This is a genomic window from Massilimicrobiota sp. mt181 (genome assembly GCF_055420065.1).
The window spans coordinates 1-57,671 of the sequence record NZ_JBVAYN010000016.1; the positions used below are offsets into that span (position 1 = coordinate 1).

At 31.8% G+C, this 57,671-nt stretch carries 54 protein-coding genes and 4 tRNA genes (1 of these 58 running past the window's edge); 34 read left to right on the forward strand and 24 right to left on the reverse strand.

From position 1 onward, the window contains the following. The 10 genes from ACZYT4_RS09650 to rpsI form a co-directional block, all read left to right on the forward strand. The coding region (locus ACZYT4_RS09650; RefSeq protein WP_463785118.1) for a MurR/RpiR family transcriptional regulator at positions 1–925 on the forward strand (925 nt) is incomplete at its 5' end. A gap of 72 nt (positions 926–997) precedes the next feature. Next, a complete protein-coding gene (locus ACZYT4_RS09655; protein ID WP_463785120.1) occupies positions 998–1,828 on the forward strand; it encodes an energy-coupling factor transporter ATPase in 831 nt (276 codons plus the stop codon). Continuing rightward, entirely contained in the window at positions 1,804–2,655 is an 852-nt protein-coding gene (locus tag ACZYT4_RS09660) for an energy-coupling factor transporter ATPase (RefSeq protein ID WP_463785122.1), read from the forward strand. The genes ACZYT4_RS09655 and ACZYT4_RS09660 overlap by 25 nt, the downstream gene beginning before the upstream one ends. Continuing rightward, positions 2,648–3,448 (forward strand): energy-coupling factor transporter transmembrane component T family protein, encoded by an 801-nt coding sequence (locus ACZYT4_RS09665; protein WP_463785124.1) that lies wholly within the window; start codon positions 2,648–2,650, stop codon positions 3,446–3,448. The genes ACZYT4_RS09660 and ACZYT4_RS09665 overlap by 8 nt, the downstream gene beginning before the upstream one ends. Next, positions 3,445–4,179 carry a tRNA pseudouridine(38-40) synthase TruA gene (gene truA / locus ACZYT4_RS09670; RefSeq protein WP_463785126.1) on the forward strand — a complete coding sequence of 245 codons (735 nt, stop codon included), beginning with the start codon at positions 3,445–3,447 and terminating at the stop codon, positions 4,177–4,179. Before ACZYT4_RS09665 ends, truA begins: the two co-directional genes overlap by 4 nt. Beyond that, a complete protein-coding gene (locus ACZYT4_RS09675) occupies positions 4,166–5,074 on the forward strand; it encodes a histidinol-phosphatase (RefSeq protein ID WP_463785128.1) in 909 nt (302 codons plus the stop codon). Before truA ends, ACZYT4_RS09675 begins: the two co-directional genes overlap by 14 nt. Before the next feature lie 84 nt (positions 5,075–5,158). Next, positions 5,159–5,635 (forward strand): RNA polymerase sigma factor, encoded by a 477-nt coding sequence (locus ACZYT4_RS09680; RefSeq protein WP_463785130.1) that lies wholly within the window; start codon positions 5,159–5,161, stop codon positions 5,633–5,635. Beyond that, complete coding sequence (locus ACZYT4_RS09685; protein WP_463785133.1) at positions 5,628–6,767, forward strand: hypothetical protein; 1,140 nt, start codon at positions 5,628–5,630, stop codon at positions 6,765–6,767. Before ACZYT4_RS09680 ends, ACZYT4_RS09685 begins: the two co-directional genes overlap by 8 nt. 156 nt (positions 6,768–6,923) lie before the next feature. Further along, on the forward strand, positions 6,924–7,361 hold the full coding sequence (gene rplM / locus ACZYT4_RS09690) for a 50S ribosomal protein L13 (protein WP_087245414.1): 438 nt from the start codon (positions 6,924–6,926) through the stop codon (positions 7,359–7,361). A 15-nt stretch (positions 7,362–7,376) separates the two neighbouring features. Further along, entirely contained in the window at positions 7,377–7,769 is a 393-nt protein-coding gene (rpsI, locus tag ACZYT4_RS09695) for a 30S ribosomal protein S9 (protein WP_087245416.1), read from the forward strand. Positions 7,770–8,005: 236 nt separating this feature from the next. On the opposite strand, the gene ACZYT4_RS09700 is transcribed toward rpsI, so the two are convergent. The 6 genes from ACZYT4_RS09700 to ACZYT4_RS09725 all read right to left on the reverse strand — a co-directional run bounded on the left by ACZYT4_RS09700 (position 8,006) and on the right by ACZYT4_RS09725 (position 12,121). Then, complete coding sequence (locus ACZYT4_RS09700; protein WP_285959821.1) at positions 8,006–8,242, reverse strand: hypothetical protein; 237 nt, start codon at positions 8,240–8,242, stop codon at positions 8,006–8,008. Beyond that, complete coding sequence (locus tag ACZYT4_RS09705; protein ID WP_463785138.1) at positions 8,220–9,332, reverse strand: tyrosine-type recombinase/integrase; 1,113 nt, start codon at positions 9,330–9,332, stop codon at positions 8,220–8,222. The genes ACZYT4_RS09700 and ACZYT4_RS09705 overlap by 23 nt, the downstream gene beginning before the upstream one ends. Next, the gene (locus ACZYT4_RS09710; protein WP_308698037.1) at positions 9,304–9,684 is read right to left on the reverse strand and encodes a TnpV protein; all 381 of its coding nucleotides are present in this window, start codon (positions 9,682–9,684) and stop codon (positions 9,304–9,306) included. Before ACZYT4_RS09710 ends, ACZYT4_RS09705 begins: the two co-directional genes overlap by 29 nt. Then, on the reverse strand, positions 9,659–10,786 hold the full coding sequence (locus ACZYT4_RS09715; protein WP_463785140.1) for a plasmid recombination protein: 1,128 nt from the start codon (positions 10,784–10,786) through the stop codon (positions 9,659–9,661). The genes ACZYT4_RS09710 and ACZYT4_RS09715 overlap by 26 nt, the downstream gene beginning before the upstream one ends. A gap of 139 nt (positions 10,787–10,925) precedes the next feature. Continuing rightward, positions 10,926–11,882, reverse strand: coding sequence for an AAA family ATPase (locus ACZYT4_RS09720; protein ID WP_412610737.1), 957 nt, complete (start codon positions 11,880–11,882; stop codon positions 10,926–10,928). A gap of 2 nt (positions 11,883–11,884) precedes the next feature. After that, positions 11,885–12,121, reverse strand: a complete 237-nt coding sequence (locus ACZYT4_RS09725; protein ID WP_032090815.1) for a hypothetical protein — start codon at positions 12,119–12,121, stop codon at positions 11,885–11,887. A 346-nt stretch (positions 12,122–12,467) separates the two neighbouring features. Here ACZYT4_RS09725 and ACZYT4_RS09730 point away from each other — a divergent pair, with 346 nt between their 5' ends. From ACZYT4_RS09730 to ACZYT4_RS09750, 5 genes are all read left to right on the forward strand, one after another. Further along, positions 12,468–13,127, forward strand: a complete 660-nt coding sequence (locus ACZYT4_RS09730; protein ID WP_390540437.1) for a helix-turn-helix domain-containing protein — start codon at positions 12,468–12,470, stop codon at positions 13,125–13,127. Between the two features lie 130 nt (positions 13,128–13,257). Then, positions 13,258–13,671, forward strand: a complete 414-nt coding sequence (locus ACZYT4_RS09735) for a DUF3788 domain-containing protein (protein WP_463785144.1) — start codon at positions 13,258–13,260, stop codon at positions 13,669–13,671. A 131-nt stretch (positions 13,672–13,802) separates the two neighbouring features. After that, positions 13,803–14,012 (forward strand): hypothetical protein, encoded by a 210-nt coding sequence (locus ACZYT4_RS09740; RefSeq protein ID WP_035400590.1) that lies wholly within the window; start codon positions 13,803–13,805, stop codon positions 14,010–14,012. 84 nt (positions 14,013–14,096) lie between these two features. Continuing rightward, entirely contained in the window at positions 14,097–14,591 is a 495-nt protein-coding gene (locus ACZYT4_RS09745) for a DUF7010 family protein (RefSeq protein WP_463785218.1), read from the forward strand. 26 nt (positions 14,592–14,617) lie between these two features. Continuing rightward, positions 14,618–14,788 carry a hypothetical protein gene (locus ACZYT4_RS09750; protein ID WP_022356063.1) on the forward strand — a complete coding sequence of 57 codons (171 nt, stop codon included), beginning with the start codon at positions 14,618–14,620 and terminating at the stop codon, positions 14,786–14,788. A gap of 432 nt (positions 14,789–15,220) precedes the next feature. On the opposite strand, the gene ACZYT4_RS09755 is transcribed toward ACZYT4_RS09750, so the two are convergent. The 14 genes from ACZYT4_RS09755 to ACZYT4_RS09820 form a co-directional block, all read right to left on the reverse strand. After that, positions 15,221–15,931 (reverse strand): dihydrofolate reductase family protein, encoded by a 711-nt coding sequence (locus ACZYT4_RS09755; RefSeq protein ID WP_463785146.1) that lies wholly within the window; start codon positions 15,929–15,931, stop codon positions 15,221–15,223. Between the two features lie 737 nt (positions 15,932–16,668). Further along, positions 16,669–17,286, reverse strand: a complete 618-nt coding sequence (locus ACZYT4_RS09760; protein WP_463785149.1) for a flavodoxin family protein — start codon at positions 17,284–17,286, stop codon at positions 16,669–16,671. A gap of 9 nt (positions 17,287–17,295) precedes the next feature. Further along, the gene (locus ACZYT4_RS09765; RefSeq protein WP_463785152.1) at positions 17,296–18,141 is read right to left on the reverse strand and encodes an aldo/keto reductase; all 846 of its coding nucleotides are present in this window, start codon (positions 18,139–18,141) and stop codon (positions 17,296–17,298) included. Between the two features lie 21 nt (positions 18,142–18,162). Continuing rightward, positions 18,163–18,915 (reverse strand): SDR family NAD(P)-dependent oxidoreductase, encoded by a 753-nt coding sequence (locus tag ACZYT4_RS09770; protein WP_463785154.1) that lies wholly within the window; start codon positions 18,913–18,915, stop codon positions 18,163–18,165. Positions 18,916–18,929: 14 nt separating this feature from the next. Further along, positions 18,930–19,487 (reverse strand): flavin reductase family protein, encoded by a 558-nt coding sequence (locus ACZYT4_RS09775; RefSeq protein ID WP_463785156.1) that lies wholly within the window; start codon positions 19,485–19,487, stop codon positions 18,930–18,932. Between the two features lie 121 nt (positions 19,488–19,608). After that, positions 19,609–20,769: an iron-containing alcohol dehydrogenase gene (locus ACZYT4_RS09780; protein ID WP_463785158.1), complete on the reverse strand. Its 1,161-nt coding sequence runs from the start codon at positions 20,767–20,769 to the stop codon at positions 19,609–19,611. A gap of 22 nt (positions 20,770–20,791) precedes the next feature. Continuing rightward, entirely contained in the window at positions 20,792–21,412 is a 621-nt protein-coding gene (locus tag ACZYT4_RS09785; protein WP_463785159.1) for a flavodoxin, read from the reverse strand. 19 nt (positions 21,413–21,431) lie between these two features. Then, positions 21,432–22,280 (reverse strand): prolyl oligopeptidase family serine peptidase, encoded by an 849-nt coding sequence (locus tag ACZYT4_RS09790; protein ID WP_463785161.1) that lies wholly within the window; start codon positions 22,278–22,280, stop codon positions 21,432–21,434. An 11-nt stretch (positions 22,281–22,291) separates the two neighbouring features. Next, positions 22,292–23,224 carry an alpha/beta hydrolase gene (locus ACZYT4_RS09795; protein WP_463785163.1) on the reverse strand — a complete coding sequence of 311 codons (933 nt, stop codon included), beginning with the start codon at positions 23,222–23,224 and terminating at the stop codon, positions 22,292–22,294. Between the two features lie 25 nt (positions 23,225–23,249). Then, positions 23,250–23,924, reverse strand: a complete 675-nt coding sequence (locus ACZYT4_RS09800) for a flavodoxin (RefSeq protein WP_463785166.1) — start codon at positions 23,922–23,924, stop codon at positions 23,250–23,252. A gap of 168 nt (positions 23,925–24,092) precedes the next feature. Continuing rightward, positions 24,093–25,055: an alpha/beta hydrolase gene (locus ACZYT4_RS09805; RefSeq protein ID WP_463785169.1), complete on the reverse strand. Its 963-nt coding sequence runs from the start codon at positions 25,053–25,055 to the stop codon at positions 24,093–24,095. A 3-nt stretch (positions 25,056–25,058) separates the two neighbouring features. Further along, positions 25,059–25,721, reverse strand: coding sequence for a flavodoxin (locus ACZYT4_RS09810; protein ID WP_463785170.1), 663 nt, complete (start codon positions 25,719–25,721; stop codon positions 25,059–25,061). A 15-nt stretch (positions 25,722–25,736) separates the two neighbouring features. Continuing rightward, positions 25,737–26,585 (reverse strand): aldo/keto reductase, encoded by an 849-nt coding sequence (locus ACZYT4_RS09815; protein ID WP_463785172.1) that lies wholly within the window; start codon positions 26,583–26,585, stop codon positions 25,737–25,739. Continuing rightward, positions 26,582–27,454: an aldo/keto reductase gene (locus ACZYT4_RS09820; protein WP_463785174.1), complete on the reverse strand. Its 873-nt coding sequence runs from the start codon at positions 27,452–27,454 to the stop codon at positions 26,582–26,584. The genes ACZYT4_RS09815 and ACZYT4_RS09820 overlap by 4 nt, the downstream gene beginning before the upstream one ends. A 111-nt stretch (positions 27,455–27,565) precedes the next feature. Here ACZYT4_RS09820 and ACZYT4_RS09825 point away from each other — a divergent pair, with 111 nt between their 5' ends. From ACZYT4_RS09825 to ACZYT4_RS09895, 15 genes are all read left to right on the forward strand, one after another. After that, positions 27,566–28,444, forward strand: a complete 879-nt coding sequence (locus ACZYT4_RS09825) for a LysR family transcriptional regulator (protein WP_463785176.1) — start codon at positions 27,566–27,568, stop codon at positions 28,442–28,444. A gap of 58 nt (positions 28,445–28,502) precedes the next feature. Then, positions 28,503–30,275: a DUF885 domain-containing protein gene (locus ACZYT4_RS09830; RefSeq protein WP_463785178.1), complete on the forward strand. Its 1,773-nt coding sequence runs from the start codon at positions 28,503–28,505 to the stop codon at positions 30,273–30,275. Beyond that, a complete protein-coding gene (gene yqeK, locus ACZYT4_RS09835; RefSeq protein WP_463785181.1) occupies positions 30,275–30,886 on the forward strand; it encodes a bis(5'-nucleosyl)-tetraphosphatase (symmetrical) YqeK in 612 nt (203 codons plus the stop codon). The genes ACZYT4_RS09830 and yqeK overlap by 1 nt, the downstream gene beginning before the upstream one ends. Beyond that, positions 30,873–31,502, forward strand: coding sequence for an HAD family hydrolase (locus tag ACZYT4_RS09840; RefSeq protein WP_463785184.1), 630 nt, complete (start codon positions 30,873–30,875; stop codon positions 31,500–31,502). The genes yqeK and ACZYT4_RS09840 overlap by 14 nt, the downstream gene beginning before the upstream one ends. Before the next feature lie 9 nt (positions 31,503–31,511). Further along, positions 31,512–32,876, forward strand: coding sequence for an MATE family efflux transporter (locus ACZYT4_RS09845; RefSeq protein WP_463785186.1), 1,365 nt, complete (start codon positions 31,512–31,514; stop codon positions 32,874–32,876). 63 nt (positions 32,877–32,939) lie between these two features. Then, positions 32,940–33,608: an N-acetylmuramoyl-L-alanine amidase family protein gene (locus ACZYT4_RS09850; RefSeq protein ID WP_463785188.1), complete on the forward strand. Its 669-nt coding sequence runs from the start codon at positions 32,940–32,942 to the stop codon at positions 33,606–33,608. Between the two features lie 74 nt (positions 33,609–33,682). Beyond that, positions 33,683–33,759, forward strand: a tRNA-Ile gene (locus ACZYT4_RS09855). 24 nt (positions 33,760–33,783) lie between these two features. Further along, positions 33,784–33,860, forward strand: a tRNA-Ile gene (locus ACZYT4_RS09860). Between the two features lie 17 nt (positions 33,861–33,877). Continuing rightward, a tRNA-Ala gene (locus ACZYT4_RS09865) sits at positions 33,878–33,953 on the forward strand. Positions 33,954–34,038: 85 nt separating this feature from the next. Further along, complete coding sequence (bsh, locus tag ACZYT4_RS09870) at positions 34,039–34,995, forward strand: choloylglycine hydrolase (RefSeq protein ID WP_463785190.1); 957 nt, start codon at positions 34,039–34,041, stop codon at positions 34,993–34,995. Between the two features lie 72 nt (positions 34,996–35,067). Then, complete coding sequence (locus ACZYT4_RS09875; protein ID WP_087244811.1) at positions 35,068–35,817, forward strand: putative ABC transporter permease; 750 nt, start codon at positions 35,068–35,070, stop codon at positions 35,815–35,817. After that, the gene (locus tag ACZYT4_RS09880; RefSeq protein WP_463785193.1) at positions 35,804–36,820 is read left to right on the forward strand and encodes a PTS sugar transporter subunit IIC; all 1,017 of its coding nucleotides are present in this window, start codon (positions 35,804–35,806) and stop codon (positions 36,818–36,820) included. Before ACZYT4_RS09875 ends, ACZYT4_RS09880 begins: the two co-directional genes overlap by 14 nt. A 32-nt stretch (positions 36,821–36,852) precedes the next feature. Continuing rightward, on the forward strand, positions 36,853–38,313 hold the full coding sequence (locus ACZYT4_RS09885; RefSeq protein WP_087244809.1) for a UDP-N-acetylmuramoyl-L-alanyl-D-glutamate--2,6-diaminopimelate ligase: 1,461 nt from the start codon (positions 36,853–36,855) through the stop codon (positions 38,311–38,313). A gap of 38 nt (positions 38,314–38,351) precedes the next feature. Next, positions 38,352–39,746 carry a polysaccharide deacetylase family protein gene (locus tag ACZYT4_RS09890; RefSeq protein WP_463785197.1) on the forward strand — a complete coding sequence of 465 codons (1,395 nt, stop codon included), beginning with the start codon at positions 38,352–38,354 and terminating at the stop codon, positions 39,744–39,746. A 98-nt stretch (positions 39,747–39,844) separates the two neighbouring features. After that, positions 39,845–40,471: a hypothetical protein gene (locus tag ACZYT4_RS09895; RefSeq protein WP_463785200.1), complete on the forward strand. Its 627-nt coding sequence runs from the start codon at positions 39,845–39,847 to the stop codon at positions 40,469–40,471. A gap of 36 nt (positions 40,472–40,507) precedes the next feature. Here the strand turns inward: ACZYT4_RS09895 and ACZYT4_RS09900 are convergent, their stop codons facing one another. Next, positions 40,508–41,512 carry a LacI family DNA-binding transcriptional regulator gene (locus ACZYT4_RS09900; RefSeq protein WP_463785201.1) on the reverse strand — a complete coding sequence of 335 codons (1,005 nt, stop codon included), beginning with the start codon at positions 41,510–41,512 and terminating at the stop codon, positions 40,508–40,510. 458 nt (positions 41,513–41,970) lie between these two features. Beyond that, a complete protein-coding gene (locus ACZYT4_RS09905; RefSeq protein WP_463785203.1) occupies positions 41,971–46,926 on the reverse strand; it encodes a discoidin domain-containing protein in 4,956 nt (1,651 codons plus the stop codon). A gap of 501 nt (positions 46,927–47,427) precedes the next feature. On the opposite strand from ACZYT4_RS09905, the gene ACZYT4_RS09910 reads away from it, so the two are divergent. The 3 genes from ACZYT4_RS09910 to ACZYT4_RS09920 all read left to right on the forward strand — a co-directional run bounded on the left by ACZYT4_RS09910 (position 47,428) and on the right by ACZYT4_RS09920 (position 55,625). Further along, a complete protein-coding gene (locus ACZYT4_RS09910) occupies positions 47,428–48,771 on the forward strand; it encodes a glycoside hydrolase family 1 protein (protein WP_463785205.1) in 1,344 nt (447 codons plus the stop codon). A 70-nt stretch (positions 48,772–48,841) separates the two neighbouring features. Next, on the forward strand, positions 48,842–49,861 hold the full coding sequence (locus ACZYT4_RS09915; protein ID WP_463785206.1) for a LacI family DNA-binding transcriptional regulator: 1,020 nt from the start codon (positions 48,842–48,844) through the stop codon (positions 49,859–49,861). 97 nt (positions 49,862–49,958) lie between these two features. Then, a complete protein-coding gene (locus tag ACZYT4_RS09920; protein ID WP_463785209.1) occupies positions 49,959–55,625 on the forward strand; it encodes a discoidin domain-containing protein in 5,667 nt (1,888 codons plus the stop codon). 35 nt (positions 55,626–55,660) lie between these two features. Here ACZYT4_RS09920 and gltX read toward each other — a convergent pair whose 3' ends face one another. After that, a complete protein-coding gene (gene gltX / locus ACZYT4_RS09925; RefSeq protein WP_463785211.1) occupies positions 55,661–57,070 on the reverse strand; it encodes a glutamate--tRNA ligase in 1,410 nt (469 codons plus the stop codon). A gap of 48 nt (positions 57,071–57,118) precedes the next feature. Between gltX and ACZYT4_RS09930 the strand changes: the two genes are divergently transcribed. Continuing rightward, positions 57,119–57,194, forward strand: a tRNA-Gln gene (locus ACZYT4_RS09930). Positions 57,195–57,444: 250 nt separating this feature from the next. Here ACZYT4_RS09930 and ACZYT4_RS09935 read toward each other — a convergent pair. Further along, positions 57,445–57,671: the final stretch of an SDR family NAD(P)-dependent oxidoreductase gene (locus ACZYT4_RS09935; RefSeq protein WP_463785213.1), read on the reverse strand. It continues 535 nt past the right edge of the window; only the last 227 of its 762 coding nucleotides appear in the window; the start codon falls outside the window, past its right edge; the stop codon is at positions 57,445–57,447.

A 57,671-nucleotide genomic window follows, 5' to 3' on the forward strand; every position in this document is an offset into this window, starting at 1 on the left:
ATTGATGTGTTTTTATTTTGCAACTTATAACGAATTGCATTATAATGTCATACAAGAGGTGATGGAGATGATTATACATAAAATAGAGAAAACCCATTTTTCTCCAAGTGAAGCTATTATTATTGATTATATTTTGAAAAAGGGAAAAGATATAAAAAATATGACCATCTCGCAAATAGCTGAGGAAACATATACATCATCACCTTTGTTTATACGTATAGCTAAAAAATTGGGTTTTGATGGATGGAATGAATTTAAAGATGCATATTTAAAAGAGTTAGATTATTTGTATCTGAATCAAGAAGTTGATGCGAATATTCCTTTTGTTGTAAATGATGATATGATGAATATTGCTTATAATTTATGTATATTAGAAAGAGAAACTGTTCAAGATACATATTCACTTATTCAGCATGATGATTTACAAAAAGCTATACGTTTATTGCGTGATTGTGAACAGATTGATATATACGGTCGTACTCCTCATATTCATATTGCACGTTCATTTCAAAGTCGTATGTTCATATTGCATCGTCATGTTCATCTATGTTCTTTAAGTGATGAACTGGATTCAACATATCTGATGAGTGATGATCACCATACTGCTATTGTCATATCTTATTCTGGTCATGCATCACAAATGAAGCATTTACTAGAAAAGTTGAAGGAAAAGAAAACACCTATTATTGCTATAACAAATATTGAAGATAATGATTTATCATTAATGGCTGATGTTACTTTGAGGTTATCTTCTAGAGAGCTGATTTATACAAAGATTGCTGATTTTTCAAGTAGTTTATCATTAAAGTATTTATTAGATATTTTGTATAGCTGCATTTTTTCATTACATTATCAGGAGAATCTTGATAGCTGTATAAAAATTGCAAAAGAGCTGGATGAAACACAGCATGAAGAATTTATGTAATGACAGGTGACTTGAAATGTGGTTGACATCTTCTATAAATCATAATAAAATTGAACTACTTGGAGGATAGATATGGAAAAAATTATTGATGTTCAACATTTATCTTTTGGATATGATGAAGAGACTTTAACAATAGATAATATTTCATTTAGTATACAAAAAGGTACTTATACAACCATTCTTGGTCATAATGGAAGTGGTAAAAGTACAATTGCTAAATTATTAATGGGATTATTAGAAAAGAAATCAGGGGATATCATTATTGGTGGTATTCCTTTAACTGAGGAGACTTTAAGTCAGGTACGTAGTCAAATTGGTATTGTTTTTCAAAATCCTGATAATCAGTTTATTGGAGCCACAGTCAGAGATGATATAGCCTTTGGATTAGAAAATAATTGTGTTGATCCATCTTTAATGGATGGTATTATTGAAGAATATGCTAAAAAGGTCAATATGTATGAGTTTTTAGATCATGAACCTACAAAACTATCTGGTGGACAAAAACAAAGAGTTGCGATTGCTGGTATTTTAGCAATGAGTCCATCAATTATTATTTTAGATGAAGCCACGAGTATGTTAGATCCTAAAGGAAAGAAGGAAATTAATGCTTTGGTTCATCAATTAAATAAAGATAAGAATATGACAATCGTATCAATAACACACGATATAGAAGAAGCGGCTTTGTCTGATTATGTGATTTTATTAAGTGATGGACATATTGTAGATGAAGGAAAGCCAGAAGATGTTTTAATGAAAAAAGAAGAAATTGAAAGTTTAGCTCTAGATATTCCCTTTGCTTTAAAAGTAACACAAGGATTGCAACAAATGGGCGTATCTATTGCTGATCAAATTGATAGAGAGAAGTTGGTGAAAGAATTATGTCAATTACGTTTAAAGAAGTAGAACATATCTATGCTCCAGATACGCCTTTTGCATATCATGCTTTAAAAGGTGTTAACCTTGATATTAAAAAAGGAAGCATGACAGCTTTGATTGGGCATACAGGGAGTGGGAAATCAACCCTCATTCAACATATTAATGCATTACTACTTCCTACATCTGGCGAAGTGAAAATTGAAGATATTTTAATTACAGCTACAAATAAGCCCTCTTCATTAAAACCCTTAAGAAAGAAAGCTGGACTTGTTTTTCAATTTCCAGAATATCAGTTATTTGAAGAAACAATTCTAAAAGATATTATTTTTGGGCCTAAAAATTTTGGTGTCAGTGAAGAAGAGGCTATTAAGATTGCAAAAGATGTTATTCAATTAGTAGGATTAGATGAATCATATCTAGAACGTTCTCCATTTGATTTGTCTGGGGGACAGAAACGTCGTATTGCGATAGCTGGTATTTTAGCAATGAATCCAGAAGTGTTAATTTTAGATGAACCAACTGCTGGTTTAGACCCTCAAGGGGCTAAAGAAATGCTTCAATTATTTAAAAAAGTTAATGAAGAAGGAAAAACTGTTATTTTGGTTTCTCATGATATGAATCAAGTTTTAGAGTATTGTGATGATGTTGTTGTTATGAATCATGGTCAAGTAGAAAGACATGTACCTGTGGAAGAGTTATTTAAGGAAACGGAATATTTAACATCTTTAAGTATTGATTTACCTATCATTACATCTTTTATTTTAGAACTCAATAAAAATGGATTTCATATTGATCTTTCTATTAAAGATATGGATGTTTTAATTCAGGAAATAGGAGGGCAATTACATGAATAATATGATGTTTGGAAAGTATTTGCCTATTGATAGCTTTATTCATCGTTTAGATCCAAGACTAAAAATCGGATCACTTTTATTATTACTGATTGCAGTTTTCTTTGATGCAGGTTTTATTGGTTATGCTGTTTTAGGAATCTTTGTCATTATCATGACTTTGTTATCACATATTAAGGTTTCACAGGTATTAAAAGCGGTAAAGCCAATGCTATTTATGATGGCTTTTTTGATGATTTTTAATTTACTGTTTATTCAACAGGGACATTTATTGTTTTCTTTAGGATTTATTAAAATCTATGATCAGGCCGTTTTACAAACAGTATACATATTTATCAGATTGATTCTCATCATTATAATGACAACAATTTTGACAGCAACAACAAAACCATTAGATTTAACATTGGGAATAGAACATTTATTATCTCCTTTTAAAAAAATTGGTTTTCCAACGCATGAAGTAGCCATGATGATTTCTATTGCTTTACGTTTTATACCAACATTATTAGAAGAAACACAAAGAATCATGAAAGCGCAAGCCAGTCGTGGTGTGGAATTTTCTGAAGGAAGTTTAAAAGAAAAAATATTATCTATTGTGTCTTTAATCATTCCTTTGTTTATTTCTGCTTTTCAAAGAGCAGAAGATTTAGCTAATGCTATGGAAAGTCGTAATTATAATCCAGAAGCCAAACGTACAAGATATAAACAGCTTGTCTGGACAGTGTCTGATACGATTGCATTTTTATGTGTTATTGCAATATGTAGTGCAATGGTTATAATGAGTATTGTTTTATGAGAGTAAAATGTATAGTGAGTTACGACGGAAGTCGTTTTCATGGCTTTCAAGTTCAAAATCGTGAGCGTACGATACAAGGAGAAATTCAAAAAGCCATCAAAAAAATAAATGAAGTAGAAACAGTGATTCACGCATCAGGAAGAACTGATGCCAAAGTTCATGCTGTTCATCAGGTTTTTCACTTTGATACAGAAAAACAATTACCTGAAGCGCAATGGAAAAGAGCTATTAATCATTTTTTACCCAATGATATTTATATTTTGGACGCTCAATATGTTGATGAGAATTTTCATTCACGCTATAGTGCTGTCAAAAAAGAATATCGATATGTGTTAAGTACGAAAGAATATAATCCATTTCAGACAAATTATATTTATCAATATGGACGTTCTTTAGATATAGAGTTGATGAGAGATGCAGCAAAAATTTTTATTGGAGAACATAATTTTGCGTCATTTTGCAGTTATGATCAATATGGAAATACAATTCGTTCACTTTATACTTTTGATATTGAAGAACAAGATGGTATTATAACTTTTCGCTTAGTTGGAAATGGTTTTAGACGTTATATGGTGAGACATCTTGTAGGAGGAATTATCCAAGTTGGTGCCCATAGAATTGAAAAGGAAAAACTTTTAGAAATGTTAGAAAGCTGTGGTGAAAAGAAATGCCTTTTTAAGGCTAAACCACAAGGCTTATATTTGCAGGAGGTGTATTATGGAGAAGACTAATTTTCATACACATACTTATCGTTGTGGTCACGCTAATGGAACAGAAGAAGATATGGTTCAGGCAGCTATTCATATGGGAATAGAAGAATTAGGTATTTCAGAACATATACCTTTACCTCATTATCGTCAGCATCTTTTAAAATCTCTTCCAGCTGTTAGAAGTATCAGGAGTTTATTATCTTTAGGTTATGCCTTTGTGAAAAATGGACCAGGAATGAGAATGCCCTATAAGGATTTAGATAGCTATCTGGAAGCAGTTGAAGATTGTCAAAAGAAATATCAGGATCAAATCAAAATTTATAAAGGTTTTGAAGCTGAGGGATTAGAGGAATATTTTGATTATTATCAAAGTTTATTATATGAACATAAAGTGGATTATTTGATTTTAGGTCATCATTTTCATAAGCATTGTATTCATAATGAATATTATGGAAAAGAGAATATGAAGAAAAAAGATATTTATCATTATTGTAATGATGTAGAAAAGGCGTTGGAGACTGGTTTATTTAGTTATTTGGCTCATCCAGATTTATTTTTAATTGGTTATAAGGAATTTGATTTAGATGCAAGAACTGTGACACAAAGAATTTGTGAAAAAGCCAAGGCCTTAAATATTCCACTAGAAGTCAATGCTGGTGGAATGCGAAGAGGATTAAGAAATGTTAATGGTGAAAAGATTTATGCTTATCCAAATACACATTTTTGGAAAATTGCTGGAGAAGTAGGAAATGATGTGATTTTAGGATTTGATGCACATGATCCTTCTGATTTTAATGAAGGCATGTATCGACAAATGATGGAGTTTTGTAAGGAACATAATTTAAAAGTCATTGATCATTTTGATTTTTTACAAGGACAGTTTGAGAAGTTTCAAGGAGAATATGATATTAGATAAGAAAGAAAATGATTATTTTTCTTTCTTTTTTTTGCAACCAGATATTTGTCAAAAACGTTTATATAATGAGGGAAGGTGAAAAGCATGCCTGAAATGATTTTAGGGAATTCTTATGAAGATATTGTGGAAGATTATGCAGATTTAATCACAAGAATCTGTATACTTAATTTACGGAATGTAGATGATGCGAAAGATTGTTTTCAAAATGTCTTGATGAAACTGTTCTTAAAGAAAGATGATTTTCAAGATAAACAGCATTTGAAACGATGGCTTATACGCGTAAGTATAAACGAATGTCATAATTATCAAAGGTTATTCTATAAACCACAAATAAATATAGATGATGTTATTATTGCTGAACATCAAGAGCAGTTGACATTATTATCTGAGGTTTTAAAACTTCCTAAAAAGCAAAGGAATGTTATGTATTTATATTATTATGAGGGATATAAATGTGCAGAAATTGCATCAATTATGAAGATGAAAGAAAATACAGTGAAATCTCATTTGAAAAGAGGAAGGGAAGAACTTAGAAAAAAGGTTGGTGAGTTTTATGAATAAGTTTAAAGAATTTGACTTAGTGAAAACACCAGAAGACTGGAAAACATTTAATATCAATCAACAAAAATATAAATATCGAAAGAAAAAAATCATATATCAAACAACTATTTGTTTTCTTGTTTTGATATTGTCATTATCTTCTATTGGAATTGTCTATGCATTTAATAGTCAATTTCGTCAATGGGTACAGGAACAGTTTCAATCAGATGAAATAGAAGTATTGCCACAAAATGAAAATGTTCAGCAGTATATGCGATTTGAAGATATTTTTCTATGTATTGTGCATGGTGATGAAGAAATAATAGATCAAATTCTTGTTTTTCAAGATGGACAATATGTGGAAGGACAAATAGAAAGCTTTCAAGGAGAATATCAAGGGCAAAAATATTCATTTGATTATGTGCGTTATAAAGATCATATCTACACTTTTAATGAAGAAGGTTATATTGTTTATACATTGAATCTCTTAAATGATGATATTCTTTATTTTGGTTCAGAAGATAATAATTTATGTTCACTTGATTTAAAAACAAAAGAGATTATTCCCTTAACAAACGATCATGAATCTGTTAACTTTAAAATTTCTCCTAATAAGCAATATATTACAATTAACAAAAATGATAAGTATTGGACTGTTTATGATACAAAGACTCATAAAGAAAAAAGAATCAATCAATTATCTCCTTATCTTCACAGTGAGGAATATGCCTTTTTTAATGATCATTTTATAGTTGGTTATACAGATCAAGATGAATCATGTGTTATTGATTTAAAAACAAATGATGTGAAGATTTTAGAGGAACAGGGTATGTATCCATATGCTTCCACTTTCTTTGTTGAATTTGAAGGTAAGGAAACAATTTTAAAAGATATGTATACTCATGAAGAAATGAATTTACCTTTTGATTTGTCTTCTTATGATTATCACATTTCTAATAATCGTTATGTATTTTTTGAAAATTGCAATTTGGAAAAAATAATTGTAATTGATTTTCAAAAGAAAAAGTATACAGATATAGATTATATGGGGCTTGATAAGATTATAGATTTTATTGTTATTGATGATGAGAATGTGATTATAACAGATGATAATGAATATTATATACTTTCACTTTCTGAACTTTTACCTTGATTGTCATAAGAGAAATAATTTTGGATGAAATAAAAGAATACAACAAAAAGCCGATGAATACAACAAAAATCATATTGACAAAAAGCGGAATGTTGCTATAATAATAGGTGCCTTATTTTAACGTTTGTAGCCCCGGAAACTACAGGAGGATTAAAAATGAGACAAACAACAATGGCTAAAGAAGCCACAATTGAACGTAAATGGTACGTTGTTGATGCTGAAGGATTAACTTTAGGACGTTTAGCATCAGAAGTAGCATCTGTATTAAGAGGAAAACATAAACCAACATTTACACCACATGTAGATACTGGTGATTATGTTATTATCGTTAATGCAGACAAAGTAGTAATGACTGGAAAAAAATTAGATACAGTTAAATACTATCATCATTCTGGTTGGTTAGGTGGTTTAAAAGTTAAAACTGCTCGCCAATTTAAAGAAACAAATCCAACAGGATTTGTAGAAGCAGCTGTTAAAGGTATGTTACCTCATAACACACTTGGAAGAAAACAAGGGATGAAATTATTTGTATACGCTGGTAGTGAACATCCACATGCTGCACAACAACCAGTTGAATTAAAAATTAAGGGATAAGGAGGACGAGAATAAATGGCTAATGTACAATACAGAGGAACTGGACGTAGAAAGTCTTCAGTAGCACGTGTTATTTTAACACCAGGTGCAGGAAAAATCGTCATCAATGGTAGAGAAGCAAAAGATTATTTACCATCAGATGTATTATTAATGATCGTCAACCAACCACTTGAATTAACTGGTACAACTGGTAAGTTTGATGTGATTGTTAATGTTAATGGTGGAGGTTACAGTGGACAAGCTGGAGCTATCCGTCATGGAATTTCAAGAGCTTTATTAGAAGCTGGAGAAGATTACAGACCAGTATTAAAAGCAGCTGGATTCTTGACTCGTGATGCAAGAGTTAAAGAACGTAAAAAATACGGACTTAAAGCAGCTCGTAGAGCACCACAGTTCTCAAAACGTTAATTTTTGGGAATATTCAAAACAATTCAAAGAAACTCAAATCAACAAAAGCCTTTATTTATCGGCTAAAACTCGATTTGAGTTTTTTTGTATATTTATAAATTAAAAACGGTAAGCGACACGTAAGCGACAAGTAAGATACAAAATTCTCACCACAGTTCTCAAATATGCGACACAATAAATTCAAACTTATTCTTTTGTTTATCTTGTAGTAAAAAAAAATAATGAAAAGAACCACATCAAAGACATGGTTCATGTGATTTATACTTTTCAGTTTGTTTAGTACCATCCTGATATGTGATGGTTATTTTATTATTTTTGTAATTAATGATTGCGTATTCTTTTTTATAGTCAGTAATCATCAAACTTTCCTGATCATACAATGATACAGTTATTGCTGATAGTTCAAAGTTCCTTTTAATCCATAGATATGCTTTATATTGAGCAGTTGTATCACATTTTAATTGCTTTTTCATTTTTTATATTTTTAGGATAATACACGCTGTTTACTGCATCAATTAAATATTGCATATCAATATGTGTATATACTTTTTCGGTCATTGTCATGGCACCTTTATGTCCTGCAATCATTTTAGTATATGTTGGTGAAACTTTGGCTTCGGCAAGTAATGAAATAAACGTGTGTCTACAACAATGTGGTGTTTGATCAAAGCCCAATCTCTCCATCAGTGGAAGAAAATAGCTATCATAATAATTTCGATATTTAAATGGTTTCTGTTCTTCGGTATGTAAAAGATACTTACACTCCGATGAATCATACCAGTTTTTGATAAAAGGATAAATATAATCACTGATTGGCACTTTTCTAATTCCATTTTCTGTTTTAGATTTGATGATATCAAGGTATCGGTCATTTAGATGAACATTTTCTTTTTCTAATGATAATAATTCATCAATACGCAAACCTGTGTAGATTAGAATAAGAATGATTTGGTAATATTTATCTTCTCTTAAATCCCATAAAATATCTATTTGTTCTTTGGTATACGGCTTTCTATCATATTTATCTGGATTTTTATCGCTGAATTTTGCAATATCTACATATTTAGAATAATCTTTTCCACATAAATCTAGTTTCATTGCATAGGCATATAATTGATTAAACAGGATTTTAATCTTTCGTAATGTTGGATAATTTTTATCACAATTATCAATAATATCTTGTAAATCAAATGTTTTTAATTCTCTGAACTTTCTTTCATAAATTTTAGAACAAACATTATATGCTGCTCTATATCCATTTATTGTGGATTGAGAAGCATTTTCATATTTATCTTCAGACCAATTCTCATATACTTCTCTGAATGTCATATCACCGGTTTCTATATTAAAAGGATGTTCATGATATTTAGCGAGCATTTGAAGTCCTTCATTTCTTGTCTTGGCATAACCAATGATTGCATATTTCTGAGTGGCTTTTCCTGTTTTCTCATTAATCACATATCCTGTAGTAATACGTACTGCATAAGGTCTTCTTCTTCGAGAGGCATTACTTAGTTTCGTTACTCCGCCATATCTATTTGGTGATTTCAAGTTCTTTGCCATTATAAATTACCTCCTGTGGTTGTAAAATATAAATCTCAATAATTCCATCTTTAATTTCTTTTTTCTTCTTTATTATTTGCTTTCTATTTGCATCAGGATGTTGTTCTAAGTATTCAAAGAACTTTCTTTGGAACAATTGCTCACAATAACAATTTAAACAAAACATCTCATAATGAAATTGATATTTTGTATAGTGTTTATCAAAGGAAACTAAATTGTTTTCAGCTAAATATTCTATACGTTTTTTTGCATATATTCCGATGGGTAGTTCTGCATCAATAAGGACAGGATAATAAACTTCTCCAATCAATTGATAAGTAATTCCATTATCTATAATCTTTTTCTCTAACATTTTTACGTTTCTCCTTCGGCTTGTTTAATATTTCTTCATAAGTTTTTTGTCCAAGAACTCTTTGTATTTTTTTTAATTTAGTCGAGTTGGTTCGATTTTCGTCTAATAAGCGATCAATCAGTTCATCTTGTTCATTGATTTTTATTCTAAGTGGCAATATTTTTGTACGAAGTTCTTTAACTTCATGCCTTAGTCTTAAATAATCATTTATTATGCGTTTGATGACTGTTTTTAATTTTTTAATAAAAGGTTCAATAATATCTTTTTTATAACTGTTAGCACTCATAAATCGCCTTGGTTCAGGAATATTCCATAAGTCATCAGTGATTTCACTTGTTAGCTGATCAACATCATGAATGTCTTCCTGGTAATCGTTGATTTTATCAACAAGAGTATCAACTTGCTTAGTTAATTCTTTTACTTCTTTTATACGTTCTTGTTTTTTGAAATCATAAACACTTAGGTGTTGATTATGAGTATCTAGTTTTTGCCATTCAATTTCATGTGCTTGCATAATCTGAGCTAGATGCTCTTTTTCTGCATTTACCCACAAATTATATTCTGTTTCTTGCTTACCTTTACCAATAAAGCCAAGTTCTTCCATAGCCTTTTTAAGCGATACACGAGTTTCTAATCCTCGTTTGCTACCGGTCGTATAAGGTATAAAGTCAATATGGAGATGAGGTGTTTCTTCATCCATATGAAGATGGGCAGAGAATACATATAGGTTCTTGTTTCTCTTTAAAAAATCATCTATATATTGTGATAGTATTTCTTTTGCTAGTTTGCCGTTTTCTGATGTTGCATTCATTGTATCTTTATTACCAACTTGTACTATGATTTCGTGGAATAGCTTTTCTTGTTTCCCGGTACGAATTTTTTCGTAATAGTCTTTTATGACTCGATCACTTCTTTTTTGCTTAGCATTGTACTTCTCAAGTGCATCATCAAACAAGTAATGATAAGCCTGTTTGATATCTTGATTTGCAAATTCAACATTCAGTGGAGTTCTATTAGGGTCAACATTATCAGCTATAAAAGTTCGTGCATTATGACTTATACTTCCTTTTCCAAGCGTTATGCTTATTGTTTTAGATTGCATTAAAAGCCTCGCAGAGCGCAAGCATCTTTTGTTTCTGACAAAAGTGCATTTGCGTTACTTTCGGCAAAGTAACAAAGGCTTTTTTTAAAAGGAAGGTTGCAAGATTGCAAGTTCCTAGAGAGCCTGCAACCTTGCAATGTTAAATTAGTTTCCAATACCATACTTTACCTTCTTTAAATGATTTGACATTTAACTCTGCTTTTGCTTGGTCTAGTGTACGTTTGGAAAGGTCTTGTTCTGTTGCTTTTTTATATATAATATTTGCCTCTACGGCACCTTCCGATAAGGTTTCGTTAATGAAATCTTTTGCACGATCTTTATCAGTTTTTCGTTTGAACCCATCTAATAATTCTTCAGGACTAATATCATATTCACCTAACCAATGAAATCCATCATCGTCAAGTTTAAATGCAAACGGTTTTCCTCGTTGTGCTAAACTTGATTTATCTTGCACCACTGCTCGTACACCTTCTTCATTTTTTAATTCACCACAAATTAAAACACTACGAGCTGCCGCTGGAATATCGATACTACCTAAACCACGATAAGAAGATTTTCCACCTTTTGCCTTATTCATATGTCCAATAAGTACAATCGCAACATTATGTTTTTGAGCAATATCTCCTAATTTTTTTAAAAGAGGGCGAATTTCATTTGCACGATTCATGTCAATATTATGTCCTATATAGGCTTGAATTGGATCAAGAACAAATAGTTTTGCATTTTCTTGAATGATGGCTTGTTCGATTCTCTCATCTAACATTGTTAGTGAACATTTATCTTCTTTAATGAAAACAATGCGATTTAAATCGGCTTTTGTAAATCTTTCCAATCTTGGCTTAATTGTGTCATCATAACCATCTTCCGATGTCTGATAGATAACTGTACAGGGTTCACGCTTTACACTAGAATCCTCTGATGGAAGTGGAGAGCCACTAGATAACAAACTAGCTAGATAAAGAATTAGCATCGTTTTTCCACATCCTGGATCACCTTGAATAATTGTCAACTTTCCGGAAGGTATATAGGGATACCATAGCCATTTTACTTCTTTGCTCTGAATTTCAGATAAGCGAACAATTTCTAATTCAGCCATTTTTAAATACCGCCTTTAAAATAGCCGGTTTCTTCCCATACTTTTTTATCAGGACAATAGTAATTAAATTCGCTTGAATTATCTTTCTTTAAAGCATAACCGAATGTTAAAATACCTTTTTGTAATCCAATACGGATAAATTGTGCATCTTTTCCAATTGCTTTGGATAGCTCCATAATGGGTACATTTCTTCCTGTGAATGCAGGAGTTTCAATAAATACTCTATTTTCTTCTTTCATATTCACATTCCTCCTTCAAGAGTATTACAATGTGAAAGAAAGTTTGTTATAATGTACAAGAAAGGACATTATATAAACTGTTCTTTCACGTTACATAGTGGTTCATTAGATGTGTCGCCAAACTCTATCTAATGAGCCTTTTATTTTGTGTTAACAGAAATCACCTCCATAGGATAATTAAACGCTAATTTATAATAGCTATTAATTATCTAGCTATAATATACTACTCACAGAAACTAAATGCAACCCTTAGATATAAAAATAATTTACTTTTATGTTTATTAAGTTATCAATTTCGTTTATAATAGTAAATATGAAAGGACATATATACGAAGAGGTGAAAAATATGTACTTTGCAGAATATATGAAAAAGTTGCGCAAAGAAAAATTATTAACACAATCTGAGATGGCTGATATATTAGGAATTAGTTCTCAAGCTATCAAGATGATTGAGAATGGATCAACAAAATTTCCTAGTAAAGCAGTGCTAGACAAATTATCAGACTATCTAGATAAGTTTCCAGTTGCTATTGCTTCAGCAATTATTTTTGGGGAAGATGATTATGAAGAAGATGAGCAAGGATATTTGTCATGTCGCTACTTATCATATAAATATATTAATGGATGGAATTTAGACGAGATACCAATTGAATTGCAATATAGAACAGAATCAATTTTATTCTCTGGAAAGATTTCTAAGAGAAGAGAGCCAAAGAACACATCAATCATTATTGAATTCAGTGAATTTGTAGGATCAGATGCTGATGATTTAACGGTTGAGGGTGCATATGATATATTGGCTACTATTATGACTATCGTTGCTCAAAATGAAGAGTCATTTAGAAGAGTAGAGGTATTATTTGATATTAATGATTATCATGATATTAATGCTTTTGATATGTTAGAAAACTTAAAAATATATAGATTGCCAACAGATTTGATTATTGTTTTATTTGAGCCAAATACAGGTGCACTTTGCAAAAAAGTAAATATGAAAAATAAATGAATACATATGTAAAAGTGAAAGGCATTCAGGGAGAAAGACAAGCTATGGATTTCATTGAATGACTAATTTTATATTGATATAATATGAATATAGAAATTAATAAATTGAAAGTTATAAAGGAGAAACGAATATGCTGGATAAAATACCTAATGCAGAAGAAATGACTGCTTTAATCGGACAATCATTATATGATATATGGAATAAACTTTGTGCTTTAATTGATGAAAAGTATGACATGGAATGTTTATGGAACAAAGGTGGTAAAGCGTGGGCTTATGAGTATAAATATCGTCGTGGCGGAAAAACGCTTTGTGCATTGTACGCAAGGGAAAACTGTGTAGGATTTATGATTATCTTGGGGAAAGATGAACAATTAAAATTTGATACAGATAGAAATAGTTATTCAAAAGAAGTGCAGAAAATTTATGATGAAACTAAAACCTATCACGACGGAAAATGGTTAATGTTTGAGCCAACAGATACAGCCTTATTTGATGATTTTGTTAAACTGCTGGGAATAAAAAGAAAACCAAACAAGAAGTGATGATTTTTTTTCGTAAATGAATAAATACAAATCCTAATTTGTAGAGTAAAAGTTAAATTATCTTGTAATAAAATACTTCACATGAGATAATTTACTTAGATAAATTGGAATTTGTAGAGGTGTATGCTATTATGAAAAAAATAAAGTTTATAATTTTAGAAATCTTATTTTTAGTTGTGATGTTATTATGTGCAACAACAACAATGAAAATTTTAGATATACTATTTAAATTAAGTTATGAAAATACTTGGCTTGTAGGATTTAAAGTAGGATTTGTTGCTTGGTTAATTTTATCATTTGTCTTGTTCATTGCTAAAATAAAAAAGAAAAGTTCAAAGTAATACAAATTAGAATTTATTGAGGAGAGCTAAAAAATGAACTTGAAAGATTTGAAAAAAGATTGTGCCCAAAAGTAAAAGAAAGGTATTCATTTTATCATTGCATCAGTAGTAATATGGATTATGGTTTTAATCGTACAATTAACAGATTTACCTATATTAACAAAAAATCTATTGACATTTTGTTGCACTGCACCATTATTACCTATAGCTTTTTTAATTTCTAAAATATTAAAAATACAATTTCAAGATAAAAGTAATCCATTAAACTACTTAGGAATACTATTTTCTGCAAATCAAATGATATACCTTTTAATAGCAATGTGGATTTATCCTACATTGCCGGATAAAATGCTAATGGTTATTGCTATGATATTCGGAGCACATTTATTGCCATACAGTTGGTTATATAATTCAAAAACATATATGGTATTGTCAATAATTATTCCAATATTATCTTTGATAGTTGGTTTAAATTTTGCTAATTATACTCTTGCAATAATGATGATACTGATAGAAATAATATTTAGTGTCCTGTTATCATTTGAAAATAAGAGAATAGTAAATGATTATGTCCAATAAATTGGAATTTGTAGAGGAGATTGTATATGAAAAAAGCAGAAGGAATCTGTTCTGTGATAGGGAGCCTTGTAGGTGCAATAGGAACCGGAGTAGCTATTTACTTTACTGGAAGCGTTTGGTGTTCAATTATAGGATTTTTAGGTTTTATGATTGGTGACCGAATTGGAAAAGTAATCGACGACTCTAAAGAGGAATAAGTTCCAGTTAGTTAAACAAATAAATCCTAATTTGACATGGTTCATAACATCTAGATATGTTTAATGTTGTTTTGAGATGTTTTGGCAATGCAACAAGTAAGCGACAAAAAGGCTTAAAAACCTTTATTTTATAAGGCTTCGGAGTTCTCAAAACGTTAGTAAATTGTTTGAGGAAAACCTTAGAAAAGCCCTATTTTATGGGGTTTTTCTTTTTTTTATTTTGTCTAAAAAATCCTCATAAAGCTGCAATAAGGTAACAAATAAAGCAACTTCGCCTCTCACTAAAAATGTGGTGCAAAACTGTGGTCTAAGCTGCTTTATTTAGAGAATTGTGGAGATAGACTGTGGTGTGAGACTGTGGAGAGAGAATGTGGAGAGAGATTTGCCAATGTCATTCAGTCCTTAACTTAATGACATTGTTTTTTGGACTCCTTAATTTTTTTGATAGTGTAGCCAGACACCAGAATATGGCAAAGCTTTGACATCCATCAATGAATATTGACTTAAGTAAAGCTGTTTTGTGTAACTGCTTTTTTGAAAGCATGTCATTTCATCATAGGAAACATCAAGATTTGGTGTAATGATTAAGCTGATTTCATCAACTAAGTCTTCACTAACCAAAGAGGCATTGATGATGCCACCACCTTGTAATAAGAGTTTTTGAATATGACATTGTGAATATAAAATGTCTAAGACATAGGGGAAATTGATTTCATGCTGACCACCTAAAATATAAGAAATATTCAATGATTTGAGATGTTTTAAACAAGTATCAGATACATGATTGTTAACAATTACAACAATATTTTTATTTTGCGCTTTAGGATGCTGTAAGGATTGTTTATCCCAGCTAATGCTTCCCATAGGATCTAAAACAACAATCCATTGATTGATATTATTTTCAACAATAAAATTTTGCGGTTGTGTATGAGTATCTAAAGTCTCTTGATTTTCAAAATGTCCATGATGAAAAAAATCTTGAGCTGTTACACTTCCATAAATGATACCATCAGCCTGGAATTGTTCACTCATTTCTTTATATAAGCCAGCAAGTTTCATTGTCTTTTCATCACTGAAATAAGCACCAGTGATTTTTCCATCAATAGATTGTAACATATGACAAATGATATAAGGTCTATTCATTATTGATCACTTCCTCTTCATTAAGTATTTGATAAATATATATGTCAGGATTGTAAAAAATAGAAAAATAGAGAAGATGTCTAACATCATGCGAGGTAAGGTTATAGATGGATTGAAAAAGAGAAATTCATTGAGGATAAATAAGTAATCAACCCATTGATAATTGATAAACATGACGATACCATAAATGGCCAATACATAAGGAATATACATCAGAATATGGGGAAAATGAGATTTTTTTATTCTTTTTTGGATAGGAATAAGCATGCTTTGAAGATGTAATCCTAAATGAATAGCCATCAGTATAAAACTCCAATGTGTCAGACTCATGTGTAATCTTCGTGCTGTACTTGCTCTTATAAAATTGAAAAAAGGGAAGATATCTGACATCGTTAATCCACTTATAAAAACCAAAATCAAATCTATGAATAAAAGTGTATTGATGATGAGAATAATTTTTTGAAGAAGGGGATAATGACCTTTCAATAGTGAGTGATACCATTGCCTGTTGAGAACATGATGAATGATAAAGCATATCATCATCGTCACTCCTAAAATTTCATGAATTTGAGAATCCATAATAGGATAACACATTAAAAAGAGTAATAAAATTGTCATCATGATATCTAGTGTTCTTTTGATCTTTAACATTTCATTTCCTACTTTCTATTTTTGAATAAAAGAAAAGACAAACGCATAACAATCTATTTACATTTGTCTATTCAATTTTATATGTTTTATCGAATAAATGGAGTAAAAACACGTTGTTCCTTTTCAGGAAGGCCATATTTTTCTTTTCCTAAATGAATACTTTTGATAAGAAAAGCCATATTCTTACCTAAAGTACGCATAATTTGCATACCTTCTTCATCTTTCATGATATCTTCAGGTATATAACCATGGACCATATTCCAATATTGACTAGAAACAACAGGCATTGAAGAAATGGTAAAGTATTTATTGATTTCATCAAAAGTTGCTGTTGTTCCAGCACGTCTGGCACTGACAACGGCTGCCCCAACTTTCATTGCTTTATCTGCCAAAGTACTATAGAATAAACGATCTAGAAAAGAAATCAGGGTTCCATTGGCACTGGCATAGTAAACAGGGGAACCAATGACTATGCCATCACATTCATTGAACTTAGGTGCAACTTCGTTGACCAAATCATCAAAAATACATTGTCCACTTTCTTTGCAATGACGACAACCAATACATCCACGTATATCTTTTTGACCTACTTGGATGATTTCAGTTTCGATATCTTCCTGTTCTAATGTCTTTGCAACTTCATTTAATGCCGTATAAGTGCATCCTCTTGGATTAGGGCTACCATTGATTAAAAGGACCTTCATACATAACCTCTATCTACGTAATCCAGCAATCATTTCAATAGTTGCAGGATCATAATGTGAGAAGAAAGAACTTTCTTTTTTATCCATGGCACTTATTTTTTGCATATCTTCATCACTTAATTCAAAATCAAAGATATTAATATTTTCCTGCATTCTTGATTTTTTCACTGATTTTGCTAATGGAACAATGTTTCTTTGAACAAGCCATCTTAAGATAACTTGAGCAATGCTTTTGTTATATTTATCTCCAATTTCTTGAAGTTCAGGATTAGAAAACATATTGTTTCTTCCTTCAGCAAATGGAGCCCATGCTTCCATTTGTACACCATATTTTTCATTATATATTTGAGCTTCAATCTGTTGATGGAAAACATTGACTTCCACCTGATTAACAGCAGGTTTGACTTCATTGAAAAGTGCCAAATCAACTAAACGATCAGGATAGAAATTAGAAACACCGATTGCTTTAATCTTTCCTTCTTTATACAAATCAACAAGTGCATGGTAAGCACCATAATAATCATTAAATGGTTGATGTAATAAAACTAAATCTAAATAATCTAATTGCATTTTCTTTAATGATGCTTCTACAGAAGTTTTTGTCTGATCATATCCATAATTTGTAATCCATACTTTTGTTGTAATAAATAATTCTTCTCTAGGGACATCACATTTTTGAATGGCATTTCCTACTGCTTCTTCATTGCCATAAGATTGTGCAGTATCAATTAAACGATAGCCAACTTCAATGGCATCTAAGACTGCCTGTTCACATTCTTTTGCATCAGCAATTTGATAAACGCCAAAACCAACACGAGGCATTTTGACTCCATTATTTAATGTTACATATTCCATTTTTTATTCCTCCTATTTTTTTTAAAATGATCCTTGTCCGCCATCAACGGCATATACAGATCCAGTGACATAGCTAGCTTCATCACTTGCTAAAAACAAAGCGACATTGGCAACTTCCTGTGCCTGACCAAATCTTTTCACTGGAATTGTATCTGTAATTCTTTTTTCATGAGCTCTTTCTTCCTCTTCAGAAAGATTTGTTGAATTCCAGATATTGGTTCTAATTGCTCCGGGAGCAATTGCATTTACTCTCACACCATCTCGGGCTAAATCTAAAGCCCAGGCTCTTGTAAAGTTTTCAACGGCAGCTTTGGCCCCTACATACATGGAAAGTTGATAATTTGTATGTTGTGCTCCTACTGAAGACAAATTGATGATATTTCCTTTTGTCTTTAATAATAATGGTAAACTTTGAATTGTTAAGTTGACTAACGCTCTCACATCAAGAGCAAAAGCCTGATCATAATCTTCAATTGTCATATCTTTAATAGATTGGACAGGACACCATCCTGCATTATTGACAAGGATATCTAATTGTCCATCAAAATGATCTTGGATATAATTCATTATTTTTTCAACATCCTGAGAGTTTGTGATATCTCCTGCAATATAAGAAATTTTTGAATCTGTAGAAGCTGTTTGTTTTAATGGTTCTTCACGTCTTCCAGTAATGACGACATAAGCACCTTCTTTCGCAAAACGTTCGGCAATGGCTTGTCCAATACCAGAACCACCGCCTGTAATCAAAGCGACTTTCTTATCTAATTGACCCATTTTTATTCCTTCTTTCATTTTAATTGATTGCCATCTTCAAAAGCATTTCCAACTTTCTCTCCAATCACAACATAATCATTGTTGACGGGATCAAAAGAAATAGGTTGTAACTTTTGAATATCAATCATTCCTTTTTCATTTAAAATACTTTCATCCGCACTAACATTGATGATTTCACCAATAATATTTCCATCTTCTGTTGTTTTAACAAAACGACATTCTAAAGTCATTGGTAATTCTTCAATGATAGGTGCATCAACAAAATCACTTTTTCTTGTTGTCAAACCAGCTTTTTTCATTTTGTCAGGTGTATTGTTAGCAGAAACCATACCAACATAGTCACAAGCTACAACATTTTTAGCATCAGCAAAACTGACAGTAAAAGCTTTCTTTTCCATGATATTTTTGGTTGTTTTATGACCAGCACTTAAACATAGTTCAATCAAATTGGCATCATATAAACCACCCCAGGCAGCATTCATAGCATCAGCTTGATTATTACTGTCATATGTTCCAATGATTAAAACTGGTAAAGGATAAAACCAAGGTTTTGTTCCAAAATTCTTTCTCATTATTATTCCTCCTTTGACAATTTTATTGTATAGAATTATTGTTCAAAAGTACAATATCAATATTTTATTCTAGTATAACTCTAGTGCATACTAAAAACAAAGGAGAAGAAATTCCTTTGTTTTATAGACATTCAAGTAAGATATCATAAATTTCATCATGTGTGAGTTTTTGGCAGCAACCTGCTGTAATATTTGAAGAATCAGCAACTTTTCTTAACATCTCTTGATCAGTAATGCCCATTTGTGTCAGGGTTGTAGGTAGACCCATTTCCTGAATGAATGCAGCTAAAGCTTCAATTCCTTTGAGGGCAGTTTCTTGCTGAGATAGTTGTTCATCATGAATACCCCAAACAACTCTGGCATATCTGGCAAATTTTTCAACGCCACTTTGATAAATATGTCGATATAAGACAGGATGAATGACTGCAAGGCCTTGACCATGATTACAGTTTGTATAGGCACCTAATTGATGTTCAATTTGATGGGCCTGGAAATCAGTGACTTTACCAAGTTTTAAAATACCATTTTCAGCCATAGCACTATCCCACATCAATTCGCTTCTTGGTTTGATGTCTTGTGGATTTTGAAGAACTTCACGCATATTTCTAATCGTATTACGCATAATGGCTTCATTGATTTCATCAGAAACATTGTTCTCTAAAGGCTGACCAAAATAAGTTTCCATCGCATGTGACAATGTGTCAAAAGCTCCAGAGATGACCTGTGACATAGGAACTGTTAAAGTATAAGCAGGATCTAAAACAGAAAAGTCAGATAAAGCACCTAACATACCACCTTTGATTTTGACATCTTCATTCGTAATAACAGCACCATTATTCATTTCAGATCCTGTTCCTGAAGCTGTCACAACAGCACCCATAGGAATGAATTGCGTTGGGAATTTCTTTTCATCAAATTCCATTGTCCATAAATCTTCTTGTGTTTTGGCTTGGGCAGAAATGACTTTACAGCAATCAATAACGGAACCTCCACCCACAGCTAAGATTAAATCAATGTTCTTTTCTCTTACAAGTTTTGCGCCTTCTTGAACTTTAGCGTAAGTCGGATTAGACATAATCCCACTCAATTCAAAAATTGTTTTCTTTTGATCTTGTAATAATTTAACAACTTCATCAAAAATACCTGTTTTCTTAACAGATCCACCACCATAAGCGATTAGAACATTTGGCCCATAATGTTGGCATTCCTGAGTCAGTGCATCTTTTAAAGCACCTTCACCAAAATAAACTTTAGGCATGTGATTCATAACAAATTTATTCATCTTTGATAACCTCTTTTCTATACTATTCATTGATCCCTAATTCATTAATCCAATCTTGAATATCTGAAGCAGTCGCGCTAGATTGGAATCTTTGTCCTTCTTGCCAGTCTCCACTACCAGCCATTTGTGCTAAAAGTTCACCACTTTGACCAAGTCCTGAAGAAGATGAAGTACAAAATGGAATCACAGTTTTAGAGTCAAAATCATTGTTTTCTACAAAAGTATCAACTGGCCATGCAGCAATTCCCCACCAGATTGGATAACCAATGAAAACAGTGTCATAGTCTTCCCAGTTCTCAACTGTTGTGGAAACAAGTGCTACATCTCTTTCATTCTCATTTTCATGTTCTCTTGACACACGGCTGTTTTCATCAGTCCAGTTTAAATCTTCATCACTGTAAGGCTCTTGTGGTTCAATTTCAAATAAATCTCCATTGGTTTCTTCAGCAATCATCTCAGCAACAGCTTTTGTATTTCCTGTTGCTGAATAATAAACAACAAGTGTTTTTCCATCATCAGATGTATTTTCTGTTGCAGGAGTTGAAGTATTCGCCTCTGTTGTTTCATTTGAACGTGATTGACATCCAGCAAGTAAAGCGATTGCCATAATAGCAGTTAAAAACATTGTGAATATTTTTTTCATTTCTTTTTCTCCTCTCGTTTTAAGAAAATAACCAGTTCATCATATCGTGATCATGCACAAAGAGTTGTCCAGCACCACCATGTTGATTTGTTATTCCCTGATTTGTAAAATAAGTTGTATCTTTAATATCTAAAACAAGTAAATCATCAATTTCATCATCTGAAAGTCCTTTGTTTTGATAACGCTGATATAATTCCTGATAAGCTTTGGATGATGGTTCAGAGCCATAGTATTCATCATTTTCTCCAACTGTTATATAAACACGAGTTTTATTTTCAACGACACTATCATAACCACCATCCCACTGAGAACTACAGTGAAGATAAGCGCTAAAAAGATCGGCTCTTTGTCCCATGACTAAAGACATAGTCTCACCACCACCTGAATATCCATTGGTATAAACATGATTACGGTCGATGTTATAATGTGATAAGAAATATTCAACTAATGCAATGGTTTGATTGGCAGATGTTTGACCCCAATCTTCTAACTGTGGAGCAACAATAATCATTTGATTGTTGTAATCTTGAGCCACAAAAGCAAATTCTTCTGTTTCAAGGTTTCTGCCAACTCCTTGAAAATATAATCCCTGATATCCTGGTAATGTAAAATATAAAGCATAAGGCGTCTTTCCATCATAGTCATTAGGAATATAAACATGGTAATGGATATCGCCGTCTTCAGGAGAATGATAAACATTATCCATCAAAAAGCCACGATAAGTTTCTGTTCCTTCAGTGACTTCGTCTAATGAAGGAGTTGAAACTGTTTGTTGATTGGTTGTCTGTTGTTCTTGAGATTGTGAAAAGATATCAAGACCAGCAATCACACAGACAATGACAAGACAACAGAGTATTGCTTTTTTCATGAAACCATCTCCTATTCATCTATTTGCTTTTGCCAAAAGGCAATAGCATCATCAATCCATCCTTCAGCAGAAGTTCCAATGCCTAAGCCAAAGCCATGACCCAGTGATGGATATTTATGAAATTCAGTATCAATACCTGCATTTTGCAGATTTTGAATACGCCTTTGCATCGTTTGCCATGAAGCAATACCATCATTTTCACCAACACAGACATATGTAGCAGGATCATGTGCAGTATAATCGCTATGACCAGTATATTGCATAATAATAGCACCAGCACGTGGATAGGCATACTGTCCAAAACTTTCTGTTCCATATGATCCTAAATATGCAGCCATTCTGGCACCGGCAGAACCACCCCATAAGGAATAGTTATCTATGTCAACTTCTAATTCATCAGCATGTTCAAAGATAAAAGCAATCGCAGCGCTTAAATCTTCACAGGCAACATCTGCCCCACCTGTTCGATACTGCAAAGCAAAGGCGTTATAACCTTGTTGAGATAAATATAAAGCATGTGGAAAACTTTCATGAATGCTTCCTACGTAGGAGAAACCTCCACCAGCATTAATAATTGCAAAAGGAGCATTTTTTTCACCTTTGAAAAAGAAGAGACCAGTATTTTCTTTGCTTGAATCAGCTGCCTTTTCTTCATCTGTATAAATATCATAGAATATGGAATCGTGATGATCGACCATATAATTGAGAACATCAATGGTTGTTTGTGTATTGATATGGCTGTGATAAGGAAGTAAAGAATCAATATGATCAATTGTGAGTGATTCATCATATCCTCGATCAATTGGAAAAATGAATTGACCATAACCTTCAAATCTTTCATCATTGACAATGTCACTGACAGTTGTCTTTTCATTGATTTGAGAAACTGAAGTTGTTTGATTATTTGGTGTCTTTGAAGAACATCCACTTAACAATATACCCATACCTATAACCACCTTTAATATTTTTTTATTCAAGACTACCAATCCATTCTTTGACTTGAGTCGCTGTTTCATCAGAATTTGTATCTACCTCTTGGGCACTAACTGTAAATCCATCTTCAACAACTGTTGCATCAGGTTCCAGTTCCTTGATTGTTTCTATCGTTGAAGAAAATCGGTTACCTGCATGAGTGCAAAATGGAATGATTGTTTTTCCACTGAAATCATACTCATCAAAGAAACTATACATAACCTGAGGAAGATCATACCACCAGATAGGATATCCAATAAAGATGACATCATAATCATCTAAATTATCAATATGACTTGTCAATTCTGGTCTGACGTCTTGATCATGTTCTTCTTGAGCATAATCAATCACATCATCACTGGATTGAGGATACTGCACAGAAGTTGTAATGGAAAAGATATCTCCACCAGTATTTTCTTGAATCATACTTGCTAAAGCATGAACAATACCCACAGGTTCTCCTTGATATTGTGTTACACTAGCAGAAGAAGCAACATCGACTTCACTGTTTTCCCCAGAAGCAAAATAGGCAATCAGAATTCTATCCCCATCTTGAATATAGGTATTCTGACTTGTCTGAGTTGAAGAGGACGTCGAGTCAGATGGACTGCTACAAGCCGTCATAAATAATAATAGCGTCAAACAAATTGTTATTTTTTTGATGTATTTCATTGGTAAGACCTCCTTTAAGTGATATAAATGTTCTCCCCAAAGCAACTGTTTTCAGATATGTCATGAAGGTTTAGAAAGGCACAATAAGTTGTTGGGGAGATTATGATAGATGCAATACAAAAGAATGTCTGGTTTAAGATTTTGTTGTTGAAATAATGGGAAGTTGAATTAATGATTCCAAAACCATAACAAACCATTGTATGTATATTCATTAGAAGCTTGCTGATCATGTGAAGCACCTTCCTTGACAAGATAGTTCAAATTACCTTTTGTTTCATTATCTGCAAAACGAAAGATATTGTTATTGGCATTCTTCATCGCTTCAATTTGTGATGTGAATGACTGATAGGCAAAATCATCAGTACCGGAAAAGGCAAAGATGAAGAAATCATTCCATGAGTAACCAGCATTTTCAACAATGGAAGCCATATAATCTCCATCACTGGTTAAACTGCCACTCATCGGCATGAAATAGCGAAAATAATCAAGACAGTATTCAAAGGTATGCCAAGTGGCGACGGAACCCATTGAGAATCCACCAAAACCGCGATGATTTCGTGATTGGCGTAAACCTTCTGGCGTTGTATCTTGAGCATACGTACTGTATTTCCCTTCTACAGCAGGCATTAAATCGTTGACAAGTTCATTGTGATAGTTATCAGTTAATGTCGGGGCTAAGCTATAGTTATCACTGTCATCAGGATTTTCATTATTATAAGTTGGACATACAATAATGAGCGGCTCCATTTTCCCATCTTCAATCGCATGGTCAATTGCATATTTTAATTCAGTTGGTTGCTCAGATGTTCCTAAAACAGTTGTTTCGTTACTCCAGCCTCCGTGCATTAAATAGAAGATGTTATATTGTTGTGAAGGATTGTATTGATAGGGGAGATAGACATAGGCGCTTTTTTGTAGTGTTTTTTCATGGGATTCATAGCTTAAAGATTCATATGTTGTATAGTCCAATTTGACAAGTTCACCTGAATGTGTGGCAGGTGATTTATAATTTTCTGGGATACTTTGAATCTTTAAAGCCGTATCTTCCTGATGGGAAGATTGATTTGAGGAACAACCAGCCAAGAATGTTGAAAATAAAATCATTGTGAGTAAAACTTTCCTGATAGACATATTTTATAGTCCTAAACTTTCAATCCAGTTTACAATTTCATTTTCTGACTCAGCAACATCATTTCTGGAAATTGTTAAACCATCTTCAATAACTGTTGCATTTGGCTGTAGTTCTTCAATTGTACTGATGGTACGTGAAAATAGGCTACCACCATGTGTATTAAATGGAATAATTGTTTTATTGCTGAAGTCATAAGTTTCTAAGAATGTGTATAAAGGCATTGGCATATCTCCCCACCAGTTTGGATAACCAAGGAAAATCACATCATAATCATCCAGATTATCAATCGTTGTTTTTAATGCTGGGCGTGCATGTTCATCCTGTTCATCAGCAGCTTGGTCGACTAAAGGATCGTGTGTCCCTGGATATGTCTGCTCTGTTTCAATCTGAAATAGATCACCACCTGTATTGTCTTGAATGACTCTGGCTACATATTCTGTTGCACCCATCAGTTCATCATTATTGATGACACGACTGGCTGAAGAGGAAACGTCTGTTCCATCTGTTTCAGGCATTGTAAAATAAGCAATGAAAATCTTTCCATCATTTTGGATTTGGCTTGTTTCATTTTGAGATGTATTTTCTGTAATTGAGGGCTGATTTTGGCAAGCTGTTAAACTCAATAACGAGCCAGCGCATAATAAACTTATCCATAATTTTTTCATGTCAGGGCCCCCTTATTAATCATGAATCTTTAATTGTGATAATCTCACTTCATTGGCTGGATCTTCAGGATTGTGTGTTGGCTTAGCTGTATCTAAAGCACGCATTTTTTCCATTTCATCTGCTGTTAATTCAAAATCAAAAATATCAATATTTCCTTTCATTCTTTCAGGATTTGTAGATTTTGGTAAAGCAATGACACCTTCCTGATTAATCCATCTTAAAATAATTTGACCAGCATTTTTATGATATTTGGCAGCAAGTTCACAAATAACAGGATTTTCTAATAATTCTTTATTACCATGTCCTAATGGATACCATGCTTCCAATAAAATATTGTTTTCATCCATCACTTTTCTTAATTCTTTTTGTTGAACAAATGGATTGAATTCTACCTGATTGACTGCAGGCATCACTTTCATACCATCTTTAAATTTGTTCCATAAGTTGACAGTAACATTAGAAATACCAATAGATTTCAATTTTCCTTCTTCATAAGCTTCTTCTAAAGCTTTCCATGCCCCTAAATAATCACCATAAGGTTGATGTAATAAGTAAAGATCAATATAGTCAACACCAAGTAGTTTTAATGAATTTTCAATACCTTTTTTAGCATTTTCATATCCATAATCCTGTAACCATAATTTAGAAGTAATAAAAATATCTTGACGATTAATACCACTATCTTTGATAGCTTTTCCGACATCACTTTCATTCATATATCCAGCGGCTGTATCAATATGACGATAGCCTGCTTTTAATGCGGCTAATGTCGCATCATAAGTTGGACCATTATTAGGAATCATAAATACGCCAAAACCAATGGCAGGAATGTGTTGTTTGTTGTTAAGTTCAAATGTTTTCATATACGTATCTCCTTTGTTGAATTTTCATGAATTTTAAATTTGTTTAAATTTTTAGCAGTTGTATAACATTGATAATCAATAATTTCACTATGCCCAAGATTCAGTTTTGCAATTTGTTGAAAATCATCCTGATCTAATTGAAAATCCCAAATATTCATATTTTCAATCATACGTTCTTGATGAACTGTTTTAGGAATAACGATAATATCTTGTTCGATTTGCCATCTTAAAACAATTTGAGCGATTGTTTTATGATGCTTTTTAGCAATATCTTTTAAAATAGGATGGTTAAAAATTTGTCTTTGTCCTTCATTTAAAGGACCCCATGCTTGTGTCTGACAATGATATTGTTGAAACAGATGATGAGCATCTTTTTGTTGAAAGAACGGATGATATTCAATCTGATTGATCATAGGCTTGATTGTACAATTCATATATAAATCTACAAATCTTTCAGGACTAAAATTACAAACACCAATAGCTCTGATTTTGCCTTTCCTATAAAGTTCTTCCATAGCTTTATAGGAACCATAATAATCACCATAGGGCTGATGAATCAGATAAAGGTCAATATAATCTAAGCCTAACTGATTCAATGAAGTCTGAAATGCCTTTAATGTTTTTTCATAGCCAGCATCCTGAATCCATACTTTTGTTGTGATAAAAAAATCTTTTCTGGGAATTCCTGATTCTTTAAGAGCTTCACCAATTTCTTTTTCATTGAAATAGGCTGAAGCTGTATCAATTAAACGATATCCAGCTTGCAGGGCATCTAAAACACATGCTTTTGTTTGAGAAGCAGGAATCTGAAAGGTTCCAAATCCTAACATAGGCATATTGACACCATTATTAAGTTTTTTATATTTCATTATCTCCCTCCTTTTTCAACTTTATTTTAAGAAAAGCTCTAAAAAAAGTACAATATCAATATTTCATTGTGCTATAATTAAAATGCATAGTGAATATAAGGAGGTGTCTTAATGATAGAATTTTATCAGTTAGAACAACTATTAACGATTGCTAGAGAAGGAACATTATCTAAGGCTGCTGAAGTTTTGTTGATTTCACAACCAGCCCTGACACGTTCCATGCAACGTTTAGAAGAAGAATTAGGAATTAAGCTCTTTAATCGTAAGAAAAATAAAATAGAACTCAATCAAAATGGAAAATTAGCTGTAGAACTCTTTGAAAAGCTCTTGAATGAAAAAGAACAGATAATTTCAACTCTTCAGGCTTATAATCGCAGTCAGTTTGAAATCAATATCGGATCATGTGCTCCAGCTCCTATCTGGGGATTAAAACATGTTCTCACAAAACAATATCCTGATATGCAGATTCATGATGTCTTGGATTCTCATGAGGATGTTTTATTAAACGGATTAAAAAACTATGAATTTTCTATCATTGTTTTGAATCATCCAATCGATGATTCACATTATGAATGTGTGAAGTTGTTCGAAGAGAATTTATTTTTATCAGTACCTCCAGCTCATCCTTTAGCCTTATTTAAAGACATATCATTTGATGATTTAAATGGTGAAAGTGTTTTGTTGTTGTCTCGAATTGGATTTTGGAATGAGATTTGTCAAAAAGTGATTCCACAGTCACATTTATTATTTCAGGAAGATGGTCAAGTTTTTAATGAATTAATCAAAGCTTCAGCTTTACCTAACTTTAGAAGTGATATTACGATGCTTACTGATGAACGTGAAAAAGAAAATAGGGTCGCCATACCGATTATTAATGATGAGGCACATGTGACTTATTATGCTATTTATGACAAGAATAATAAGAAGTTATTTGCGTTTTTACAGGAAGCGATGAAAAACATAAATTGGAAAGAAGTTACGCATGATTAAGATGTCAGTATGATGATATGAAAAGGTGTGTACAATAAAATCAGAAAAGAGGAATGTTATGAAAAATGTCAAGAAAGTTGTTACATATATATGGATACTAGCTCTGATTTTTTTGATACCAGGATGTCATTTTCAAGATGATACAATTATTCAAGAGGAATTTGATGCGTTTTTAAATCAGGAATTTATTGAGGCAATGGAAGATGATTATGTTTCATTACATACATATGCGACTTCACCAGAGGATTTTGGTATTGATATGCAACATGTAGAGATTGGACTAGGAAGTGGTGCTTCTGATGAGGATCAACAACAAAGTTTACAAAAATTAAATGATTCTTACAATCAGTTGATGCAATTTGATTATGATGCCTTGACTGATGATCAAAAGGATTCTTATGATATTTACCAATCTCAGCTTTCTCTTGCCCAAAAAATGAGTGATGAGAAGTTTGATTATTATGAACCTGTATTTACAAGCATGACGGGATTGCATTATCAACTCCCAACACTATTGACGGACTGGGACATACGTAGTGAAGAGGATTTACAAAACCTGATGATTGTTGTTCAAGATATTTTGCCTTATACACAAGAAGCATTAGCGTATACAAAAACACAAGCAGAAAAAGAATTATTAATGATTGATTTTGATTCTGTATTAACATATTGTCAAAGAATTTTAGATAAAAAGGATCAAAGTCCTATTTTAGAAGCAGTACAACATAATATTGATGCTTTAGATATGGATGATAATCTCAAAGATAGTTATAAGCAGCAGATGGAAGAAGCTTTTCAAACGTCTTTCTTTCCAGCTTATCAGGAAATGGTAACCACATTAACGCAATTTCAAAAGGGTGTGAATAATGAGCAGGGCTTAGCACATTTCCAATATGGTAAGGAATATTATACTCTCTTATTACAGGAAAACAGTGGAACTGATAAAACGGTAGAGGAAATCAAAGAGATGATGGAAGATGCCTTTCACAAGCATATGCGAAAATTAGTTGCATTGGCTATTCAAAATCCAGAACTTTATGAAAATTATACAAATGGAGAATTACCTCAAACATCTTTTCAAAGTTATGAAGATATACTAGATTTTATTCAATCTCATTTTTATCAGGATTTTCCTGAAATTGAAAATTTGGAATATCAGATAGAAGAAATCAACGAAGATTTAGCTTCAGATTCAGGAGTGACAGCCTATTTTCATATTCCATCTCTCGATGGGACATCGGTCAAACAGTTACGTGTCAATCCAAAGACCAATGATGTGCAGTCTTTATCAACATATACAACTGTCGCTCATGAAGGATTTGCAGGGCATATGTATCAATATGGGTATATGTATGAAAATCTGACAAGCCCATTTCGTAAAGCTATTGCATCCGCTCCGGCCTACAGTGAAGGTTATGCGACATATGTTCAATATGAATGTATGAAGTATCTAGAAGACATGGATGAAGATATGTTAGAATTGTATCAAGAAGCAGAATTGTTGAGTAATAGTCTGACAATCTTAATTGATATTGGTATTCATTATGAAGGTTGGTCAAAAGAAGATGTTAGTGATTTTTTAGAAGAAAGTGGCATGATGTTAGATGATGAGTCTTTGACTATGCTTTATCAGCAGTTACAGGCGAATCCAGCTGCTTTTGTGCCTTATTATGTAGGGTATGAAGAAATTGCAAATATGAAGGAAGAAGTACAAGAAGAATGTGGCAATACCTTTGATAATAAAGCCTTTCATCAGGCACTTTTAGAGACAGGTACAGCAACTTTCGAAGTTGTTGAACGTCATATAAATCGTTATGTGGAGGAGCAATGATGGACTATTTTATATCATCGGATTTCAATTTAAAAGATAATGTGTGTCAATATTTTGATACATATCAATGTTTTCATACAAAAGAACATAGCTTGCAGGTGGTTAAAGAAAGTCAAAAGTTAGCTCAAAAATTTCATGTCGACATGGACAAATGTTATCAGGCAGCATTGTTGCATGATATCAGTGCTGTGATATCACCACAAAAAATGATGGATATTGCGCTTTCTCATCAATGGGAGATTGACCCAGCAGAAAAGAAATATCCTTTCCTATTACATCAAAGGATTTCGGCTTTGATAGCACAAACAGTTTTTAAGATAGAAGATCAGGATATTTTATCTGCGATAGCGTGTCATACAACATTAAAGAAAAATGCAAGTGATATTGATATGGTTGTCTTTTTAGCAGATAAAATCAAATGGGATCAAAAAGGAGAACCACCTTATTTGCATGTCATTCAAAAGGGGTTAGACATATCTTTAAAAAAAGCTTCTTATATGTTTCTTGACGAACAGCTAAAAAATCAACGTATTCTATATCCACATCAGTGGTTGAAGGAAGCTTATGATGATTTCAAAAATAAAGGGGAGAAATGTAGTGAAAAGATATAAAGCAGTGATTTATGATATTGATGGAACAGTTTTAAATACATTAAATATGAATATGTATCCATTAATGAAAATTATTAAGGAAGAGCTTAATGAAGATTGGAGTTTTGAAGATGTATTAAAATTTGCGGCTTATCCTGGTATGAAAGTTATGGAAGAATTAAAGATTCCAGATAAAGAAAAAACATATGCCAGATGGGTTCAATATGTCAATGAGTATGAAGAAGGCGCAACACTTTATGAAGGTTTTGAAAAAGTTTTTCCAGCTTTTGAAGAAGCAGGTATTATCCAGGCTGTTGTTTCAGCCAAAACAAAAGCACAATATCAAATTGATATGGTTGATAAGGGACTAGATCAATATATGAAAGTTGCGATTTTAGCAGAAGATACACAAAAACATAAACCAGATCCTGAACCATTATTAGAATGTTTAAAAAGATTGGGATTAGAGAAAGATGAAGTGATTTATATTGGTGATGCGCAATCAGATTGTCTGGCTTCTCATAATGCCCAAATTGATTTTGGATATGCCAAATGGGGTAATGTCAATAAAGAAGAAATGAATGGTGCAGCAATGGTTTTTGAAAGTCCTTTAGATTTACTTCATCTTTTAAAGTAGGAGTTCCATATGCAAGATCAGAATAATTTTGCGAAAGGAAAAGTTTCTTCACATATATTACATATTGCTGGACCTATGATTGTTGCGCAGTTTATTAATGTTTTATATAACGTTGTTGATCGTATTTATATTGGAAGATTGCCAGATGTTGCGACATTGGCTATGTCGGGTTTGGGATTATGTCTACCTTTAATATCAATTATTATTGCTTTTGCGAATCTTTTTGGTATGGGTGGATCACCTTTGTGTTCTATCGCCAGAGGGAGTGGTGATGATGATTTAGCAGAAGAAATTATGGGAAATGCATTTTCTTTGTTACTTATTTTTTCTGTACTGATTATGATTGTAACTTTTGCAATCAAAGAACCTTTATTATGGCTATTTGGAGCAAGTCATCAGACAATTGATTTTGCGAATGATTATATGAGTATTTATTTATTGGGAACACCATTTGTTTTGATCAGTTTAGGAATGAACAGTTTTATTAACAGTCAGGGTTTTGCAAAAACAGGGATGATGACTGTTTTACTGGGAGCTGTTATTAATATTGTTTTGGATCCTATTTTTATCTTTGTTTTTGACTTAGGTGTCAAAGGAGCAGCCATTGCGACAGTGTTTTCACAAATGTGTTCGGCTATATGGACGCTTTATTTTCTAACGGGTCAAAAAACACTTTTAAAATTAAGAAAAGAAAAATTAAAATTAAAAATAAAACATGTTCAAAAAATCTTTGCTTTAGGAATGGCTGGTTTTATGATGGGTTTAACAAATTCGCTTGTCACAATTGTTTGTAATGCAACTTTACAAACTTATGGTGGTGATTTCTATATTGCCATTATGACTATTATTAATTCTATTCGTGAAGTGATTTCATTACCTGGACAGGGACTCGCCAATGCATCACAGCCAGTATTAGGCTATAACTATGGAGCACAACAATATCAAAGAGTATGGCAAGGTATTGGTTTTACAACAGTGACATGCTTTATTGCTAGCTTTGTTTTGTGGCTTGCTGTTACATTGTTTCCAGAACTCTTTGTGCAGATTTTTACACACAATCAAAGTATTCTTACTGATGGTATTCATGCCTTTCATCTATATTTCTTTGGATTTTTTATGATGGCCTTTCAAATGAGTGGGCAAGCTGTTGCTGTGGGGTTAGGAAAATCTGGTCAAGCTGTCTTCTTTTCAATATTCAGGAAAGTGATTATTGTCGTACCTCTGACATTGATCTTACCCATATATATGGGTATAGATGGTGTATTTATTGCTGAAGCGATTAGTAATTTTATTGGTGGAGGCGCTTGTTATATCACAATGTTACTGACGATTGGAAAAGATTTAAAACAAAAAATCAAAATCAGACAGATTTAATTTCATCAGCAAAAAGCATAAAGACATCTTACTTTTCATATAAATAAACGGGTGATGATTCATATGAAAAAATGGATGTCTTTTATTGTACTCTTTGCGTTATGTGCTTGTTTATATAAGCCTGTTATTCATGTCTCATCATCTCAACCACTTTTAAAAAAAGTTATTGTTTTGGATCCGGGACATGGTGGATTAGATAATGGAGCTAGTGTTGCTGGTGTCAATGAGGATGAATTGAATTTAAAAATCAGTTTTGCCTTGAAGGAAGAATTAGAATCAAGAGGAGCAACTGTTTATCTTACCAGAACGGATGATCAGGATATGACAAAAAGGGATTATAATTATTCTAAACAGGATGATATGTATCTAAGAGCTTTACAGATAGATGAATACCAACCGGATTTATTTTTGAGCATTCATCTGAATTCTTCATCTTCAAGTGCTTGGGGCTCACAGGTCTTTTATTATCATAAAAGCGAGGAAGGGAAACGCTTGGCTGAAATAATTCATAATCAAATGAAAACTTTAACTGGTACAAGAAAGAATGTTTCATCCTGTAGTTTTTATATTTTACGTGCAACACAGTCCTTGGGAGTATTGATCGAGTGTGGATTTATTTCTAATGCTAATGAAAGAGGACAATTAAAAAGTCAGGCATATCATAAGAAATTAGCAGTTGTTATTAGTGATGGTGTTGAAGAATATTTTCAATCATTATCAGCTCCATTATAAAACATGAAGATAAAAATAAAAAAAGTATTGACGAAAAAAGAAGGCTATGATAATATATTAGGGCAGTGATTAATGGGCCTGTAGCTCAGCTGGTTAGAGCGCACCCCTGATAAGGGTGAGGTCGATGGTTCAAGTCCATTCAGGCCCACCATTAATTCTGTTTATATATATACATGGGCCTGTAGCTCAGCTGGTTAGAGCGCACCCCTGATAAGGGTGAGGTCGATGGTTCAAGTCCATTCAGGCCCACCATGTATAAGTTAAATAATGGGGCTTTAGCTCAGCTGGGAGAGCGCCTGCTTTGCACGCAGGAGGTCAGCGGTTCGATCCCGCTAAGCTCCACCATTTATGTATTCAACCTATGCGAAAGTGTAGGTTTTTTTGTTATTTTAGAGAAAATGGTCTATAATGGTAATGAGGTGATTTTGATATGTGTACAGCATTTCAATTAGATGGATACTTTGGCAGAAATTTAGATTTAGAAATCTCATTTGGAGAGCAAGTGGTTCTCACACCAAGACATTATACATTTCCATTAAAAAATCAAACTGTATTTAAAAATCAATATGCGCTTATTGGTATGGCAACAGTCGTAGACAATTATCCGTTATATGCTGAGGCTATGAATGAAAAGGGATTATGTATGGCTGGATTGTATTTTCCTGGAAATGCCCGTTATTTTCCAGAACAGTCTCATAAAATCAATATAACGCCTTATGAATTGATTCCATACATATTAGGACAGTATCAAAGTGTACAGGAAGTTAAAAAAGAGATTGAACATTTTCATCTTTTAGATATACCTTTCAATGAAAAATTGCCTTTAGCACCTTTACATTGGATTATTGCCGATCAAAAAGAGAGTCTGATTCTAGAATCAACAGAATCAGGATTGCAGGTTTATCAAGATGCTTTTCATATTTTAACCAACAATCCACCTTATCCTTATCATCAATGGAATGTCCATAACTATATGCATTTAACATCGTCTTATCCTCAAGATCATTTAACGGATCAATCATTGAAGCCTTATGGAAACGGGTTTGGAACAATAGGTATTCCTGGTGATTTTTCACCTGCTTCACGTTTTGTGAAAACATTGTGGTTAAAGGAAAATGCTGTGATGAGTGAAAAAGAAGAAGAGAATATCAGTCAGATTTTTCATATTTTAGATGCTGTAGCAATGGTCAAAGGTTCAGTGAAAACAGCACAAAATCAGGATGATTATACGGTTTATTCTTGTTGTATGAGCATGAATGATGGGGCTTATTATTACAAGACATATGAAAATAATCAAATTCATTGTATTCAAATGAAAAATAAAGTTTCTGCTTCACAATTATCCATCTACCCATTAAATAGACAACAAAATATTCAATATCAATGAAACTGCGTAAGCAGTTTTTTTCTTGCTTAATCATAAAAACGAAGTATAATATTTCTAGATAAGGAGTTTAATATGGAAAAATATATTAGTGCTTATATTGTAACTTTTTATATATATGGTTTTGCAGGATGGATCTGGGAATCTTTGATATGTCCAATTATGACGCGTCATAGAATTAAAAATAGTGGCTTTTTAAATGGACCTATTGTTCCAATATATGGTTTTGGAGCCATCACTGTCTCTCTTTTATTTTCTGCTAATGAAAGTTATTTATCTGTTTTTATTGAAGGAGCATTTGTGGCCTGTGTGATTGAATATATAACATCATGGGCTATGGAGAAACTTTATCATAGAAGATGGTGGGATTATTCTGATAAAGCTTTTCATGTTAATGGAAGAGTTTGTTTAGAAGGTTTTTTAGTTTTTGGTGTTTTTAGTGTTGTTGCAGTGAAATTTGTTCAACCTTATTTGTTAGAAAAAATCATGCAACATGGCTTAATTACATTGGTTGTGATAGCAACAATGTTAACGACAATATTTATTATTGATCTTATTTTTACAGTCGTATCATTGACACATTTGGATGAACGTTTAGATGAATTTATGAAGGATATAGAATCATCAATGCAAAAATTGATTGATGATGTTGAACAAAGTAAACACAGTTTTAATGAATTAATGGATTTATGGAAAGAAAATGATATCTCAAGTTATCGTCAATGGATACATGATAAATCTATGAGTGAGCGTCGTATTATGAAAGCTTTCCCTGCATTAATGAATCATCAAAGAAAAGAGGAAAAACAGGATGGCAAGAAATAGACATGAAAATTATATTGTAAGAACATTGAATGGATTGGCATATGGCTATTTTGTGAGTGTTGTCTTTGGTATCATCTTGAAACAGATTGGGACGGCTGTTCATATCAATATGCTTTATCAATGGGGAGTCATGCTTGGTTATTTAATGGGACCTGCCATTGGTATTGCAATGGGCTTATGTATTGATGCTAGAGGGATGAATTTGTTGACGGCATTGCTGGCTGGAACGATCGGTGCCGGAACAATTGTTGTAGATGGCGGTCAGATATCGCTTGCGACGGGGAATCCATTGTTAGCTTATATAGCTGTCATTTTAGCAATTGAAGTAGGGCGTTTGGTACAGGGAAAAACACCTTTTGATATTTGGCTGGTACCAGTTATGTCAATTGGCTGTGCTGGTTTGGTTGTCTGGCTTATAGGACCATTTATGCATCAAGTTTCTTTCTGGCTCAATAGTGTAATGAAACAATGTGCGACTATGCCTTCTGTTTTAATGGGAATGCTAGTTGCTTTATTAGCTGGTGTCATCACAACATCACCACTTTCATCTTTACTTTTAACAAGTATAATGGTTGATTTTAATGGTGTTGTTTTAGGAGCTGTACTGGCTGGAGTATGTAGTCAAATGATTGGATTTGCTGTGATGTCAATGAATGATAATTGTTTTGGTGAAGTTTTGGCTATTGGTTTAGGGACAAGTCTTTTACAATTTAAAAATATTGTCAAACGACCTGTTATATGGATACCACCACTACTCGCCAGTATGTTAAGTGGAATGATTTCAGTGCTTTTTTCTTTACGTTGCAGTGTGCAAGGTTCAGCTATGGGATTAACAGGATTATTAGGATTAACGGATTCATTTTCAATCATGGCAACAACTTATTGGATACCACTATTTTTGATAGACGTTGTTTTGCCAATGGTTGTTTGTTATAGTATGTATAAAGCATTTAGAAAATTAAATTACATAAAAAATGGGGATTTACAAATATCTCAAATTTAAAGATAGATATCAAATGAGGAATGGTGAGGAAAATGAAATTAAATGAATTACTAGATGAAATGAATTATCAGTTCATTCAAGGACATTTAGATGAGGAAGTTTCACAAATAGATTATGATTCCAGAACAGTTCAATCAGGCAGTCTATTTGTTTGTATTCCTGGCGCAAAGGTTGATGGACACTCTTTTATTGATCAGGTTATTCAAAAAGGTGCAAAGGTTATTGTGATTGAACATCCAGTGGAATATCAGGAAGGAATCACTTATTTATTAGTTGATAATGCAAGAAAGGCTTTAGCGTTACTTTCTTGTGCTTTCTTTCATCATCCAAGTCGTCAAATGAAAGTCATCGGGATTACTGGAACTAAAGGGAAAACAACAACATCTTATATGGTGGCTTCTATTTTAGAAAAGGCTCATAAAAAAGTCGGCATCATTGGAACAATTGGTTCTATTGTAAATGGTGAATTTAGGAAAACAAAGAATACCACACCTGAATCTTTTGAACTGCAAAAATTAATGCATGAAATGGTGGAAGCAGGTTGTGAATATTGTGTTATGGAAGTTTCATCACAGGGACTTATGTTAGACCGTGTAACAGGTATTGATTTTGATATAGGTGTTTTTACGAATTTATCACCTGATCATATTGGTGAAAATGAGCACCGCTCTTTTGAACATTATATGTCATGTAAAAAACAATTGTTTCAAATGTGTCGCATTGGTTTATTCAACAAGGATGATGAACATTATTTAGATATGATAGATCGTGCTCACTGTCAGATTCAAACTTATTCTATAGATCAGGAAAGTGATTTACAGGCTTGCAACATCAATCTTTATCGTCAAGATAATATATTAGGTGTGACATTTGATACAAATGGTGTCATTTCAGCATCATTTCAAACGAATACACCTGGAAAATTTAGTGTCTATAATTCATTAGTCGCAATTATGATATGTCATCTTTTAGATATAGATGTTCCTTATATCCAAGAAGCTTTAAAACAAGTCAGTGTAAAAGGACGTGTAGAAATGGTACCAGTTCCTCGTCCATATACAGTTTTTATTGATTATGCACATAATGCGTTATCTTTTGATAGTATCTTATCGACTATGAGTGAATATCATCCTCACCGTATTTATTGTGTCTATGGATTAGGTGGACATAGAGATGTGCATAGACGTTATGGAGCTGGAGAAATTGTCGCAAAATATCATGCTTTCTCTATTTTAACAGCAGATAATCCACGTGGCGAATCAGTACAAAAAATCTGTCAGGATATTATTGAGGGGATCAATAAAGAAAATGGGGAATATATTGTTATAGAAGATCGTCAACAAGCCATTCATTATGCTCTTGAGCATGCTGAAGCTCATGATATTATTTTGTGTCTAGGAAAAGGGCATGAAGATTATCAGATTTTGGATGAAGAACCATTACCTTTTAGTGAAAGACAAATCATTGAAGAATATTTTCAACAGGAGGACTAAAAAAGACTTTTCATTCATATAGTATCTTGGTGATACATATGAAAAAAGTCTTTTTTTATACTTTTGTATTTTGTTTGATTGTCTTAATTGTTTATCTGTTTTTACAGCCACGTATAACTTTTGTAGATAAAGAAATTCATTTAGCATTATATCAGGAAGTTGAACCGCTACAATATATTGAAAAACTTTCACATATCGAAGAAGATGAAATCAAGATTGATAATCAAGTTGATAATAGTCAACTTGGTCAATATAAAATAGTCTATTCTTATCATCAAAAAGTTTTTACTTTAATTGTTTATGTTGATGATATGTTACCTCCACAATTTGAAACACAAAATAAGACAATTTTGAAAGATGAAACAATATCTGCAAAAGAATTGGTTAAAAACATTCGTGATGATTCTAAAACAGAAGTTTATTTTCAGCAAAATTATACTTTTCATGAAGTGAAAACTTATAAAGTTGTAGTTGTTGTGGAAGATAGTTATGGAAATAAATCAGAGAAAAGTGCCTATGTACAAGTTCAGGCAAAAGATGAACAGCCACCAATAGTGAGTGGTTTGACACCCATTACATTATTGATTGGAGATGAAATTGATTTAAAAAAAGATGTCATTGTTAAAGATGATCATGATGATTCACCAGTATTAACCATTGATGATTCTAAATTGAATATTCGTAAAATTGGTGAATATGAAGTTTATTATCATGTTAAGGATCAATCGGGTAATGAGGATACATTTATAAGAAAGATTGAAGTTTTAAGTCAATATGATAATCGTGAAGCTTTAAGTGATGGAAAGAAAACGTGTTATTTAACCTTTGATGATGGTCCATCATCAAACACCAAAGAAATTCTAGAAATTCTAGATCAATATCATATTAAAGCAACTTTTTTTGTGACAGGAACTTCTCCTAAAGATTTTCATTATATTAAAGAAGCATATCAAAAAGGGCATACAATAGGATTGCACACATATAGTCATGATTATGAATATATTTATAGTTCTTTAAAAAATTATATAAGTGATTTAAATAAAATTAAGGATGTTGTTTATCAACAAATTGGGAAGAATGTGAATTTTATACGTTTTCCAGGTGGTTCCAGTAATCTTGTTTCTAAGAAATATAATGATGGTATCATGACACGTTTAACAAAAAAGGTTATTGATTTAGGATATCAATATTATGATTGGACTTCTATTAATGGTGATGGAGAAGGGATTAAAACGGTAGATGGTCTTAAAAAGAAAGCAATTGAAGAAATTGGGAATCGAGAAGATATTATGTTTTTGATGCATGATAGTGGAACACAAGAAAATACTGTCAAGGCACTGCCAGATATTTTAGATTACCTCATTGAGCAGGGATATGTTTTTCAGGTATTAGATGAAACTTCTCCAACGTTTCATCATCATGTTCAAAATTAAGAGATTTGTTTGTTATTATGTCAAAGAGTTTAGACTAAAAATAAATAAAATCGAGATAAAAACATCTCTTTGTTGTATAATAGACAAGAGGTGTTTTTATGCTTTTAAATGAACAACAATATCAACATGCATTCAATTTACTGTGTCATCCAGAACAGAAAAGTTTATTTTTATTAGAATTTGAACAATGGTTTGAGCAGGTTTTTCAATTAAAACTTTATGATTTTATTTATGATCAAACACATGATAATCAATCCAGATTGAAACTCATATTATGGAATCATGATGATCAACAAAAAATGAAGAATGGTATAAATTTTGATGAAACAAAGCAACAGAAAATTCGTGAACAATTCTTATTACTTTGTCAAAAATATCATATATCTACAAAGTGTCCTTCGATTATCAGTTATGATACATTGGAAGATGAAATAAGAAAAAGAATTTTAAACCAGGTACAAAAAGAAATACAAAATATTCATAGACCATATATATGGAAAATCAAAATTATTTTTGATCAAGTTCATGTTTTCTATAAAACAGATGAGCAATGTGAAGCTTGCCAGCAAACTGGTATATCTCAAGAAATCAATCAAAAAATCTTAGACATAGTCAAGCCATTGGATTCATTTCATGTTTTTCATGACAATTTTTCGTGTGTTTTTACCAGTCAACAGACATTAAATGAAAAATATGATGGGAAAATATTTAATTATATGCGTTAAAATCCTGAATTTTGAAACTCAGGATTTTTTATTCGTTTATTGTGTTGATTGTCTTTCAATTATATATGGTGATAACATGATTGTTTCAGGAATTGTATTTTCATGAATCATTTCATGAATTCTTTTTATAGATTTTTTTGCGATGATTTGTCTATTCACTTCTAATGTAGAAAGTGATGGAGTCATGTGAGAAGAAAATTCCATATTATCAAAACCAATGATTTTAATATTTTGAGGAACTTTATATCCATTATATTGTAAAGCTTTTATGACTATTGCAGCATTACGATCATTTACACAAACAAATGCTTCAGGCATTTTTCTATAAGTTAATAGCATCTTTTGAATATACTGATAATCATTATTTAAGACAGCTTGTTCAATACCTTTTGTTAAATATATAAGTTCATATTTTTTAGGATGAAAGTGATTAATCATACATTGTCTATATCCATAAAATCGTTGTTTGAAATTAGATGATTTTTCAATGTCACCGATAAATCCAATGTTTCTACAACCTTGTTTAATTAAATGAGCACAACTTAAATAGCCACCTAAAAAATCATTTGTAATAATATAATTTATATTCATATAGGGAATAGAATGATTGACACAAAGAATGTGTTGAGTGTACAGTTTAAGCTGATATATGATTTCTTGAGATATTTTTCCTAATATAATAATTCCAGCAATATGTTGTTCACTAATACATTGAGGGATGATAAAATGATCGAGTGAATAATATTCCTCTAATATGCGATATCCAAAGATATTAGCTTCTTTTTTTAAGTTTTGGAGGATGTCCAAATAATAATATTTATCATTTTTCTTCTTGTTTTCAATCATAACGCAGATAGTTTTATTTTTCAGTATTGATTTCGCATTTAATTTTTTTTGAGAATATCCCATTGTTACAGCTAATTCCAGAATCTGCATTCTCAATTCTTGAGAAACACCTTCTTTATCATTGAGTGCAAGCGAAACAGCATTAATAGAGATATTTAATTTTTCTGCTATATCTTTCATCGTTGTTTTACTCATCTTATCACATCCTAATTATGATTATAACATTAAAAAGAAAATATAATCAATAAAGAAAAATAGACTGATTGATTGAAAATCATTGTTGTAAAAGTAATGGTAATCTTTTAAAGTTTATACATTGCTTTTATAAAAGGTTTTTAAATAATATAGTCAGACTTTTTAGTCATGAAGAAAATAAATGTTTCTTCTGTCATGGTTTAGAGTATATTTTATGAATAAATTCTATTTTTTAAGAATGGTTGGAAAGCTAAGAAAAATAAAAGAGCATATATGAAATATCAAAAACGGTCTAAGAAGACCGTTTTATCAATACAACGTAATTACTTTTAATTTTTTTAGAATCATAGTATATGAATCCTAAAATAATTTAGAATTTACATGTGAAATTTCAAGTTATCATAAAAGCTAATCATTCAAAAGTAATCAAACTTAAATTTAACAAGTGATTTTTTTATTTATACTTTATTTTTAAGAAATGCCTTTTTATTTCTTTTTAATTTTAGAATTACAAGTCCAGAAATTGCAATAGCAATTATACCAGGGATAATGATTGAAGAATCACTTGTATCCACTGTATCTCCATTGACATTACGATTTTCACTATCAGTTTGAATAGAGTCAGAAGGTTTTAGTGGTTTGTTTGAGTCATTTGGATTGGAAGGTATTACAGGGTTGCCAGACTCATTAACTTCAACTTTCTTTAAACCATCATAAGCATCTTTGAGTTGTACATATACCTTTTGAACTTCTTCTTGAGTTGCCTTTTCATTATCGTAAGTTTTTTGAGCTTCGATAAGTGCTTCATTCAATGTCTTGAAAGTTTCAGGAGTATAATCTTTGGAATTAATTCCTTTAGCTTTTTCGATTAATTTTCCTAATTCTGTTTTATCAGCTTTTAATACAAGGTTTTCAATGGCATCTTTTAATGTCTTTTCTGCTTCCTGTACTTCTTTTTGAGTAGCATTTTCATTATCATAAACTTTTTGAGCAATGTTAAGTGCTTCATTCAATGCTTTGAAAGTTTCAGGAGTATAATCTTTGGAATTAATTCCTTTAGCTTTTTCGATTAATTTTCCTAATTCTGTTTTATCAGCTTTTAATACAAGGTTTTCAATGGCATCTTTTAATGCTTTTTCTGCTTCTTGCACTTCTTCTTGAGTGGCATTTTCATTATCATAGACTTTTTGTGCATTGGATAATACTTCTTTAAACTGAGCATAGCTATTTGGTGTATATTCAGATTCTTTTAAAGTATGAGCTTTATCCAATTGCGTTTTTAAATATGTTTTATCAGCTTTATATTGCAATTGTTCATTAGCTGATGTTAAAGCATCATAAGCTTCTTTAACTTCTTGTTCAGTGACTTCTTCTTTTTCTAATACAGCTTTTGCTGTATCTAAAGCTTTTTTAAATGCTTCAAAGCTTTTTGGTGTATATAATGCTTCATCAGTATCTTTGACTGCATCATATAAAATACGTAAATCTTCTTTTAAAGCTTTTCCATAAACTTCAAATTCATAAATAGAATATCCATATTGAGTAGCTCTTTCAATTCCTTGCATTCTTACATAACGTAAAAGTTTGCTATCAAAATAAATATTGTCTATCTCTCCATCACCATCAGTAACATGTTGAATCTCAAAAAATTCGTTACCATCTAGTGATCCTTCAATTTTATATTCTTTACCATAAGCAGCTTCCCAAGCTAAAGAAACTTGATTGACATAGTATAAGCTTCCTAAATCTATAGTTATAGATTCGTTGTCGTTTGCATTTGATGCCCAACGTGTGCTGTAGTTTGCATCAATAGCATCTATTGCCTGATTACCTCCATCTTCAGATGTAGCAGTTATATTTTTGTTTAAAGCAATATTTTGTGCATCTTGTCCAGTTATTTTAATTTCAATACTCTTTTCAACTTGACTTCCATCTGTTGCTTTTGCAACAACTTTAACAATTCCATTTTCTTTAGGAATAAGTTTACCATCAGCAGTAATTGTTGCTAAATCTGTTTCAGTACCATCTTTATTGTAAACAGACCATTCTACAGTTTTAACAGTTGCATCATCAGGACTTATAATTGCACTCATTTGCAATGGCTTGTTTTTCGTATTAATTTCATTTTTTCCAGTTTCTGTTCTAATTTCAATATCTTGTACATATGTTTTTTCATATAATGTTCCATATAATTGAAATTCCCAGAGAGAAGGTCCATAATTTGTACCTCTTTTTATACTTTGAATTCTTACGTATCTAGTTGGTGTATCATCAAAGACGATCTCTTCTACTTCACCTTTACTATTATTTTGAACGTAAATATCCTGGAAATGTACATTATCCATTGATCCTTGGATTTTATATTCACTTAAATATGAATTTTCCCAATATAAAACAGTTTTATTAATATTGTATATATCACCTAAATCAACTGTAATCCATTGATTGTCATCTTGTACGCCTGCAGCCCATCGAGTGTTTGTATCTCCGTCAACTGCATTTTGACCTGGATTACTACCTTCAGAGTTTGAAACATAGACTTTTTTATTTAATGCTAAATTCTCTTTGTCTTGATTTTGTAATATGATGTCCATGTATCCTTCTTTATTGCTTCCATCAACAGCTTTTGCAGTGACTCTTACAGTACCATTTTTTAAAGGAATTAATTTTCCTGATGAAGTAATCTCTGCTAAATCGGTATCAGATCCATCAACATTCGTTACAAACCATTCAACTCTTTTATCAGTTGCATTTTCTGGTTGTACTGTTGCAAATAGTTGAAGTGGTTTATTTTTTGTAGTAATAGTATCAACATTATTCTCTGAATTTATCTCAATTGTATCTACAGGTACGTCAATGTTGTATTTTCCATAAACATCAAATTCATATAATGAAGCCCCATAATTAGATTTTTGATTTGTATAAATACGGACATATCTTCCTTCTGGTTGTTCTTTATTAAATTCAAATCTTACAGTTTTTTCAGAGTTTCCTTCATCATCAACAGTAGCTATTGTTTTCCAATCTTGTGCATCAGATGAAACTTGAAGTTCATATTTTGGAGGACGAGCAGTTTCCCAACTTAAAATAATCAAGTCTAATTTTGCTGTCGTTCCCAAATCAACATAAATCCATGGGTTTTCTTCACTAGGATTAGCAATCCAACGTGTTGTAGCATCACCATCAACTGCTAAATTCCCATTATGATTACCGTTGACAGAAGATGTAACAGTTGGCTTTCCTTGGGACAGACTTGCTAATGTTTGTCCTGAAATTGTAACTAATTTTTCACTTTTTACACCACTACCATCTATTGAATTTGCAATAACTTTAATTTTCCCATTCTTTTTAACGGTAACGACACCATCTTTTGATATCTCTGCTTTATCAGTTGGTTGTCCATTTTCATCAGTAATGCTCCAAATTATTCTTGGATCCATTATATTATCACTTGGAGTTAAAACAGCATTATACTTAGCAATTTGTCCTCTTTGTGTAATTTGATCAGGTCCTTCGATGCTTATATCTGTAATAAGTTCAGTTCCTTGATCTTCAAGTATTTTGGCATCTGAGTGTGCAACAAGCTTATTATTAATATAAGTTGTATTATCTTGATATTCTACTGTACTATTTGAATCAGTTAATACAATAACACGTGCGGAATCAGCTAACATTTTAAATGTTTGTTTTCCTGTAACATTTTTAGCTAAATACATTCCAGCAGCAGAATCATATATATCATAATATTTGTTTCCTAAATCTATTTCAACTTCTTTAGTTTCCATAAATGGATTGTAATATAAATATGTCTGATACATATTATTTTGATAGTAATCTGTTTTGTTGCAATCTAATTTTAAAATACCTTCAACATTTGTTTCTTCAACTAATGCACCTAAGAAACCAGTATAGAAACCACCATATAGTCCAAAATTTGTTGTATTTTCTCCGGCCATCCAGCCTCCAGTTGCATTTTGTTTTGCATCTCCTGTTGCATAAAAGTTTTTCCCTTTATCATTTTTTCTAAGTGATTCATATGCTAGAACACTTTCTTCTAATTGACCTTTAAATTCGCCATCTGTCTGATGTTCAGCGCTCCATTCACTAGGTAAAAAATATTTTGAAGCATTAGCAATATTAATCGCCCATTTACCTGCCATTCTTGCATAACTTGGATCATATTTAGCAGCAGGTAAAATGGATGTTAATGGATAGATAGAATTAAAGAAATATGAATATCCGTTATTAGGTTCACCAGTCATTCCATAAACATCTATTCCATCTTGTGAATAATTAACACTTCCCCAATTTCTTACAGAACTACTAGAAGTTGTTGTAATCCAATTCCAAAACTTAGAAATATCATAGTTTGTTCCTACTTCAGCGTTCATCATTGCAGCTAAGTATACAGCATCAATGAGCATATTTTCATAATATGGGTTTGATTCTAAGTCTTGTAAATAATCCATACATTCTTTGGCATAAGTTAAATATTTATCTTCATTAAATATTTTATAAGCATAATAAAGAATACTTGCTGTTCCAGCTGCAGCATCAGGTTGTCTCCATCCAGGTTCAACGGCTTTCATGTTTTCAAAATCGAAGCATTGGATATCGAATAAACCTTTACCAGTCTCTTTGCTTCTTTGTTTTAATACATCAACCATTTCAACCATTTTATCAGCAATTGATCTTTGAATCTCTTTAACTTCTTCTGGTCGCCATTCAGGATTTAATTCAGATAGTCTAAAGAAATTTTGATTAGCGATTAATAAATACCAGAAATCACCATATGCATTTGAAACGTTTGTATTTTGTAATTTACTATCAGAACCATTAGGCACATTTGTAATAACGCCATCTTCATTCCAATAATATTTTAATTCATTATCTAAATATGTATTAATTTCATAACCATTTTCAATTGTACTATTACCCTTTAATTCTTCTGGTAATTCTTTATTCATATCAATTCCTAATAGTGAGGCAGAGATGAGTGCACTCGTAACAGAAATTGATTCTTGATCATCTTCACCATCATGGATTTTTCCATCAATTTCTCTATCGACAATAGGTCTATTTTCTCCGTAAAATGCTGGAATCATATATCCACCATATTTATCATCACGATAAATCGTCGAAAATTTTCGATTATCTTTTACTGAAAATTCAGTATTTTCATCAAAGTTAGTAGCAGTATGATCAAATACAAACTCAATTAATTTTTTTCCTCTGTCTTCCCAATCAATTAATTTATAGTTGCTGGGAATATTAGGCATATCTTCAACTACTTCTAACAATCTTTGTTCAAGATTTCTTCCGGTGTTAGGTTCTTTAGCATGTACAATACATGTATTGGATATTGTCATTAAACAAGTCAAAGAACCTATTAATAATTTCCTTTTTAAATTCATTTCAATCCTTCCTTTCTAATATCTAATATCAATTATCATCATTCATAAATAAAGTTACAATAGATATTTACTTGAAAAATTCGATATTTATCTTGAATATAAGTGTAGTATATATTTAATTCACGTTCTTATATTAAAAAAGTGCTTTATCATATACAAATAAATTAAATAATTATTCTTTGTTTTCTATGAATACTGATTATACTGTAATCATTGAATTTTTAGGTGGATATTTAAGTTATGAGTTTTTTTATTAATAACGGTTATAAAGGATTGGATATTAAACATTAAACAACGGATTTCTGTTTTATGATTTATTATCTATAAGCTTTAAAATTTTAGTCATTAATATGAGATCTTCAATTATTTTGCAATTAATTTTTTTTAAAATTTAAAATTATTTTTCAAGTAGAAAGTTTATTTTTTCAAGTAAGAAATGATTGTGTTTCAAGTAGAAACAAGGGATAATGTCGGTTGTAGTGAATGGAAGGAGTCAATATGATGTTAAGAAAAGATTTTTTATGGGGTGGAGCAGTGACTGCTCATCAAAGTGAAGGTGCATATAATGAAGGAGGAAAAGTTCCAGCTGTCTGTGATTTAACTGTTACTGGAAAATTCTCTGATTTTAAAGATGGCATTGATAGCTATCATAGATATCAGGAAGATTTTGATTTGTATCAAGAAATGGGATTTAATGCTTATCGTTTTTCAATGGACTGGTCAAGATTGATGAGTGATGAAAATACATATAATGAAGCAGGGTTCAAATTCTATGACCAATTTATTGATGCATTAAAAGAAAGAGGAATGGAACCTATTCCTACATTATATCATTTTGAAATGCCAGTAGTTTTACAAGAAAAATATAATGGTTTTGCGAATAGAAAAGTTGTTGATATTTTTGTAGAATTATGCAAAAAAATTGTAGATCGATATAACGATAAAGTTAATTATTGGATTATTTTTAATGAACAAAATGGAATACTACAAAAAGGACCAAAGATGTTTTTTGGTGGAGTATGTCCTGAAGGGATGAACCCACAAACATTTGATAATCAAATTATGCATAATACATTAATTGCTCATAGTTTAGTCAATGACTATATTCATCAACAGGGTGGAAAAGTCATGGGTATGGCAACTGTTGTACAAAGTTATCCTGAAACTTGTCATCCTTTAGATACACTTGAAAGTATGAAAGCACAGAGTGAAGCGTATGTTTTCTTAGATGTTTTTGCAAGAGGACATTACAACTCTTATTATTATGCAAATATGAAAAATGAAGGAACAATGCCTGAAATTCTTGATGGTGATTTAGATATTTTAAAATTAGGAAAAACGGATTATTTATCTATTAGTTATTACATGTCTACGATTTCTCATTATGGTGAAGAAAGTTTAACAAATGTTGAAGATGTTGTGATTAAGAAAAATCCTTATTTGGAAATGTCTGAATTTGGATGGACAATTGATCCTGTAGGTTTAAGAATTACATTACGTCAATTATATGATAGATATGAGATGCCTATCTATGTTGTAGAAAATGGTTTTGGATGTGATGATGAAATCAATGAAAATGGTGAAATCATTGATGATTATCGCATTGATTATATGAGAAAACATATTGCGGAAATGAAAAAAGCTGTCGAAGAAGGAGTAGACTGTCGAGGATATCTTGTCTGGGGTCCTATTGATATTTTAAGTAGTCGTGCGAATATGAATAAACGTTATGGTATGGTTTATGTTAATCGTACAAATGATGATTTGAAAGATTTAAAGAGAATGAAGAAAAAATCTTTTGGATGGTATAAACATGTTATTGAAACAAATGGGGAAGAATTGTAAAAGTCATGAATACATGGCTTTTTCGTTTATCTGATGATATATTATAAATAATAGGTGTGGAGGTGAGCATATGAAGGTGACTATGAAAGATATAGCCAAAAAATTGAATATTTCTATTAATGCTGTTTCAATTGCATTAAATGATAAACCAGGAGTCAGTGATGAAATGCGTTTATTGATTTTACGTACAGCTGATGAGATGGGATATATTAATGAAAAGAGGAAATATTTATCTGTATTTTCAAGGTCTAATATTTGTATACTGATGCAGAGTTATTATGCTGATACAGGGCATTTTTATTCCATTGTTTTAAAATCTATTGTGGAAGAAGCTAAGAATTTAGGGTATTCATCTATAATGAATTATTTTGAAGATCAATATATGGATATACCTGAATGTATTGTGGAAAGAAAAGTCGCTGGAATCATTATTGTAGGTAAGATTTCTGATATGAATTTAAAAAAATTGAAGACAACGGGAATACCAATTGTATTAGTTGATTTTACATCATTGTATGATAGCTTGGATTGTGTATTAACCCATAATAAACAGGGTGGTTATATGATGACGAATTATATTATACAAAAAGGATATCAAAAGATAGGGTTCTTTGGTGATTTAGATTATTCTTTAAGTTTTCAAGATCGTTTTTTAGGATATAAAATGGCTTTGATGAATCATCATATGATTCAAACATTTCATGATAATACATATATTCAAAAATATTCTTTCTTAGATCACATTGAAAAATATGTTCTCAATCACCAAACGGATGAAATAGAAAAAAGACTTCAATCAAAAGAATTACCAGAAGTTCTCATTTGTGCGAATGATTCTAATGCTTTTATTGTCATTCAAGCATTAACAAATCTAGGAATAAAAGTTCCTGAAGATATAGGTGTGACTGGTTTTGATGATACACCTTTAGCAGCCAAGTTGAATCCACCCCTTACAACAATGCAGGTACAAAAAGAAAGTATGGGAAAGGAGGCAGTCCATCGTTTAGTGGATCGTATTCAAAGAAAGGACTATATTCAAAAAACTGAATTATTAAGTGTTCAACTTATAGAAAGATCTTCTGTTCAATGAAGATCTTTTTTTCAAGTAAATGTTTATTGTAATTCAAGTTATATTATTTAAAAATATATGGTGTGGTAAGCGTTTACAAGGAAAGGGAGGTCTATTCATGATAAAAAAGGTGTTAAAAGTGGTATTATCATTTGTACTATCGCTTGGAATGGTTATAAGTTCTTTAAGTGTGACATGGGCGGCTAATGATGATTTTGCAACAATCAAATCACGTCTTAAAGAGTTTATGATTTCTCAAAATACTTTTGATGATGGTGCAAAAGTAGAAACATGTTATGTAACTAAGGCAAAAGATTATCTTGATATGATTCAAGAAGACGGTTCTTTTGCAGATGTGGATTATACAATGACAGGAAGTGCAGCCAATGGTGGGGCATGGGAGCCTTATTTGGCATTGGATCGTCTTCAAGCTATTGCAATTGCATATCATGTTAAAGGTAATGATCTTTATCAAAATAAAGAAGTCATTGAAAAATTAAATTTAGCTATTGCACATTGGACAAAAGCTAACAATGGCAGTGAGCCAACAAATACAAACTGGTGGGAAAGACAAATTGGTATCCAATTAAGATTTTCTCGTATTGCTTTGATGATGGATGGAGTAGAAGGTATTACAGAAGATACAATGAATACTTTACTTTATAAATTATTAGAGAAAACACCAGAAAAATATGGGACAGGTCAAAACAATCTCTGGTTTGATCAAAATTATGTATACTACGCTATTATTACAGAAAATGGTACAAAGTATAAAGATTCTTTAAAAGATAGACATATGATTGATCTTAAAGAATTGGTTGATAACTATTTAAGTTATTGTTTAGTTGTACAGGAAGATGACAATACTGCTGAAGCTGTACAAGTAGACAATAGTTTCTATATGCATGGAAGACAGTTTTATTCTAATGGGTATGGTCTTTCTATGTTTAGAGATATGAGTTACTGGCTTTATATGCTCAATGATACAGCCTATGAATTTGATCAAGATATTGTTGATTTAATGGCTGATTACATGTTAGATGGAACAAGCTGGACAATTAGAGATGATATTATGGAATTGTATCTTGGTTATCGTCCATATGACTTAGCTATTGGTTATAAAAATTATGCATCGGCTTATATTTTGCCATTACAAAGAATGATCAAAGTTGATCATGAACGTGCTAATCAATATCAGGCTATTTTAGACAATATTACTGATAAAACTACAACAAATGGTAAAAATGGAAATTATTATATGTGGCGTTCAGCTTATGCATCACATATGCGTAACAATTATGGTGTCAATATTAAGATGGATTCTAATCAAGTTATTGGTGGAGAATGGCGTGGAAGCTGGACTGGTCAAGAAGATGGTGGACAATTGATTTATTGGACATCTTCAGCTTCATCTTATATTACTGTTGATGGTGGAGAATATAACAATGTTTATCCAACTTATGACTGGGCACATGTTCCAGGAACAACAACCGCTGCACGTGTTGTTGAAGATTATTCAAATTCTGGACGTTTTACAAATGGAACAGAACATACGATTGGTGTATCTGATGGAAGATATGGGGCAACAGCCTATGATATGAATAAAAAAGGAACACAAGTCAAAAAAGGATATTTCTTCTTTGATGATGAATTTGTCGCATTAGGTGCAGGAATCAATTCTACAGAGAAAGTCAATATTCATACAACACTCAATCAAAGTGAAGCTAAAGATGTCAATGTCGGTGGAACTGTAGTTCCAGACGGAACAGTTGATGAAACATATAACACAAAATGGTTATATAACGATGATATTGGATATGTCTTTTTAGAAGATACTGATGTTGTGGTTAGTAATGCAAAACAGGATAATCCATCATTATGGACAGAAGAAGCTAAAAAAGGTGTTGCACCAGCATTTAAAGCTTATATTAATCATGGATTAAATCCTGATAATGAAAGTTATGCTTATATTGTTGTACCAGATAAGAGTGTCAATGAAGTTAAGAGCTATGCTGAAGGAACAATTCCTGTTGAAATTCTTTCTAATACAAGTGAAATTCAAGCTGTAAGACATAACGGATTAAAGATTACACAAATTAACTTCTATAAAGCTGGTTCATTAGATTTAAAAAACGGCATGACAATTACTGTTGATAAACCTTGTAGTATCATTGTTGATGAATCAAGTGATGTCAGAAAAATTTCATTAGCTGTGAGTGACACAAAGGCTAATGAAACAGTGAATGTACAAATGAAAGATGATAATCATGAATCACAAACAACATTTGTATCATCTGGTTTACCTTATGCAGGTCAAACAATGACAATGAATGAAAGTGCGGATAATCATTATCAAACAAGTTCACAAGTGGAGGGTCATGGAATCGAAAAAGCATTTGATAATGATGAAGCAACATATTGGCAAAGTGAATCTCAACAAGATCAATGGGTAAGTTTCTTTACTGAAAACAATAAACATTTATCTACACTCAATATTCTTTGGGGTGAAAACTTTGCTAATGATTATGATATTTATGTATCAGATAATGGTCAAAAATATGAATTGTTGAAATCTGTGACAAATGGTGATGGTGGAGAAGATATCATTGATTTAAATGGTGTTTATCCATATATTATGATTAAATTTGGTAATGGTGCAGGAGCAAATTATCAAATTAAAGAAATGACATGGAAAGCAAGTGAATCACTGGCTTTAAATAAAGAGGTTGAAGTCAGCAGTACTTCAACAAATGATCCAGGTAATACAAAAGAGAAGGCTGTTGATGGAAATACTTCAACAAGATGGAGTTCTCTAAGAAATGAAGATGATAACTGGATTATTGTCGATTTAGGGCATTATGCACAAATTGATGCCATGAGTATTCAGTGGGAATCAGCATGTTCTGATGATTATGATATTCAAGTATCAAGCAATAAAGTGAATTGGACAACTGTTGAAGATGGTAAGAAAACTTCTAGTGAATATCTTGATAGTTATAGTTACGATGAGCCTGTTTATGGACGTTATGTGAAAGTTCATTCACATAAGTCAACACAATTAAAATATGGTATTAGTATTTATGAATTATCTGTTTATGGAAAGTTTGTAGATGAAGATATAGCATCTAATAAAAATGCATTTTCAAGTACAATTAAGGATTTAAATTTACCAACAAATGCAATTGATCATAAATCAAATACATCTTGGATTTCTGAAAAAGCCGGAGAACAATGGATTTATGTAGAATTAAAAGGTATTTATGAAATTTCACATATGGATATTGAATGGGGAACAAATTATGCTTCTCAATATGAAATTCAAATATCTGATGATGCACAAAATTGGACAACGATAAAAACAGTCGAAGGACAAGGAAATACTGAAACAATTACTGATTTAGGTAATCAACAAGTAAAATATGTGCGTTTGAAACTCAATAAATCAAGTGGAGATAATTATCAGATTGCACAATGGTCTATTTATGGTAATCTTGTTGAACCTGATATTCAAGAAAATATTGCTTTCAATAAAGAAGCAACTGCTTCATCAGTTTATAACAATGTTTATGATGCGAGTAGAGCTTTTGACGGAAGCTTTGAAAATAATGGTGGAAATAATCAATCAAGATGGGTTTCAAATCGTGAATCTAATGATGAATATATCCAAGTTGATTTAAATGGTATTTATGATTTAAGTGGTGCTAAACTTTACTGGGAAGGTAATGGAGCTAAAAAATATGAAATTGTAGTATCAATGGATGGTGAAGAATGGACGCAAGTCTATTTACAGGAAAATGGGCAACCTGGTATTGATGAAATTGTATTTAATCAGGAAGTTCAGGCAAGATATGTGAAAATGCATGGTATTGATATAAGCAATAATAAATATGGTTATTCATTATGGGAATTCGAAGTTTATGGAAAGTTCAATCATGATATTGATGAACCGGAACCTAAGGTCAATGTTGCGTTAAATAAAGATTCTAAAGCAAGTTCAGAATTTATTGATACAAAAGATGGAAACAAACAATATTATTCATCACTTGCTTTTGATGGTTCTACAGATTCAATTGATGGAAAACAGTCACGTTGGGTATCTTTAAGAACAAAAGAAACACCAGATGCTAAAAATGAATGGATTTATGTTGATTTAGGAGCAAATTATGATATCTCAAAAGTTGTTTTAAATTGGGAAGGGGCTGGTGCCAAAGAATATAAAATTCAAGTATCTGATGATGCCAAAGAATGGAAAGATATCACACATATCACAGATGGTAATGGTGGTATAGATGAGTTTGATTATGATAACGTTACTGGTCGTTATGTGAAGATGCAAGGAATAGAACCAGGTGGTGTATATGGCTTTTCATTATGGGAATTTGAAGTCTATGGTGAGGCTATCCTAGATGTTGAAGGACCAAATGAAAATATCTCTTTCAATAAAGAAGCACAATCAAGTTATGAATATAAGACACATAAGACTTCTTTAGCTTTTGATGGTTTAGGTATTGGACAAAATGCTGCAGATGGTACAGCATCACGTTGGGTATCATTAAGAAAAAAAGATGCTGATGGTCAAGATTATAATGATCAATGGATTTATGTCGATCTTGGTGGTACTTATGAAATTAATAAAGTTGTATTAATGTGGGAAGGAGCTGGAGCTTCAGAATACAAAGTTCAGGTATCTGATGATGCAAAAACATGGACAGATGTGGCTCATATCAAAGATACAGATGATGGAGTAGCCATGCTATCTGTTGATGAAACAAAAGAGGGTAACAATCGCATTCAAACATTGACATTTGATACTGTTCAAGCAAGATATGTGAAGATGCAGGGAATTACACCTGCCAGTGAATATGGTTATTCATTATGGGAATTTGAAGTTTACAATACAACAGATTTAGATTTATTAGTTGAAGCATATGATCAATATAAAGATTTTGATGTTTCTTCTTATACACCAGCAAGTGTAGCTCAGTTTACAGAAGCATTAAATGCTCTTGTCGCATTAAGTAATGATAAAACAACGACAAAAGAAGATATTTTAAAAGCTATTGAAAATCTTGAAACAACAGTTTCAACTTTAACAAAACTGGCGGATAAGACAGAATTAAGTACAGCTATTGATAAGGCTTCTCAGAGTTTGGATACTGTAAAATATACACCTGATTCTATTACAAAAGTGACTGAAGCATTAGAAAAAGCAAGAAAAGTTTTCAGTAATGATAATGCAACTCAAGATGAGGTGGATGAAGCTATTGAAATTTTAAATCATGCCATTGAAGGACTTGTTGAAAAGGCTCGTAAAGATAATTTAACATCTATCTTTAATGAAGCTTATCAACTTGATAAAGAACAATATACAACAGATAGTTACGCAAAAGTAGAAGCATTGTTATTACAAGTTGAAGCAATCATTGATGATGAAAATGTATCACAAAAAGATGTTGATCAAATGTATGAACAATTACGTCAAGCATTAGATGCTTTGGTTGTTATACCTTCTGAAGAAGAAAAACCTGGTGAAGAACCAAAACCAGAGGAAAAACCTGAAGAAGAAACAAAACCTGAACAAAAACCTGATAGCAATATTGAAATAACTGTTCAGCCTGATCAAAAACCTCAAGAAATTGAAAAACCTATTGGACAAGTCGCAAATACAACAGAAACGGTAACGCAGACAGGAGATACAACATCTCTATTACCAATGATGATTCTTTTGATGGCTTCTGGAGCAGGGTATTATGTTATCAAGAAAAGTTCTTTATTTAAAAAGTAATATAAAAAATACGGTGTCATAAGGCATCGTATTTTTTATAAGTATGTGTTAATATTTTGAATAGCTGCTTGAATGCGGTGCAGTGCTTCTTCTTGACCAAAAATATGAATTAACTCTACAGCACCACCCGCACTTGAACGTTTGTTTGTTAATGCAGCTCTAACAGGTTCCATGATTTGACCATTTTTCATTCCATTTTCTTTGGCAAGATTTCTAAAGAATGTAAGAATGTCATCATTGTTTTGAAAATCTTTGATTTGATCAAGATTTTCTTCAACAAGCAATAAAGCATTTAATGATTTTTCTGAATTCGTTTTAAATTTTTTATGTGTATAAATAGTTATATCAAATGGCAAAGGTTGATTTATAAAATTGAGCATATCTTGTATGATACTATCTTGAATTTGTAGCAGTCTAGGCTGTAATACATGAGAAATCTCTTCATAATCAACATCTTTATTTATAAATTGATAATGAGGTAATAATAATTTATGAAAATCTTGAAAAGGCATACTACGTAAATACATACCATTCATCCATTTGAGTTTTTCTATATCAAAAATAGCAGGAGCTTTAGAAATACGTTGAATACTAAATTGTTGTATGAGTTCATTGAGTGAAAGAATTTCATCTCCTTCTGGAGCCCAACCTAATAAAGCAATATAATTTATAATGGCTTCTGTTAAAAAACCTTGATTCTTTAAATCCTGATAAGAAGCATCACCATCACGTTTGCTTAACTTATGTGTTTCATCCTTATTAACAGAAGGCAGATGGATATATTGAGGAATATCCCAACCAAAAGTCTGATAAATCAAATTATACTTAGGTGTACTGGAAAGATATTCATTTCCTCTGATAACATGGGTAATCTTCATGAGATGATCATCGATAACATTGGCAAAATTATAAGTTGGATAACCATCACTTTTAATAAGAATACCTTCATTTAAAGTTTGATTGTCTACTTCAATATGGCCATATACCAGATCATCAAAAGCAGTCATTCCATCTTGAGGAATGGTTTGTCTAATGACATAAGGAATACCATCATTTATTTTTTGTTGTACTTCTTCTTTGGTTAAATGATGACAAGGATCATCACCATCTATTTCATGATGACAAAAACAATAGTGAGCTCCTCCTTTTTGAATCAGTTCTTTCGCATAGCGATGATAAATATCTAATCTTTGAGATTGAATATAAGGTCCATATTGACCACCCATTTGAGGCCCTTCATCGTACTGGAGACCTGTTTCTTCTAAAACCTGATAGATAAAATGAAGAGCATCTTTCACTTCTCTTTTTTGATCAGTATCTTCGATTCTTAAAATAAAGTCTCCATGTTCCTTTTTAGCAATCAAATAGCAATATAATGCAGTTCTTAAGTTGCCAATATGCATATAACCAGTAGGACTAGGTGCAAAACGTGTACGTATTTTCATTTTTTTCTTTACTCCTTTAAAAAAAAGTTATATAATAGTTTTTGTGATTGGGGTATAGCCAAGTGGTAAGGCATCAGACTCTGAATCTGACATTTCCTTGGTTCGAATCCAAGTACCCCAGCCAATAGAATATTTAAAGAATCGTTTAACGATTCTTTTTTTTTATTGTTGAATATTATGAAATAAACAATGCATTGTAAGGCAAAGATTATCTCATGCAATGACTCTTGTTTATTATAAACATAAAAATATCTTTTATCAATTGTAAACAAGGGATTCTCATTATTTATATTAAAGTATATAAAAAACAGGTTAGTGAAAGCAAGATTATCTCACTTTCATTGACCTGTTTTATTTTAAACCATAAATTATTTTTATTGAATTGTGACACCACCATCAACAATAATGGATGCACCTACTATATAGCTTGCCATATCACTTCCTAAAAAAGCACAAACGTTTCCAATTTCTTCAGGATATGCTAGTCTTCCCATAGGTATATTGGATTGAGTGAGGATGGCTTGAAATGATTCAGGATCTTCATTTTTGAATTTCTCAATTAACGGAGTCATAGTAGCACCTGGGCACACTGCATTGATTC

Coding starts and splice junctions, on each gene's coding strand:
- ACZYT4_RS09800 (WP_463785166.1), bottom strand. CDS start 23,924: ATGAAATACATCAAAAAAATAACAATTTGTTTGACGCTATTATTATTT.
- ACZYT4_RS09915 (WP_463785206.1), top strand. CDS start 48,842: ATGAAGGTGACTATGAAAGATATAGCCAAAAAATTGAATATTTCTATT.
- ACZYT4_RS09805 (WP_463785169.1), bottom strand. CDS start 25,055: ATGTCTATCAGGAAAGTTTTACTCACAATGATTTTATTTTCAACATTC.
- ACZYT4_RS09655 (WP_463785120.1), top strand. CDS start 998: ATGGAAAAAATTATTGATGTTCAACATTTATCTTTTGGATATGATGAA.
- ACZYT4_RS09790 (WP_463785161.1), bottom strand. CDS start 22,280: ATGAAAAAAGCAATACTCTGTTGTCTTGTCATTGTCTGTGTGATTGCT.
- ACZYT4_RS09905 (WP_463785203.1), bottom strand. CDS start 46,926: ATGAATTTAAAAAGGAAATTATTAATAGGTTCTTTGACTTGTTTAATG.
- ACZYT4_RS09795 (WP_463785163.1), bottom strand. CDS start 23,224: ATGGGTATATTGTTAAGTGGATGTTCTTCAAAGACACCAAATAATCAA.
- yqeK (WP_463785181.1), top strand. CDS start 30,275: ATGGACTATTTTATATCATCGGATTTCAATTTAAAAGATAATGTGTGT.
- ACZYT4_RS09710 (WP_308698037.1), bottom strand. CDS start 9,684: ATGTTAGAGAAAAAGATTATAGATAATGGAATTACTTATCAATTGATT.
- truA (WP_463785126.1), top strand. CDS start 3,445: ATGAGAGTAAAATGTATAGTGAGTTACGACGGAAGTCGTTTTCATGGC.
- ACZYT4_RS09765 (WP_463785152.1), bottom strand. CDS start 18,141: ATGGAATATGTAACATTAAATAATGGAGTCAAAATGCCTCGTGTTGGT.
- ACZYT4_RS09770 (WP_463785154.1), bottom strand. CDS start 18,915: ATGGGTCAATTAGATAAGAAAGTCGCTTTGATTACAGGCGGTGGTTCT.
- ACZYT4_RS09810 (WP_463785170.1), bottom strand. CDS start 25,721: ATGAAAAAATTATGGATAAGTTTATTATGCGCTGGCTCGTTATTGAGT.
- ACZYT4_RS09730 (WP_390540437.1), top strand. CDS start 12,468: ATGTACTTTGCAGAATATATGAAAAAGTTGCGCAAAGAAAAATTATTA.
- ACZYT4_RS09815 (WP_463785172.1), bottom strand. CDS start 26,585: ATGAAAACATTTGAACTTAACAACAAACAACACATTCCTGCCATTGGT.
- ACZYT4_RS09720 (WP_412610737.1), bottom strand. CDS start 11,882: ATGGCTGAATTAGAAATTGTTCGCTTATCTGAAATTCAGAGCAAAGAA.
- ACZYT4_RS09845 (WP_463785186.1), top strand. CDS start 31,512: ATGCAAGATCAGAATAATTTTGCGAAAGGAAAAGTTTCTTCACATATA.
- ACZYT4_RS09735 (WP_463785144.1), top strand. CDS start 13,258: ATGCTGGATAAAATACCTAATGCAGAAGAAATGACTGCTTTAATCGGA.
- ACZYT4_RS09830 (WP_463785178.1), top strand. CDS start 28,503: ATGAAAAATGTCAAGAAAGTTGTTACATATATATGGATACTAGCTCTG.
- bsh (WP_463785190.1), top strand. CDS start 34,039: ATGTGTACAGCATTTCAATTAGATGGATACTTTGGCAGAAATTTAGAT.
- ACZYT4_RS09660 (WP_463785122.1), top strand. CDS start 1,804: ATGTCAATTACGTTTAAAGAAGTAGAACATATCTATGCTCCAGATACG.
- ACZYT4_RS09920 (WP_463785209.1), top strand. CDS start 49,959: ATGATAAAAAAGGTGTTAAAAGTGGTATTATCATTTGTACTATCGCTT.
- ACZYT4_RS09910 (WP_463785205.1), top strand. CDS start 47,428: ATGTTAAGAAAAGATTTTTTATGGGGTGGAGCAGTGACTGCTCATCAA.
- ACZYT4_RS09760 (WP_463785149.1), bottom strand. CDS start 17,286: ATGAAGGTCCTTTTAATCAATGGTAGCCCTAATCCAAGAGGATGCACT.
- ACZYT4_RS09885 (WP_087244809.1), top strand. CDS start 36,853: ATGAAATTAAATGAATTACTAGATGAAATGAATTATCAGTTCATTCAA.
- ACZYT4_RS09880 (WP_463785193.1), top strand. CDS start 35,804: ATGGCAAGAAATAGACATGAAAATTATATTGTAAGAACATTGAATGGA.
- ACZYT4_RS09820 (WP_463785174.1), bottom strand. CDS start 27,454: ATGAAATATAAAAAACTTAATAATGGTGTCAATATGCCTATGTTAGGA.
- ACZYT4_RS09780 (WP_463785158.1), bottom strand. CDS start 20,769: ATGAATAAATTTGTTATGAATCACATGCCTAAAGTTTATTTTGGTGAA.
- ACZYT4_RS09895 (WP_463785200.1), top strand. CDS start 39,845: ATGCTTTTAAATGAACAACAATATCAACATGCATTCAATTTACTGTGT.
- ACZYT4_RS09740 (WP_035400590.1), top strand. CDS start 13,803: ATGAAAAAAATAAAGTTTATAATTTTAGAAATCTTATTTTTAGTTGTG.
- ACZYT4_RS09665 (WP_463785124.1), top strand. CDS start 2,648: ATGAATAATATGATGTTTGGAAAGTATTTGCCTATTGATAGCTTTATT.
- ACZYT4_RS09750 (WP_022356063.1), top strand. CDS start 14,618: ATGAAAAAAGCAGAAGGAATCTGTTCTGTGATAGGGAGCCTTGTAGGT.
- ACZYT4_RS09900 (WP_463785201.1), bottom strand. CDS start 41,512: ATGAGTAAAACAACGATGAAAGATATAGCAGAAAAATTAAATATCTCT.
- ACZYT4_RS09755 (WP_463785146.1), bottom strand. CDS start 15,931: ATGAATAGACCTTATATCATTTGTCATATGTTACAATCTATTGATGGA.
- ACZYT4_RS09850 (WP_463785188.1), top strand. CDS start 32,940: ATGAAAAAATGGATGTCTTTTATTGTACTCTTTGCGTTATGTGCTTGT.
- ACZYT4_RS09890 (WP_463785197.1), top strand. CDS start 38,352: ATGAAAAAAGTCTTTTTTTATACTTTTGTATTTTGTTTGATTGTCTTA.
- ACZYT4_RS09725 (WP_032090815.1), bottom strand. CDS start 12,121: ATGAAAGAAGAAAATAGAGTATTTATTGAAACTCCTGCATTCACAGGA.
- rplM (WP_087245414.1), top strand. CDS start 6,924: ATGAGACAAACAACAATGGCTAAAGAAGCCACAATTGAACGTAAATGG.
- rpsI (WP_087245416.1), top strand. CDS start 7,377: ATGGCTAATGTACAATACAGAGGAACTGGACGTAGAAAGTCTTCAGTA.
- ACZYT4_RS09875 (WP_087244811.1), top strand. CDS start 35,068: ATGGAAAAATATATTAGTGCTTATATTGTAACTTTTTATATATATGGT.
- ACZYT4_RS09675 (WP_463785128.1), top strand. CDS start 4,166: ATGGAGAAGACTAATTTTCATACACATACTTATCGTTGTGGTCACGCT.
- ACZYT4_RS09700 (WP_285959821.1), bottom strand. CDS start 8,242: ATGAAAAAGCAATTAAAATGTGATACAACTGCTCAATATAAAGCATAT.
- ACZYT4_RS09705 (WP_463785138.1), bottom strand. CDS start 9,332: ATGGCAAAGAACTTGAAATCACCAAATAGATATGGCGGAGTAACGAAA.
- ACZYT4_RS09685 (WP_463785133.1), top strand. CDS start 5,628: ATGAATAAGTTTAAAGAATTTGACTTAGTGAAAACACCAGAAGACTGG.
- ACZYT4_RS09680 (WP_463785130.1), top strand. CDS start 5,159: ATGCCTGAAATGATTTTAGGGAATTCTTATGAAGATATTGTGGAAGAT.
- ACZYT4_RS09775 (WP_463785156.1), bottom strand. CDS start 19,487: ATGAGAAAGAATTTTGGAACAAAACCTTGGTTTTATCCTTTACCAGTT.
- ACZYT4_RS09785 (WP_463785159.1), bottom strand. CDS start 21,412: ATGAAAAAAATATTCACAATGTTTTTAACTGCTATTATGGCAATCGCT.
- ACZYT4_RS09715 (WP_463785140.1), bottom strand. CDS start 10,786: ATGCAATCTAAAACAATAAGCATAACGCTTGGAAAAGGAAGTATAAGT.
- ACZYT4_RS09825 (WP_463785176.1), top strand. CDS start 27,566: ATGATAGAATTTTATCAGTTAGAACAACTATTAACGATTGCTAGAGAA.
- gltX (WP_463785211.1), bottom strand. CDS start 57,070: ATGAAAATACGTACACGTTTTGCACCTAGTCCTACTGGTTATATGCAT.